54 protein-coding genes, 1 tRNA gene and 1 pseudogene (1 of these 56 running past the window's edge) are annotated in these 56,702 nt (G+C 64.3%); 23 read left to right on the forward strand and 33 right to left on the reverse strand.

Annotated elements, in window-relative coordinates; all coding sequences use genetic code 11:
- Window positions 1-2,213 (reverse strand): DNA polymerase I (gene polA / locus Q7T26_05485; protein ID MDO8531605.1); only part of this gene is annotated, 2,213 nt, incomplete at its 3' end.
- A 123-nt stretch (window positions 2,214-2,336) separates the two neighbouring features.
- Here polA and Q7T26_05490 point away from each other — a divergent pair.
- The 3 genes from Q7T26_05490 (at window position 2,337) to Q7T26_05500 (ending at window position 4,851) form a co-directional block, all read left to right on the forward strand.
- A complete protein-coding gene (locus Q7T26_05490; GenBank protein ID MDO8531606.1) occupies window positions 2,337-2,588 on the forward strand; it encodes a PadR family transcriptional regulator in 252 nt (83 codons plus the stop codon).
- 179 nt (window positions 2,589-2,767) lie between these two features.
- Window positions 2,768-3,577, forward strand: a complete 810-nt coding sequence (arsM, locus tag Q7T26_05495) for an arsenite methyltransferase (GenBank protein ID MDO8531607.1) — start codon at window positions 2,768-2,770, stop codon at window positions 3,575-3,577.
- A 257-nt stretch (window positions 3,578-3,834) separates the two neighbouring features.
- Window positions 3,835-4,851 (forward strand): LLM class flavin-dependent oxidoreductase, encoded by a 1,017-nt coding sequence (locus Q7T26_05500; protein ID MDO8531608.1) that lies wholly within the window; start codon window positions 3,835-3,837, stop codon window positions 4,849-4,851.
- A gap of 128 nt (window positions 4,852-4,979) precedes the next feature.
- Here the strand turns inward: Q7T26_05500 and Q7T26_05505 are convergent, their stop codons facing one another.
- The 16 genes and pseudogenes from Q7T26_05505 to Q7T26_05580 all read right to left on the reverse strand — a co-directional run bounded on the left by Q7T26_05505 (window position 4,980) and on the right by Q7T26_05580 (window position 21,687).
- Entirely contained in the window at window positions 4,980-6,677 is a 1,698-nt protein-coding gene (locus Q7T26_05505; protein MDO8531609.1) for a DUF262 domain-containing protein, read from the reverse strand.
- A gap of 548 nt (window positions 6,678-7,225) precedes the next feature.
- A complete protein-coding gene (locus Q7T26_05510; protein MDO8531610.1) occupies window positions 7,226-7,927 on the reverse strand; it encodes a C4-type zinc ribbon domain-containing protein in 702 nt (233 codons plus the stop codon).
- 44 nt (window positions 7,928-7,971) lie between these two features.
- The gene (locus tag Q7T26_05515) at window positions 7,972-9,033 is read right to left on the reverse strand and encodes an LLM class flavin-dependent oxidoreductase (GenBank protein ID MDO8531611.1); all 1,062 of its coding nucleotides are present in this window, start codon (window positions 9,031-9,033) and stop codon (window positions 7,972-7,974) included.
- Between the two features lie 23 nt (window positions 9,034-9,056).
- Complete coding sequence (locus Q7T26_05520; protein ID MDO8531612.1) at window positions 9,057-9,959, reverse strand: ABC transporter permease; 903 nt, start codon at window positions 9,957-9,959, stop codon at window positions 9,057-9,059.
- An 11-nt stretch (window positions 9,960-9,970) separates the two neighbouring features.
- Window positions 9,971-10,933: an ABC transporter permease gene (locus Q7T26_05525; GenBank protein ID MDO8531613.1), complete on the reverse strand. Its 963-nt coding sequence runs from the start codon at window positions 10,931-10,933 to the stop codon at window positions 9,971-9,973.
- Window positions 10,934-11,085: 152 nt separating this feature from the next.
- On the reverse strand, window positions 11,086-12,825 hold the full coding sequence (locus Q7T26_05530; GenBank protein ID MDO8531614.1) for an ABC transporter substrate-binding protein: 1,740 nt from the start codon (window positions 12,823-12,825) through the stop codon (window positions 11,086-11,088).
- Window positions 12,826-12,931: 106 nt separating this feature from the next.
- The gene (locus Q7T26_05535; protein MDO8531615.1) at window positions 12,932-14,143 is read right to left on the reverse strand and encodes an acetyl-CoA acetyltransferase; all 1,212 of its coding nucleotides are present in this window, start codon (window positions 14,141-14,143) and stop codon (window positions 12,932-12,934) included.
- A gap of 2 nt (window positions 14,144-14,145) precedes the next feature.
- Entirely contained in the window at window positions 14,146-15,585 is a 1,440-nt protein-coding gene (locus Q7T26_05540) for a zinc ribbon domain-containing protein (GenBank protein ID MDO8531616.1), read from the reverse strand.
- A 112-nt stretch (window positions 15,586-15,697) separates the two neighbouring features.
- Entirely contained in the window at window positions 15,698-16,738 is a 1,041-nt protein-coding gene (locus tag Q7T26_05545) for an LLM class flavin-dependent oxidoreductase (protein ID MDO8531617.1), read from the reverse strand.
- Between the two features lie 317 nt (window positions 16,739-17,055).
- Window positions 17,056-17,649: a DPP IV N-terminal domain-containing protein gene (locus tag Q7T26_05550; GenBank protein MDO8531618.1), complete on the reverse strand. Its 594-nt coding sequence runs from the start codon at window positions 17,647-17,649 to the stop codon at window positions 17,056-17,058.
- A gap of 22 nt (window positions 17,650-17,671) precedes the next feature.
- A complete protein-coding gene (locus tag Q7T26_05555) occupies window positions 17,672-18,016 on the reverse strand; it encodes a hypothetical protein (protein MDO8531619.1) in 345 nt (114 codons plus the stop codon).
- Window positions 18,017-18,822: 806 nt separating this feature from the next.
- Complete coding sequence (locus tag Q7T26_05560) at window positions 18,823-19,086, reverse strand: type II toxin-antitoxin system HicB family antitoxin (protein MDO8531620.1); 264 nt, start codon at window positions 19,084-19,086, stop codon at window positions 18,823-18,825.
- A gap of 7 nt (window positions 19,087-19,093) precedes the next feature.
- The gene (locus tag Q7T26_05565) at window positions 19,094-19,312 is read right to left on the reverse strand and encodes a type II toxin-antitoxin system HicB family antitoxin (GenBank protein MDO8531621.1); all 219 of its coding nucleotides are present in this window, start codon (window positions 19,310-19,312) and stop codon (window positions 19,094-19,096) included.
- Window positions 19,309-19,458 (reverse strand): annotated as a pseudogene (locus Q7T26_05570) (type II toxin-antitoxin system HicA family toxin). Before Q7T26_05570 ends, Q7T26_05565 begins: the two are co-directional and overlap by 4 nt.
- Before the next feature lie 215 nt (window positions 19,459-19,673).
- A complete protein-coding gene (locus Q7T26_05575; GenBank protein ID MDO8531622.1) occupies window positions 19,674-21,200 on the reverse strand; it encodes a YifB family Mg chelatase-like AAA ATPase in 1,527 nt (508 codons plus the stop codon).
- A 25-nt stretch (window positions 21,201-21,225) separates the two neighbouring features.
- Window positions 21,226-21,687 (reverse strand): RidA family protein, encoded by a 462-nt coding sequence (locus Q7T26_05580; GenBank protein ID MDO8531623.1) that lies wholly within the window; start codon window positions 21,685-21,687, stop codon window positions 21,226-21,228.
- A 486-nt stretch (window positions 21,688-22,173) separates the two neighbouring features.
- Between Q7T26_05580 and Q7T26_05585 the strand changes: the two genes are divergently transcribed.
- A complete protein-coding gene (locus Q7T26_05585; GenBank protein MDO8531624.1) occupies window positions 22,174-22,914 on the forward strand; it encodes an acVLRF1 family peptidyl-tRNA hydrolase in 741 nt (246 codons plus the stop codon).
- Window positions 22,915-22,929: 15 nt separating this feature from the next.
- On the opposite strand, the gene Q7T26_05590 is transcribed toward Q7T26_05585, so the two are convergent.
- A complete protein-coding gene (locus tag Q7T26_05590) occupies window positions 22,930-26,094 on the reverse strand; it encodes an efflux RND transporter permease subunit (protein ID MDO8531625.1) in 3,165 nt (1,054 codons plus the stop codon).
- 436 nt (window positions 26,095-26,530) lie between these two features.
- Between Q7T26_05590 and rpsU the strand changes: the two genes are divergently transcribed.
- The 11 genes from rpsU (at window position 26,531) to Q7T26_05645 (ending at window position 33,821) form a co-directional block, all read left to right on the forward strand.
- Window positions 26,531-26,713, forward strand: coding sequence for a 30S ribosomal protein S21 (gene rpsU, locus Q7T26_05595; GenBank protein MDO8531626.1), 183 nt, complete (start codon window positions 26,531-26,533; stop codon window positions 26,711-26,713).
- Between the two features lie 231 nt (window positions 26,714-26,944).
- Window positions 26,945-27,745 (forward strand): enoyl-CoA hydratase-related protein, encoded by an 801-nt coding sequence (locus Q7T26_05600; GenBank protein ID MDO8531627.1) that lies wholly within the window; start codon window positions 26,945-26,947, stop codon window positions 27,743-27,745.
- Window positions 27,746-27,827: 82 nt separating this feature from the next.
- Window positions 27,828-27,902, forward strand: a tRNA-Gly gene (locus Q7T26_05605).
- A 170-nt stretch (window positions 27,903-28,072) separates the two neighbouring features.
- Window positions 28,073-28,315: a type II toxin-antitoxin system HicB family antitoxin gene (locus Q7T26_05610; protein ID MDO8531628.1), complete on the forward strand. Its 243-nt coding sequence runs from the start codon at window positions 28,073-28,075 to the stop codon at window positions 28,313-28,315.
- 1 nt (window position 28,316) lies between these two features.
- Window positions 28,317-28,502 (forward strand): type II toxin-antitoxin system HicA family toxin, encoded by a 186-nt coding sequence (locus Q7T26_05615; protein MDO8531629.1) that lies wholly within the window; start codon window positions 28,317-28,319, stop codon window positions 28,500-28,502.
- A gap of 207 nt (window positions 28,503-28,709) precedes the next feature.
- Window positions 28,710-30,758, forward strand: coding sequence for a thioredoxin domain-containing protein (locus tag Q7T26_05620; GenBank protein MDO8531630.1), 2,049 nt, complete (start codon window positions 28,710-28,712; stop codon window positions 30,756-30,758).
- The gene (locus tag Q7T26_05625; GenBank protein ID MDO8531631.1) at window positions 30,759-31,493 is read left to right on the forward strand and encodes an alpha/beta fold hydrolase; all 735 of its coding nucleotides are present in this window, start codon (window positions 30,759-30,761) and stop codon (window positions 31,491-31,493) included.
- A gap of 14 nt (window positions 31,494-31,507) precedes the next feature.
- The gene (locus Q7T26_05630) at window positions 31,508-32,029 is read left to right on the forward strand and encodes a DinB family protein (protein MDO8531632.1); all 522 of its coding nucleotides are present in this window, start codon (window positions 31,508-31,510) and stop codon (window positions 32,027-32,029) included.
- A gap of 108 nt (window positions 32,030-32,137) precedes the next feature.
- Entirely contained in the window at window positions 32,138-32,470 is a 333-nt protein-coding gene (locus Q7T26_05635) for a hypothetical protein (protein ID MDO8531633.1), read from the forward strand.
- Window positions 32,471-32,533: 63 nt separating this feature from the next.
- Window positions 32,534-32,749, forward strand: a complete 216-nt coding sequence (locus tag Q7T26_05640; GenBank protein MDO8531634.1) for a hypothetical protein — start codon at window positions 32,534-32,536, stop codon at window positions 32,747-32,749.
- A 10-nt stretch (window positions 32,750-32,759) separates the two neighbouring features.
- Window positions 32,760-33,821 (forward strand): hypothetical protein, encoded by a 1,062-nt coding sequence (locus tag Q7T26_05645; protein ID MDO8531635.1) that lies wholly within the window; start codon window positions 32,760-32,762, stop codon window positions 33,819-33,821.
- A 288-nt stretch (window positions 33,822-34,109) separates the two neighbouring features.
- Here Q7T26_05645 and Q7T26_05650 read toward each other — a convergent pair whose 3' ends face one another.
- The gene (locus tag Q7T26_05650) at window positions 34,110-34,565 is read right to left on the reverse strand and encodes a PIN domain-containing protein (GenBank protein ID MDO8531636.1); all 456 of its coding nucleotides are present in this window, start codon (window positions 34,563-34,565) and stop codon (window positions 34,110-34,112) included.
- Window positions 34,566-34,573: 8 nt separating this feature from the next.
- Window positions 34,574-34,801 carry an AbrB/MazE/SpoVT family DNA-binding domain-containing protein gene (locus tag Q7T26_05655; GenBank protein ID MDO8531637.1) on the reverse strand — a complete coding sequence of 76 codons (228 nt, stop codon included), beginning with the start codon at window positions 34,799-34,801 and terminating at the stop codon, window positions 34,574-34,576.
- 59 nt (window positions 34,802-34,860) lie between these two features.
- On the opposite strand from Q7T26_05655, the gene Q7T26_05660 reads away from it, so the two are divergent.
- The gene (locus Q7T26_05660) at window positions 34,861-35,007 is read left to right on the forward strand and encodes a hypothetical protein (protein MDO8531638.1); all 147 of its coding nucleotides are present in this window, start codon (window positions 34,861-34,863) and stop codon (window positions 35,005-35,007) included.
- Between the two features lie 214 nt (window positions 35,008-35,221).
- Here Q7T26_05660 and Q7T26_05665 read toward each other — a convergent pair whose 3' ends face one another.
- The 10 genes from Q7T26_05665 to Q7T26_05710 form a co-directional block, all read right to left on the reverse strand.
- Window positions 35,222-36,328 carry a hypothetical protein gene (locus Q7T26_05665; protein ID MDO8531639.1) on the reverse strand — a complete coding sequence of 369 codons (1,107 nt, stop codon included), beginning with the start codon at window positions 36,326-36,328 and terminating at the stop codon, window positions 35,222-35,224.
- A gap of 379 nt (window positions 36,329-36,707) precedes the next feature.
- A complete protein-coding gene (locus Q7T26_05670; protein ID MDO8531640.1) occupies window positions 36,708-36,950 on the reverse strand; it encodes a hypothetical protein in 243 nt (80 codons plus the stop codon).
- Between the two features lie 93 nt (window positions 36,951-37,043).
- Entirely contained in the window at window positions 37,044-37,481 is a 438-nt protein-coding gene (locus tag Q7T26_05675) for a cytochrome c (GenBank protein MDO8531641.1), read from the reverse strand.
- Window positions 37,444-38,580, reverse strand: a complete 1,137-nt coding sequence (locus Q7T26_05680) for a TIGR04053 family radical SAM/SPASM domain-containing protein (GenBank protein ID MDO8531642.1) — start codon at window positions 38,578-38,580, stop codon at window positions 37,444-37,446. Before Q7T26_05680 ends, Q7T26_05675 begins: the two co-directional genes overlap by 38 nt.
- Window positions 38,573-39,760: a radical SAM protein gene (locus tag Q7T26_05685; GenBank protein MDO8531643.1), complete on the reverse strand. Its 1,188-nt coding sequence runs from the start codon at window positions 39,758-39,760 to the stop codon at window positions 38,573-38,575. Before Q7T26_05685 ends, Q7T26_05680 begins: the two co-directional genes overlap by 8 nt.
- Window positions 39,761-39,811: 51 nt before the next feature.
- Window positions 39,812-40,045, reverse strand: coding sequence for a helix-turn-helix domain-containing protein (locus Q7T26_05690; protein MDO8531644.1), 234 nt, complete (start codon window positions 40,043-40,045; stop codon window positions 39,812-39,814).
- A gap of 166 nt (window positions 40,046-40,211) precedes the next feature.
- Window positions 40,212-40,946, reverse strand: coding sequence for a helix-turn-helix transcriptional regulator (locus Q7T26_05695; protein ID MDO8531645.1), 735 nt, complete (start codon window positions 40,944-40,946; stop codon window positions 40,212-40,214).
- A gap of 249 nt (window positions 40,947-41,195) precedes the next feature.
- The gene (locus tag Q7T26_05700; GenBank protein ID MDO8531646.1) at window positions 41,196-41,426 is read right to left on the reverse strand and encodes a hypothetical protein; all 231 of its coding nucleotides are present in this window, start codon (window positions 41,424-41,426) and stop codon (window positions 41,196-41,198) included.
- 5 nt (window positions 41,427-41,431) lie between these two features.
- Complete coding sequence (locus tag Q7T26_05705) at window positions 41,432-42,718, reverse strand: hypothetical protein (GenBank protein ID MDO8531647.1); 1,287 nt, start codon at window positions 42,716-42,718, stop codon at window positions 41,432-41,434.
- Between the two features lie 345 nt (window positions 42,719-43,063).
- Entirely contained in the window at window positions 43,064-43,612 is a 549-nt protein-coding gene (locus Q7T26_05710) for a hypothetical protein (GenBank protein MDO8531648.1), read from the reverse strand.
- A gap of 573 nt (window positions 43,613-44,185) precedes the next feature.
- Between Q7T26_05710 and Q7T26_05715 the strand changes: the two genes are divergently transcribed.
- Together Q7T26_05715 and rnc are read left to right on the forward strand one after the other, a co-directional pair.
- Window positions 44,186-44,812 (forward strand): DsbA family protein, encoded by a 627-nt coding sequence (locus Q7T26_05715; protein MDO8531649.1) that lies wholly within the window; start codon window positions 44,186-44,188, stop codon window positions 44,810-44,812.
- Window positions 44,813-44,817: 5 nt separating this feature from the next.
- On the forward strand, window positions 44,818-45,516 hold the full coding sequence (rnc, locus tag Q7T26_05720; protein ID MDO8531650.1) for a ribonuclease III: 699 nt from the start codon (window positions 44,818-44,820) through the stop codon (window positions 45,514-45,516).
- Window positions 45,517-45,677: 161 nt separating this feature from the next.
- On the opposite strand, the gene Q7T26_05725 is transcribed toward rnc, so the two are convergent.
- The 3 genes from Q7T26_05725 to corA all read right to left on the reverse strand — a co-directional run bounded on the left by Q7T26_05725 (window position 45,678) and on the right by corA (window position 49,162).
- Window positions 45,678-46,646, reverse strand: a complete 969-nt coding sequence (locus Q7T26_05725) for a hypothetical protein (protein ID MDO8531651.1) — start codon at window positions 46,644-46,646, stop codon at window positions 45,678-45,680.
- Between the two features lie 147 nt (window positions 46,647-46,793).
- Entirely contained in the window at window positions 46,794-48,011 is a 1,218-nt protein-coding gene (locus Q7T26_05730) for a FecR domain-containing protein (protein ID MDO8531652.1), read from the reverse strand.
- Window positions 48,012-48,193: 182 nt separating this feature from the next.
- The gene (gene corA, locus Q7T26_05735) at window positions 48,194-49,162 is read right to left on the reverse strand and encodes a magnesium/cobalt transporter CorA (protein MDO8531653.1); all 969 of its coding nucleotides are present in this window, start codon (window positions 49,160-49,162) and stop codon (window positions 48,194-48,196) included.
- A 128-nt stretch (window positions 49,163-49,290) separates the two neighbouring features.
- On the opposite strand from corA, the gene ftsY reads away from it, so the two are divergent.
- The 5 genes from ftsY to Q7T26_05760 all read left to right on the forward strand — a co-directional run.
- Window positions 49,291-50,229, forward strand: coding sequence for a signal recognition particle-docking protein FtsY (ftsY, locus tag Q7T26_05740; protein MDO8531654.1), 939 nt, complete (start codon window positions 49,291-49,293; stop codon window positions 50,227-50,229).
- Between the two features lie 45 nt (window positions 50,230-50,274).
- Complete coding sequence (locus tag Q7T26_05745) at window positions 50,275-52,641, forward strand: DUF2298 domain-containing protein (GenBank protein MDO8531655.1); 2,367 nt, start codon at window positions 50,275-50,277, stop codon at window positions 52,639-52,641.
- 80 nt (window positions 52,642-52,721) lie between these two features.
- Window positions 52,722-54,911: a TIGR03663 family protein gene (locus tag Q7T26_05750; protein MDO8531656.1), complete on the forward strand. Its 2,190-nt coding sequence runs from the start codon at window positions 52,722-52,724 to the stop codon at window positions 54,909-54,911.
- 96 nt (window positions 54,912-55,007) lie between these two features.
- A complete protein-coding gene (locus Q7T26_05755) occupies window positions 55,008-56,099 on the forward strand; it encodes a lysylphosphatidylglycerol synthase transmembrane domain-containing protein (GenBank protein MDO8531657.1) in 1,092 nt (363 codons plus the stop codon).
- Window positions 56,096-56,702: the start of an NAD(P)/FAD-dependent oxidoreductase gene (locus Q7T26_05760; GenBank protein MDO8531658.1), read on the forward strand. The gene runs 779 nt beyond the window's last position; the window shows 607 of its 1,386 coding nt (coding positions 1-607); its start codon is at window positions 56,096-56,098; its stop codon lies off the right edge, out of view. The genes Q7T26_05755 and Q7T26_05760 overlap by 4 nt, the downstream gene beginning before the upstream one ends.

Below are 56,702 nucleotides of genomic sequence, written 5' to 3' on the forward strand. Positions count from 1 at the left end.
TGGAACGCGGCGATCATGTCCGTGTCGCCGCTCATGTGCGCGACGATGCGCAGCTCAATTTGGGAATAGTCGCCGGAGAGGAGTTGCCAGTCGGGCGCGCCCTCTACGACGAAGGCCTTGCGCACCTCTCGCCCCACCTCCGTGCGCACGGGGATGTTCTGCAGGTTGGGGTCCGAGCTGCTCAGTCGGCCCGTGGCCGCGATGGTCTGGCTGTAGCTGGTATGAACGCGCCCCGTGCGCGGGTTGACCAGGAGGGGCAGGGCGTCCACGTACGTGGACTTGAGCTTCTGGAACTGGCGGAAGTCCAGGATTTTGTCAATAACGGGATGCGCGCCGCGCAGGCCTTCCAGGATGGACGCCTCCGTGGAGTAGCCGGTCCGTGTTTTCTTGCCCTTGCCCAGCTTCATCTCGGCGAAGAGGACGTCCCCCAGTTGCTTGGGCGAGTTCAGGTTGAACTGGTGCCCAACCAGGTTATAGACATCGGTCTCCAGTTGCCGGACTTGCTGCTCCATGCCCGTCGCCATCTGGCCCAGCCGCGACTCGTCCAGCTTGACGCCCGCCCGCTCCATCCGGACCAGCACGGGCACCAGCGGCATCTCCACGTCGGCGAACAGGCCGTCCTGGCCTTCCCGTCGCAGTTCGTCCTCCAGCAGCGCCTTGAGGCGCAGCGTTATGTCCGCGTCCGCGCAGGCGTACGGGGCGGCCCGCTCGATGGGCACCTGCGCCATGGAAATCTGTTTGGCGCCGCTGCCGATAAGCTCGCTTATGCGGGTCATCTCGACGTTGAGCCTGTCGAACGCCATTGACTTCAGGTCCAGCGCCTTGTACCCCAGCAGGTACGCGGCGATCATCGTGTCGAAGGCCCACGGCGTGATGGGGACGCCGCAGTTCGCCAGCACCAGCATGTCGTAGTTGGCGTTGTGCGCCACCTTCGCCAGCGACGCGTCCGTCAGCAGCGGGCGCAGCGCCTGGAGCACTGCGTCACGCGGGAGCTGCTGGCCCTGCGCGTGCCCCACGGGAATGTACGCCGCGACGCCCTCCGCGGGGGACACGGAGACGCCCACAAGCTCGGCGAGCATGGCGTCCGTGCCCGTGGTCTCCGTGTCTATGGCGAAGGTGCGCGCCTCGCGCAGCTCCCGGACGAGCCGCTCCAGCTCCTCGGCGGAGGTGATGGTGCGGTACGCCGTCTCGCTGGCCACGCTATGGACGGCGGCCTCTCCGGACTGTGCTGTCGTGTCCTGGAACATGCCGAGCTGCTGCGGGCCTTGCCCCGGGCGGGCCGCGCCGGGCAGTCGCTTCAGCAGGCCGCTGAACTCCAGCTCCCTGAACAGATCCAAGAGCTTGCCCCTATCCGGGACCTGGACGCGGCACGCCTCCGCGTCCAGCTTCACGGGGACGTCTGTCACGATGGTGGTGAGCTTCTTGCCGCGCAGCAGGGTCTCCTTGTTGGCGAGCAGCTTCTCACGCAGCTTGGGCTTCAACTCGTCAATGCGCTGGTAGATGCCCTCAATGCTGCCGAACTGCTGGAGCAGCTCTGCCGCTCTCACTTCCCCTATATCGGGCACGCCGGGTATGTTGTCCGAGTCGTCTCCTTTGAGCGCCTTGAAGTCCGCGATCTGAGCGGGGGAGACGCCGTAGCTCTCCCGCACGCGGGACTCGTCGTAGGTGACCATCTTGCCGGTGTAGGGCGACCACATGGAGACGCGCGCGTGCGGCCCGACGAGCTGCGTGATGTCCGAGTCGCCCGTCAGGATGATCACATCCAGATTCTGCTCCACGGCCTGCCGGCTGAGCGCGCCCAGCACGTCGTCCGCCTCGAACCCCTCCGCTTCGAAGACGGGGACACCGAATGCCTCCACGATCTGCCGCACGCGCTGCATCTGCGCGCGTAGCTCGTCCGGCATGGGCGGCCTCTGGGCCTTGTACTCGGCGTAGAGGGCGTCGCGGAAGGTGGGCGTGGGAAGGTCGAACGCGATGGCCCAGTAGGCGGGGCGCACCTCCTCAAGGGCCTTGAGAAGGGTCTGCGTGAAGCCGTATGTGGCCCCCGTCGGCTCTCCGGTGCGTCGCACGGACAGCCCCTTGTCCTTCAGGGCGTGGTACGCGCGGTGCACCAGCGCGTGTCCGTCAATGAGCAGCACGACGGGCTGAGCCTTGGACGGGGCCGACTCTCTGGCTGCGGCTTCGGCTTCGGCTTTGTCGCCGGTGGAAGACATATCTGACCTCAATACGCTGTCGCCATTATAGCAGAGGGGCCCGTTGCCGCCGTCCCTCTTGACATGCCGTCCGCGCGGACGTAGTATATCGCTTACCGATATACATCGCTCAGCGAGGTATCAATGGGCATGAGTGAACGCGCCTACTGGGAGCTTTTGATCAAGCGGGGCCTGGGGCGGCTGCTGGTGCTGGCCCGCCTCCTGGAAAGCCCGGCGCACGGCTACGCCATCGCCCGTAGCCTGAAGGACATTTACCCCGGCTGCTGCGAACCGAGCGACGCCATGATTTACCCCACGCTGAAGCAGCTTTACGAGGGCGGCTACGTCGCCTGCGAGGCGCGCTCCACGGAGGGTGGCCGCCCTCAGAAGCTCTGAACGCTCACTCCGCGGGGCCGGGACGCCCTGCGCGAGGCCGTGGCAGCCTGGAAGGCTATCCTGCCAGACATACAGCGGACTCTCGAGACGGTCGAACGGACTCTCGATGCTGGCGAACCAACACGCAAACCGGTGGCCGCGTCCTTCCCGCAGGGGAAGGGCCGGGGATAGGAGGAGGCATGTCTGAGACGACAAATCCGCGGAGAGACGTGAAGGAGGTCGTTCGCGAGCGGTACGGCGCCCTGGCCCGTTCGGCGGCGAGGACCGGCGCCACCATCACGCTCACGCCGAAGGAGTCGCAAAGTTGCTGCGGCCCAGCGGCGGCCAAGGGCGACATGGTGCGCGTGAAGGGGCTGTACAGCCATGCGGAGACGGAGGGCCTGCCCGCCGGAGCGCTGGCCGCCTCCGCGGGCTGCGGCAACCCGCTGGCGCTCGCCGAGGTGAGGCCGGGCGAGACGGTGCTGGACCTCGGCTCCGGCGGCGGGATTGACTGCCTGCTGGCGGCGCGACGCGTCGGCCCGACGGGCAGGGTCATCGGCATTGACATGACGCCGGACATGATCGCGCTGGCGCGGCGTAACGCGGCGGAGGTGAAGGCCACCAACGTGGAGTTCAGGCTGGCGGAGATGGAGAAGATGCCCGTGGACAGCGCGTCCGTGGACCTCGTCATCTCCAACTGCGTTATCAACCTCTCGCCGGACAAGGACGCCGTCTTCGGGGAGGCGTATCGCGCGCTGAAGCCTGGCGGGCGAGTGCTCATTTCTGATATCGTAACCACCGGCGAGATTCCCGCCGAGGTCCGCGCCAGCCTCGACGAGTGGTCGCACTGCATCGCGGGCGCGCTGCCGAAGGACGATTATCTGGCGAAGATGCGCGCCGCCGGCTTCCGCGACGTGGTCGTTGTGGACGAAAAGTCGGTCTCCAACCTGACGGGCTGGCGGATGAATCTGGCGAGCATCAAGGTGCGGGCGGTCAAGGCCTGCGGCTAGTGTCTCGTCCCTGAAATCTGTGTACAAATTGTCATTGCGAGGACTCCGGCTTGCCGGAGGACGAAGCAATCTGGAGGGGGGTGTACTCCGCAACCAGATTGCCACGCCCCGATTTCGTCGGTGCTCGCAATGACATTAGCAACGAACTTCGGGGACGCCACACAGCGGGCTTGCCCGGAAAGCCGGTTGCTGCTACCGTGTGGCTGCCGGAACTCCAAGCCCTCCGCGCAGTCGCAGAGGGCGCATAAGGGGGTGTCATGCGTCCTCAGTTCGGCATCGTCTTTACGCCCGCACCTCACGCGGACCTTGTGCGCTGGGCCACGCTCGCCGAGGAGGGCGGCTTCGAGCGGCTGGGCATAGCGGACAGCCCGTCGCTGTACCGGGACGCGTACGCGCTGATGGCCGTCATCCTGGCCAAAACGACCCGCATCCACGTCGGGCCGCGCGTGACGAACCCCGTGCTCGTCCACCCCGGCGTCATGGCGAGCACGCTGGCCTCGCTGTCAGAGCTGTCTGGAGGCCGCGTGTACATGGGCATAGGCACGGGCCACAGCGCGCTCCTGAACGTGGGGTTGAAGCCCGCCAGCCTGGGCACGCTCCGGAGCTTTGTCCTGGCGGTGCGCTCGCTCCTGACCACGGGCGAGGCGGAATGGCAGGGCAAACATGCGCGGATGACCTGGCGGGCGGACCAGCCCGTGCCCATCTACGTGGCCGCGGGCGGGCCGAAGTCGCTGGAGATGGCGGGCGAGATCGGGGACGGGGTGATCATCGGCAACGGCATGACGCCTGAGGTCGTCGCGCACGACATGGCGTGCATCGAGCGCGGCGCGCGGACGTCGGGGCGCGCGCTGCGTGACCTGCACTTGCAGTGGCTGATGGCGGCGTGCGTCGCCGACGACCCGGAGCAGGCCGGCCGCGAGGCGCGGGCGCAGATGTGCTCCAACGCCCACAGCGTGTTCCAGCACGGGATCGAGGGACAGTTCGTGCCCGCGCCATTGAAAGAGCGCGTCCAGGCGCTCTCGGATGGGTACATGGTCACCGAGCACGCACGCCCGGGGGAGTCCGCGCACAACGCTCAGCTTGTGGACGAGCTGGGGCTGCGCGAGTACCTGATAGACCGGTTTGGAATCGTCGGCTCGCCGGAGCGGTGCGTGGAGCGCATCAAGGAGTTGCAGCACCGGGGAATCAACGCGTTCTGGATGAGCGTGCACACCACGGAGAAGGAGAGGGTTATCCGGCTTCTGTCGGAGAAGGTGCTGCCGCACTTCCTGTAGTCAGCAGTCCTGCCTGCATTGCTTCCGCCGCCACGGCAGGGGTGAACGTTCCAGGACCCTCACCCAGCTTTGCACAGAAAGTGCCGTCTGCACAAAAAGGCAGCAGGCTGAACAAAAAGTCCAGTCTTTCAAATCTTGCTAGGCCAAGTCTCGACAGCAAGTTTTGCTAGGCGATTCTGTCGCTCTTTAATTTCCTTAGCGCCCCAAGATGCGCATTGGGCTGCCTCAATCGTCAGGGTAAACGTAGAATCTTGAAGTACGGGTCCCTTTTCCTTGTACGGGCTATTCCCGATCATAGAGTTTTTCTTCGCTTGCAAAATGACCATATTCCCAAGCCGTTTGTAATAGGCGGCGGCGGTTTCACTATCAATATCCGGCCATTCGTTTCCAGGATGTTCAGGCAGAATATGTTCAAGGTTGATTGCCTGCTCCTCATCTTGCGGAACCCACTCTGGTTCGGGTTCCTTTTTCAGATATAGTTCCATCGCACGTAGGTAGTACCGCGCCAAGTAGACGTGGGACACTCTCGCTTCCGAAAAGGCAGTCTCAAAGAGCGCATCTGTAGGAACGACATCTGACATTTTAGCCGCCAGTTCCTTCGCCGTCTTGATTTTCCTGGTTCCAACATCTTGGGCGCGAAGCGCATAGTTCCGGTCAAGAAGTCCACCACGTCCACCAACAATCAAAAATCGTACTGACCAATAGACAAAGAGTCGGAACGCATCCTGTGCCTCTTTAATTGAGAAGTAGCGAGCGACAGCGAACATGAGTGGGCGAATCTGCTCTACGCGAAGGTCACGATTGATGGTAGAAATATGTTTCCGCGTTCTGGTTCCGTATTGGTTCCATTTGGTATGGTCAGAGTTGTACAACGCGGCGTAGTCATTTGCCGCCTCTGCAACCTCACTGAGAAAAGTAAGCGCGCGGCTCTGGCTATCCACTGTCTGCCGAACCTTGTCAAAGACCTCTTGGCCTCTAGTTGGACCAGTCTTGGTAATCATGAAATGATGCAAGAATATGACTGTAACATCATCTTGCCCTAGCGATTCAAGGACACCCACCATCTTTGCCCAATGCTGTTGAGCCTCATTTATGCGATCCCCTGCGTAACTCAACAGGTGGTTCTTCAGCAAGTCAGCTTGGGATGCTTTGAGACCACGGTCGTTGAGGGTTTCAAACATCATGAAAGCGTTCAAATGATCGGGTACACGGAGCACGATGACTTGCGCTCCGGTGCGCACGAACTTAACCCATTCGAGCAACCGCGTTGTTTTCGCGGAGGGAGTATAAGGGTCCAAAATTTTTTGAATGTGCTTGGCAGCTATTTCACTCGCCAACTTGATACGCTTGTGGGATTCCTTCATGGGGGCAACCCCTCGTACAGGGTCATCAGGATTCGCCAGAATGAAATTCGAGAAGAACTCGTTATCGTCAACGTTCAAGCGAAGCTTAGGGACAATTGCCGTAGTGTTGATGTCCGTTGTCTTCAGGAAGTCATTCTCAATTGATTGGGCACGGGCAGCATCCTTATTCCAGTGGAAGTAGTCCCGAATGGCTGCCAAGAGGATCGTAGATGTCGCAAGTCGTTGTTGACCATCCGAAACCTCTGGAACCTCTCCCGCTCCCTTAGTTAGAACGATGGTTCCGAGAAAATAGCTGGCCTTGTTGTTAGCTATCGCATTCGCAAAGTCTTGGAGAAGGTCAGTGACATGATCTTCCTCCCATGAGTACTCTCGCTGGTTCAACGGAACGGCAAGGCGGTTGTGGGCCAAGACCTCTCCAATCCCCTTATACTCAAATCCAATTTCTTCCGTCGTAATATGCATGGTGACCTACCTTCAGCGTTTTAGGAACGCGATGGGAAGGGGGGCTTCCTCTAATTCCCGCACAGCAGTGCGTCGCAGGCGTTCCCTAATCCACGTTGCTAAGGGTATTCTGGCGAGAGCAGCAGCCTTCTTGAACGCTTGCCTTTCGGCCTCCTCGAGTCTTATCTAAAGCACTTTGTCGAGGGTTGTCGATTTTGGCGGCCTGCCAACTCGTTTGTTCATTGTCCTGTTTGTACTACTAAAAACATTACATGTCAAGCGCAACTATTGAGATATGTGGTTTTTTGTCCGTACAATAAGTCCATCAGAAGAAAGCGGCTCGATGGGGAGGAGCGACCATTCAACGAGATTAAAGGCTTGGTCAAGAGTCAGCTCCCTATTTTCCAGAATGGGGCTGTAGACGGGTATTAGGGCTAACCTCTCCTCAAATTAGGACACGACCTATTTTTGTGCAAAGCTGATACTCCCAGACCCCCGCCAGAGAGGGGCGAAGCCCTCTCTGGACTCCCTCGCGCCAAGGTACCCCGTGACGAAACACTACGAACGCCCTATCCGGTGAACAAGATGCGCTGGCAGTTGGGGCACTGGACGATCTCGTCGCCGCGGGCGGCCCTGCGGTAGTCGCTCTCCGGCAGCGAGATGCGGCAGCCCATGCACATGCGGGAGGCGATGCGCGCCACGGCCAGGCCTTGCCGCAGGGGGCGCACACGCTCGTACAGGGCCAGGGCGGGCGCCGGCGGTTGGGCCGCGGCGGCCTTGCGGCGGGAGGTCAGCCCGGCTATCTCCGTCTGGAGCCGCGCCTGCTCTGTCCTGAGGCCGTCCTGTTCCACACGCCTCGCGTGCTCCGCGGCCTCCATCTCGGCGGCCCGCGACTTCACGGCTCCCTGGGCCTGCTCGACGGTGTCCATGAGGGCGAGCAGCTTCCCGTCGGTTCCGCTCCGCTTGGCCTTGAGACGCTCCAGTTCTTCCTCCATGTTCATCAACTCTTTGGGGCTTTTCACTGAGCCGCCGTAGAGCTTCTTATCAAGCGTCCTGACCTTCTCGTCGGCGTCCTGGATGTCGGCCTCCACGCTGCGCTGCTCGCGTTGAAGGCGAGTCTGCTCCTCTTTGGCTGTGGCCAAAGCCTGGCGGGCGGCGCGCAGCGCCTCCGTTTCGCCCATCCGGGCCTCGACGGCGACGAGCGCCGCCTTCTCTCTGTCCAGCGCCAGGTCTATTTCCTGGAGCTGATAAAGCTGCTCCGCAACGGTCATGAGTCCATTCCTTTGTGCAGACGTAATCCAGGCGGCCCGACGTCCTATGTGCGGGCGGCCCGGGCGGTGGCCCTGGGCGGCTCCTTGATGTAGGGCAGCACCTTCTCCCCGATGCCCTTGATGAAGCCCAGCGGGTCATGGGAGTAGATGCCAAAGTGGATCTTCTTGACGCCCATGTTGACCAGGCCCTGTATCTTCTCGATGAAGTACTCGGGCGGGCCGATGATGGTGAAGCGGTCGGCCAGATAGTCGCGCAGGCCCAACTCGTCCACCAGTTCCGCGTTGCGCCTGTTGGCGCCCAGGCTCTCGTGTTCATGGAAGACGTACTGCTGCTGGAGCTTGAGGATGCGCGGCTTCACCTCCTCCGGGATCATCTTGTTCTCCAGAGTGAAGCGGAAGGCGTGATTGGCGCTGGCGGCGAGGGTCATGCGGGACTCCAGCAGGCCGTCCTCGCGCCGATTGCACAGGTTCGCCTTGACGAACCACCAGATGTCCAGGTCCTCCAGCTTGCGCCCGGCCTCCTCCGCGCCCTCCCGGATATGCCGCAGGGAGTCGGCGACGACCTCCGGCAGAATGCCCGTGCCCACCGCCACGCCGTCGGCGATGCGTCCGGCCAGGCGGAGCGCCTTCGGCCCCTCGCCGGTGACGTGGATGGGCACCGGGCGCTTGGCCCACGTGAGGCGGCATGTCCGGCCCTGCCACGTGCCCTCGCCCTTGCGGTAGAGGTCCTGCATGCAGCGCACGTACTCTTCCAGGACGGCCAGAGTGGAGCCTTTGTACCCCAGGTTATACACGGCGCTGTCGCCCGTGGAGATGGCGAAGTAGGCCCGCCCGCCGGACAGCTCGTCAATGCTCGCCATGCCGCTGGCGGACACGGCGGGGTGCCGGGTCAGCGGGTTGCTGACGAGCGGCCCGATGAGCACCTTCTTTGTGTTGACCGCCATGAGGGTCAGGGCCACGTACAGTTCCCGCGCCAGGGACTGGCTGTCCGCCGCGCCCACGCGGGTGAAGCCGTTGGCCTCCGCCAACTGGGCGCGCTGGATGATGATGTCGGGGCTTTGGACGCTGACGCCGTGGGCCATGCAACCGAGCTGGACTGCTGGCATGATGTTCCTCCTTCACACAGTCGTTAGGACCGCAGGCGGGGGTCGAGAATATCCCGCAGCCCGTCGCCCAGCATATTGAAGGCGAAAACCGTCAGGCTGATGGCTATGCCGGGGAAGATGGCGAGCCAGGGGGCCTGAGTCACGAACTGGCCTCCCTCGCCGGCCAGCATGCTGCCCCAACTGGGGGCCGGAGGCGGAATACCCAGGCCCAGGACGCTCAACGACGCCTCCACCAGGATGGCGTGGGGGAGCTCGACGCTGGCGATGACGATGAATGGGGCCAGGGTCTGCGGCAGCACGTGGCGGAAGACGATGCGCCAGTCGTCGGCGCCGATGGCCCGTGCAGCGTCCACAAAGGCCAGGCTGCGTACGGCGATGGTGGCGGCGCGGGCCACGCGCGCTGTGCGCGGTGTCTGCACAATGGCGATGGCGAGGATGATGTTCTCAACGCTGGGGCCCAGGGCCGCCACCAGCATGAGGCCCAGGATGAGGGTGGGGAACGCCATCAGCGCGTCCATGATCCGTTGGATGGCCACGTCTAGCTTTCCGCCGAAGTAGCCGCTGAGGATGCCGATGATCCCTCCCGCCGTCTGTCCCAGCGCCACCGCCAGAATGCCCACGTACAGAGATATGCGCGTGCCGTAAATGACGCGGCTCATGACATCGCGTCCCAGGTGGTCGGTGCCCCAGTAGTAGGTCAGGCCGGGAGGGACGAGGCGGGCATCGTAGTGGAGAGCCAGCGGGTTGTAGGGGGAGATGAGCGAGGCGAAGATGGCGGTCAGCCCCAGCACGACGACGATGGCCGCGCCCGCGGCGGCCAGAGGTTTCGTCCGGGCGAACCGCCGCGCGAAGGCCGCGGCCTGCCCGGCGCGGGACGGCCTGTAGGCGGGGCTGGCTTGTGTTGTGAATGCCTCTTGCGCTGGCATACGTCACTCCGCTAGCGCAGGTGGACGCGCGGGTCTATGTAGCCGTACAGGATGTCCACGGCCAGGTTTATCACGATGATGATGGCGGCGAACACGACGATGATGTTTTGGACCAGCGGAAAGTCCTTGGCGGAGATGGCCTGGACAAGCGCCCGGCCAATCCCCGGCACGGAGAATATCTGCTCCATGATGACCGTGCCCCCGAGCAGCACGGCGTATTGGAGGCCTACGACGGTGACCACGGGCAGCAGCGCGTTGCGGATGGCGTGCCGCGCCACCACCAATGTCTCGGGCAGGCCCTTGGCCCAGGCGGTGCGCACGTAGTCCTGCCGGAGCACCTCCAGCATCTGGGAGCGGGTCATGCGGCTGACGGTGGCGGTGAAGTAGTAGGCCAGCGCCAGCACGGGCCAGATGACTTGCTGGGCGTTGGTCAGCGGGTCCTGGACCAGATCGGCGTAGGCCAGGGGAGGAAGCCAGTGGAACCCGATGGACAGGACCAGGATGACGAGCGTGCCAGACCAGAAGGTGGGCATGGCCAGTCCGCCGATGCTGATGATCCGCGCGAGATAGTCAATCCACGTGTCCTGCCGGATGGCCGATATCACGCCCAGGGGAACGGCGACCAGGATAGCTATCAGCATGGTGAAAGTGGCCAGCTCAATAGTCACGGGCAGGCGTTGGGTGATTTCCTCCAGCACAGGCGTGTTGAAACGCAGTGACGTGCCCCAGTCCAGACGCACAAGCCCCCACACCCAGTCGAAGTATTGCTTGGGCAGAGGGTCGTTCAGGCCGAGCTGTTTCCGGAGGGCGTCAATCTGCTCCTGCGGAACGGAGGCCGGGTTGTCGCTCAGGCCGGCCAGGACGATGCGCGCCACGTCTCCGGGCAGGACGCGCATGACCGCGAAGATGATGAGGGAGACCAGGACGAGGGTCAAAACTCCGCTCAGGAGGCGTGTAATAACGTATCTATGCATGGACTAATCACCATCGGACCGCACGTGGAGAGGGGAGGTCAGAACCTCTCGTCCCCGTGTGCTTTTGTCCAGCAGCCTGTAACGGGCCGGACGGCGTGAGGCTGGAGCTGGCCTGCGCGCGATGTCCTGCACAGGCCAGTTCCAGAAGCATCTTACTTGGCAATCCAGAGGGTATCGTGCTGGAGGTTGTTATAGATGCTGGTCAGCGGCTGGTAGCCCTGGACGCTTGTCCGCAGAGCGCCCTGGTACGAGCCCCAGGCCAGCACGTTGTTGTACCCGTTGTTGATGAGGAAGTCCTGGATCTCCTTGAGCTTCTTGGAACGGGCCGCGAAGTCCAGCGCCAGAGCGGCCTGTTCGTTGATCATCTGGTCCAGCTTGGGGTCGTTGGTGGCCGTCGTGTTCTCCGACGGGTCGCCCGTGGAGAAATAGCTACCCAGGATGACGGACGGGTCCTTCGGGAAGGGGACCTGCCGCATCACCTGGCCCTGGAACTTGCGGTTGAACGCGGCGTCCAGGAACGTGGCGTCGTCCATCGTCTTGAGTTCGATCTTGACGCCGATCTTAGCCAACTGGTCCTGGACGAAGAGGGCGCTGTCGCGGTAGCCAGGTCCCGGCCTGTAGATGATGCTGAACGAAAGGTTGGACTGGCCCTCCTGGGCCAGGAGCTTCTTGGCCTCGTCTATGTCCTGCGCCTTGTCCTTGCGGTAGCCCGCGAACTTGCTCAGCTCGTCCACCGTGTAGCCGCCCAGGTCGGGCGGAATCGCCCCGACAGCCTGACCGGACCCGGCCAGGACGAGCTGGTTGAAGACGTTGCGGTCAACGGCCATATACAGGGCCTTGCGCACGTTCACGTTATTGAACGGCGCAACCTGAGCGTTCACCGAGAAGAACTCATAGTTCTGGTTGAGGTAGCGGAACGCGCGGGTGCCGGACGTTTTGTTCAGTTCATCCTGGTCCGTCAGGTTCATATAGACCGGGGCTGCGATATCCGCCTGGCCGGTCTTCATTGCCGCTTTGCCGGACGCCCGGTCGGGAACGATGTAGTAGGTGACGCCGTCCACGTAGGGCTTGCCCGGCATGTAGTAGTCCGGGTTGCGCACCCACTCCATGCTCACGTCAGTCCGGTAGGACTTGAACTTGAACGGGCCGGTGCCCACCACGTTCGTCCGGAAGTCCTTTTTCGCCTCCATAATCTGGCGGGGCGAGATGAAGGCGCGGCCTCCCGCCAGAGCCGACAGGATGGACGGGTCAATCTGCTTCAGCGTCATGACCACGGTGCTGTCGTCGGGCGCCTGAATGCTCTTGACCGAGCCCTTGAGTTGCGTGGACAGTGACGGGGACTTGTCCTGCAAGAGCGTGAGGCCGTAGGCGGCGTCCTGCGCCGTAAATGGCATGCCGTCATGCCATTTGACGCCCTTGCGTATCTTGAACGTATAGACCGTTCCGTTTTGGCTAATCGTCCAGCCTTCGGCCAGGTCGCCTATGAGTTCGCCGGCCTTGTCAGGGTTTTCCCGCACCATTGTGCCGTATCCCAGCGACATGGGCGCGATCGCGGTCATGGACCGGACCATGTAAGGCTCCCATCTTTCAGGGGTGGCCCAGATGAGGGCCTTCAGCGTCCCGCCGCGCTGTATGCCGGTCGTCGCCGTCGGTATTGGGGTTGGCACGGCGGTCGGCGTGGGCGCGCCGACGGCGGGCCGCGGGGTCGCGGTCGCGGCGGCAGGCGGTGGAGTGGCGGGCGCCGCGGTGGGCTGCGCTGCGGGAGGAGGCGGCGCGGGCTGCGCGGCGGGGGCGCAACTCGCGGCGAGGAGGGCCACCGCCATTGTGGCCGGGAGCGCCCATCCCATTCGATGTTTGAGACCGCTGCGGGTGGTCCTGTTTACGAGTTCCATTGCGTTCCTTTCATGCCCTCAACCAGGTGCGAGGCCAGGGGGCCTTCAACTAAATGAACAGAGAAGGGTCTGTAAGAAAGGCCCTGGGCCGCTCCTAACGTCTCGCTTACGTTATTTTCGTCGGCTTGTCCACGGTGTGCAGCTTGCGCTCCGGCTCGTTGCCGAAGATAAGGACGTTGGACACCTGCGGAGAGCCGCCCAGGGTGTGGGCGAGTCCACGGGTCACGTTCTTCAGTTGCCGGGGGCCGCACTTGCCTTGGAGCTGCTTGTAAATCTCGTAGGTCGTGCGCAGGCCCGTGGCGCCGATGGGGTGGCCGAAGGACTTGAGGCCGCCATCGGTGTTAATCGGCAGCTCGCCCTCCAGGGTGAACGTGCCCGCCCTGACGTCCTCAGGCGCCTTGCCCCGCGGGGAAAAGCCCAGGTCCTCGTAGATGATCATTTCGGTGATAGTGAAGCAGTCGTGGACGCTGGCCAGGCTCAGCTCCTTGCGTGGGTTCTTGATGCCCGCCTGTTCGAAGGCCTGCTTGCCGGATTCCACGGTGGCGCGGACGCTCAGGTAGTCGAACCCGGGGCGCTGCATGGGCAGCATGGCGTCGGCGGAGGCCCCGATGCCCTTGATGTAGACAGGGTCGGCGCGGAAGTTCTTGGCCAGGTCCGCGCGACAGACGATGGCGGCGGCGGCGCCGTCGGTCACGCCGCAGCAGTCGAAGAGGCCCAGGGGCCAGGAGATGATGGGCGCGTTCATGACCTGCTCCTCGGTCACCTCGCGCCGCAGGTGCGCCTTGGGGTGCATGGCGCCGTTGTGGTGGTTCTTGACGGATATCTTCGCCAGGATGCGCTTGCCCTCCTCGCCGCTCAGACCGTAGTGATGGAAGTAGCGGGTGGCGAGCATGGAGAAGTAGCCGGGCGCCGTCTGGCGGGCCTGATAGACGGGGTGGGTGCCCCGGCCGACGCCCAGGCCCCCGAAGCCGGTGTCCTTCAGCTTCTCGAAGCCCAGGGCGAGCACTACGTCATAGGCCCCCGCGGCCACGGCGTAGGCGGCGGCGCGCAGGGCTTCATGCCCCGTGGAGCACCAGTTCTCCACGCGGGTGATGGGGATGTTCGACAGCTTCAGCGGATCGGCGAGGAGCACGCCTGCCTCACCGCTGCGCAGCGTGCCGACCCAGGCGGCCTGGATATCGCCGGGGTCTATGCCCGCGTCCTCGTAGGCCTCGTAGGCCGCCTCCACTATCATGTCCTCGGGGCTCTTGTCCCAGAGCTCGCCGAAGGTCGTGCAGCCCATTCCTATGATGGCGACCTTGTCCTTGATGCTCTCCATGGTTACTTTCCTCCCTCTCGCTGGGGGCGGCACTTCCAGAAGTAATTGTGGAATCCAGCGGCCTCATGCATCCGTCGGAAAGTGAACTCCACCGGCTGGCCGATCTTGACCTCCTTGGGGTCCCCGTCGGTCATCTGGCAGTAGATGCGGCAAGCGCCGACTTCGGACTCCAGGACGGTCTCGATAACAGGCGGGTCCATGCCTCCGGCCAGGTTGTCCAGAGTGTAGTTAAAGATGGTGGCGCTCTTGTCCGAGAGGCGGACGGTTTCGTAATCGTCCTTTGAGCGGCAGGTGTAGCAGACGCGTTGGATGGGGAAGTGGTGCGTGCCGCACTTGCGGCAGCGGCTGCCGCGCATGCTTATCCAGGAAAGGCGGTCGCGGTACTCGACGGTGGCGCCGGCGAAGGCGGCGATACGCAGAGGAGGCTCCGGCTGCAGCTCGGCGATGCCCCGGAACGCCAGGTAGCGTTCGTAGGTGGGCATGGTCCTCTTGACCGCCAGGCTGTCCTTGACGCCGCGCACCCTTTTTTGGACGCTTGCGATGCCGTCCGTCGCGGTCAGAAGGAACGCGTCCGAGCCGTCGCCGTAGCTGGCGGCCAGGATGCGTGCCCCCGGCTTGGTCTCCTGAAGGGCGTCCACCAGCACCAGGAGGGCATGGGCGGCGCCCGAGTTGCCGACCACGTCGATAAGCGTTGGGTGAAGCTGTGTCTTGGGGTCCAATCCCAGTTCGCGTGCAACGCCCTGGACGCTGCGGCTGTCCGGGCTGTACAGGGCCGCCCGCGTGATTGCCTTGGGGTCCTGTTTGCTCTGCTTCAAAAGGGTGCGCGCGGCGCCCACCATGCTCTGGGTGTACCCGTACGTGACGGCAAAGCGGTCTTCCCATGACTTCACGTACGTGTCGGTGTCCGTCCGCCAGACATCCAGAATCTCGTCGGCCAGAGAGACCGCGCCGTCAATGCGGACCGCGCCGTCGTTCGCGGAGACCAGGACCGCGGCGGCGGCGTCGCCGAATAGCTGCTCAAGGTCGGTCTTCGGATAGCCCATGCGGCTGTCAGAGGCCACTACCAGCACGTTCGTGAGCGCTCCCGCCTTGACCGCGTCCATGGCCGCGAGCAGGGCGGATGTCCCGGCGCGGAGGCTGTGGCCGAAGTCCGCCGTGCGGACGGTCTTCGGCAAGTCCAGAGCCATGGCAATCAGGGCGGCGGACTGCTTCTCTTTGTACGAGGGTGTGGTGCTTGCGAAGAAGACGCCGTCCACCTCCTCGCGGGGGATGCCGCGCAGGCAGTCCGTGGCGGCTTCCACAGCCATGGTGAGAGTGTCTTCGTCGTAGTTAGCGACGCTGCGTTCCCCGCCGAGGGAGCCGCGGCCCCAGGCCTTGGCGATCATATCTCGGGGCATGCGAAGGGTGGGGATGTAGGCCCCGAAGGACCGGAGACCAGCCATCACAAGTCCTCCTGGATATAGAATCTGGTTGGCTATAGGCCATGATACACGCCGCAGGAGGGCGAGACAAGGGCCGCGCATGGTGGCCGCGAACCCCGCCTTGCGGGGCGGGCTACCTGGCGACCGCGGGGTTCTTGACGCGCTGGATGACCTTGCCCATGGCCTCCAGGAACTGGGGACGCCGCGCCACGGCCACCGGGCAGCGGAAGAACATCTGGGTGGCGCCCGCCTTGATGCCGCGCTGTATCTGCTCGACGCACTGGTCCGGCGCGCCGGCCACGGCGAAACGGTTTGCGAGCCACTCCTTCATGCCGGACTGCTCCACCAGCATGGCGTTGTTGTCCACGCCGGCGCTGATGATATTGTGCTCGTGGGCGGCGTACGCGCTCTGTATCTTCGTGATGGCCGCGTGGAATTCCTTCGGCACGAACTTGCCCTCCAGGGTGAAGCGGAACCCGTGGTTGACGCTTGAGCAGAGGGAGGCGCGGATTTCGTTGACGGCGGCCTCGCGGCTCTCATGCACGTTGCCTTTGACCAGCCACCAGATGTCCACGTCCTCTATCCGGCGACCCGCCTCTTTCGCGCCCGCCGCCACCTGCTCACGGAAGTGATGGACCACCTCCGGCGTGATGCCCGCGCCGATGACGACGCCGTCGGCAATCTTGCCGGCGAGCCGCGCCGTCTTGGGGCCGTCCGCCGCCAGGTAGATGGGCATTTGCTCCTTGGACCAGGCGACGCGGCCCGTGCTGCTCTGCCATTCGACCGCTTCGCCGCGGAAGAGGGCGCGCAGGGCGTGCACGTAGCGCTCCATGTCGGCCAGGCTCGCGGGGCGCATCTTGAGGTTCTGCAGGGCGCTGTCGCCGGAGCCGAAGCCGAGCGCGACGCGGTTCCCGAACATACGCCGCAGGGTGCCCACGGCGCTGACGGTCACCGCGGGGTGCCGCGTCCACGGGTTGGTGACCCAGGGCGCGACCATCTTGCCCTTGGTGTTCAAAAGGCAGTGGGTCATGAGGACGTACAGCTCGCCGTAGACGGACTGCGAGTCCGGCACGCCAACGAAGTCGAAGGGCTGCTGGTCAATGATGCGGACGGTGTGGACGTAGTCCTCCGGTGTGTCCCCCCAGGAGATGATGCCGAACTTCGCGTTTGCCACGATGTCCTCCTTGGTGAATGCAGGTTTCGTGTCTCGGTGTGCGGGCCCGGCCCAGTGTCGCCGAACTGCCTGGCCGCGTCAAGGGCGGGACCGCGAAGACGGGGCCGCCGTAGTTGCGCGAGGGCAACCGTTCAGCCGCAATCTGCACTCTCCGGAGAAGTCGTGTGGGGAAGACGCTCGCGCCGGCATTAACGCCAAGCCAGTCTGAGGCCTGGGCTGTCTTGCGCGCAGCGGCCTCCACCACTCCGCGCATGGTGTCCTCCTATCCAAGACGATGCGGTGTTGCGTCCCAGGCTGCCGTGATGGACATCCTTTGTTTAATTCCCCCAGCTCGGATTGTTGTCTTCCTTGGGATTATTGGTGAGGCGTGTCTGGGCGGAACCGTCGGCGTTCATGACGTAAATCTCGTAGTTCCCGTCCCGAATGGAAGTGAAGACAATCTTGCTCCCGTCCGGGGACCAGGCACAGTAGTCGTCCCGGTTGAAGTTGGGCATGAGTGTGGTCTGGCCAGTGCCGTCTGCGTTCATGACGCTAACCCCCTCGTTGTTAATGAAGGCAATCTTCCTGCCATCGGGCGACCAGGAGGGCCACGAAGACCCGCTGCGAGTCTGGGTGAGGGCGGTCTGGCTGGAGCCGTCGGCGTTCATGACGTAAATCTGGGCGTTCCCGCCCCGATCGGAGGTGAAGGCGATTTTGCTCCCGTCCGGGGACCAGGCCGCTTTGTAGTCATTGGCGCTATTGAAGGTGAGCCTAGTTTGGTTGGAGCCGTCGGCGTTCATCACGTATATCTCGTTGTTGCCGTCACGGTTGGACTGGAAGGCGATCTTGCTGCCGTTGGGCGACCAGGCTGGGTTGTTGTCATTGGCGCTATTGAAGGTGAGCCTAGTTTGGTTGGAGCCATCGGCGTTCATCACGTACATCTCGTAGTTGCCTTCACGGTTGGACGCAAACAGAATGCGGCCAGCCAGAGGTGCGGGCGTTGGGGTGGGAGTAACCGTTGGCGTTGGTGTGGTGGTCGGTGTGGGCGTCATGGTCGGCGTTGGCGTGACCGTGGGCGTAGCCGTAGGCGTCCACGTTGGCGTCACCGTCGGCGTATAGGTCGGCGTCGGCGTGGGTGTCGGGGTAGGGGTAAGTGTGGCCGTCGCCGTGGGCGTCAAAGTCGGCGTTGGGGTATAGGTTGGCGTGGGTGTAATGGTCGGGGTTGGCGTGGGCGTAATGGTAGGCGTTGGTGTTGGAGTATAAGTTGGCGTGGACGTGATGGTTGGAGTAGGCGTCCACGTGGGCGTAACCGTGGGCGTGGACGTTGGCGTCGCTGTCGCCGGCGTAGGGGGTATCGGCGTCGCTGTGGGTGCAGGCGTGTGTGTGGCTGTGGGCGCTTGTGTTGGCGTGGGCGGAGGCATTAGCGTAAAAGTGGAACTGGGTGTAACGGTGGGCACTGGCGTCACCGCAGGAGAGAACCGAGATGTCAATACTATCCCGATCAGAGCTACAATGATGCCTACTCCCGCCCAACCTTTCCAACCCAACCAATTGGACAACTGGGACCAGATGCTTTACCTCAAAAGACTGGAGACAGCGTTGTAATTAGACACCCGGTTAACCCACAACGAGCGCGAAGTTATTGTGACCTACAAACCTGCGGGGCATTCCATCTTCCCGCCAATTTATCGCCAATGGCCGCTCCATGCTCCCGGTCGCATTACGCCGGCAATCGTTCAGCCGCAATACACAGCCACCTTGAAGGTTCCGCTCGTGCTGTCATTCAGCGCATCCCGTTATGGCGAGCCAACTACCTTCGGGGAGTATATCAGGAAGGCGAGGCTGGAGATAAGCTCTCCGCAGCTTTATCACCCCATCCCTCGTGGCCTGCACTGCAGCGCCTCCGCCAGGCCTGCCGTGATCCTTCCGGTACCGGAAGGACGAACGATGCGCGGCCTGGATTGCCTCCGCGCCGGACAGGTCGGCGATTGGGATGGTTGTACGAGTGTGGGTTGATAGATTGATCCAGATCTCGTGGTCGCCTTTCGCTTTGCGGTCAAGCTCGCACCCCAGCCCTCGCAACCTCCGCGTAAGCTCTCGGTAGTTCACGCCGCGACAAGCACCTCGCTCGGGATGCCTTTACCGCCCACGTCAACAGACGTGTCTTCAATCTCCCTGGGAAGGGGGTCCCCTTTGGACTTGTACGACTCGATGAAGGCCGTAGCCACGCTTTGCAAGTTGCCCAGAGCGTCGGCGGCGGTATCCCCCCACGCGCGGCAGCCGGGGAGTAGGGGGACTTCAGCCAGGTATTTGCCCTCGGTCTCCCTGGTAGGTTCGTGCATTATGATGGGCAATTTGTACAGCTTCATACTGGTCTCACGCCTCTACAGCAACATACTCAGCCCTGGTGCGTGGCTCGGGTACGGGTAGCTTGTCCTCGATAAGACTTTGCACATGGAACTCAATGGCTTCACGCATGTTTCGTAGCACTTCTTTCGGCGTGTCCCCAACCGCCACGCATCCAGGGATATCCGGCGAGTAGGCAGAGTAGTTTCCGTCTGCCTTCTCAGCAACAATCAAATACCGACGTGTCATTTCTTGTACCCCCTTATCTGCGCCTGTTTGAATATGCTGTGGAGGGTCCCCGACGCCAAGTCCTTGCCCAGGCTCCCTGGAACGGTAACAAGGCCGGGTATAACAGGGTGTTTGTATTGCCGGTGGCTGCCTCTGGTCCGAGCTAGTACCTACTTGCGAAAAAGGGCGGTATCATCAACCGCTCGTGGTGAGCTTGTCGAACCATGAGCGGCTCGCCCTTCGACAAGCTCAGGGTGAGCGGGGCTGGGTTCGGCTGTGTGTACGCTGATTTCTGCAACTAAGTACTAGATACCAGCCATCGGCCTCCAGCATAGCTATGACCTCGCGCACTTTCATTATAGCTTACGAACCATCAGTCTATTCACCCCATCCCTCTCGGCCTGTACTGCAGCGCCTCCGCCACGTGGACGACACCAATCGCCTCCGCGCCGGAGAGGTCGGCTATCGTCCGCGCCAGCTTAAGGATGCGGTGGAAGGCCCGCGCCGACAGGTGCAGTTGCTTCATGGCCGCCTGCAGCAGTCCCTTGGTCGGCGTGTCCATCTGGCAGTGCTGGCGCACCTCCATCGCCGTCATATCCGCGTTCGCCAGGACGCTCCGCGAGGTGGAGTAGCGCCGCCTCTGGACCTCCCGCGCCGCCTCGACCCGCGCCCGCACCGTCGCCGAGCCTTCGCCGGAGCGGTCGTCCACCAGCTTCTCGTACTCGACGCGCGGCACCTCGACGAACATGTCTATGCGGTCGAGGAGCGGCCCGCTGATGCGCTTCTGGTAGCGCGAGACCAGGCTGGCGGCGCAGGTGCAGGGCTTGAGGGGGTCGCCGTAGTAGCCGCAGGGGCAGGGGTTCATCGCCGCCACCAGCATGAAGCTCGCGGGGAACGTGACCGTGCCCTGGGCGCGGCTGATGGTCACCACGCGGTCCTCCATCGGCTGGCGCAGCACCTCCAGCACGTTGTGCCCGAACTCCGGCAGCTCGTCCAAGAACAGCACGCCGCGATGGGCCAGGCTGATCTCACCCGGATGGGGCTGCCGTCCGCCGCCGACGAGTCCCGCGTGCGAGATGGTGTAGTGCGGCGAGCGGAAGGGGCGCTGCGTCACGAGGGGCGTGTCCGAGGGCAGAAGGCCGCTGACGCTGTAAATTTTGGTGACCTCCAGCGCCTCGTCCATCGTCATCTTGGGCAGGACGGCGGCAAGGGCGCGCGCAAGGAGGGTCTTGCCACTGCCCGGCGGGCCGCTCATCAGGAGGTTGTGCCCGCCCGCCGCCGCGATCTCCAGCGCCCGCTTGGCGTGCTCCTGCCCCTTGATGTGCGCCAGGTCCGCTCCGCTCGGCCCGTCGTCCACGGCTGGCGGCGGTCCTTCCGCGGAAGAATAGGGCGCGATGGACGCCTCTCCCCGAAGGTGCGCCACCAACTCGGTCAGCGCGCCCACGGGCAGAATTGTCAGGTGGTCCACCAGAGATGCCTCTCTGGCGTCGGATGCGGGGGCGTACACGGTTCGGATGCCCTGCTGGCGGGCCAGCGCCACCATAGGCAGAATGCCTTGTGTATGACGCACGCCGCCGTCCAGCGACAGCTCACCCAGGAACAGCGTCTCCGTCGCGTCGAACGCCACCTGCCCGGAGCTGAGCAGAATGCCGATGGCGATTGGCAGGTCATAGGCGGGGCCTTCCTTCTTGAGGTCGGCGGGGGCCAGGTTGACCGTGATGCGCTTGAGGGGGAACTCGCAGCCGGAGTTGCGGATGGCGGCGCGGACGCGCTCCTTGGCCTCCTGCACCGCCATATCCGGCAGGCCGACGATGGTGAAGCTGGGCAGCCCCGGCGAGATGTCCACCTCCACCTCGACGATGGCGCCGTCCATCCCCACGATGGCGCAACTCCGGACCTTTGCAAGCATAAGGACTCCAGACGGAAGGATAAGCTCAGGCTATCTGGACGACGGCTTCGACCTCGACGGGCGTGTTGTGGTACAGAGTGTACACGCCCACCGCCGAGCGCGTATGGCGGCCCGCCTCGCCGAACGCCTGGGTGATGAGATCGGAGAACCCGTGCAGGACCGCGGGCGTATTGTGGAACCCGGGGGCGCAGTTGATGAAGCCCAGGACCTTGACCCAGCGATGGATTCTGTCCAGGTCGCCCAGGTAGCCCTTGAGCGTGCCCAGCATGGCGACTCCCGTCAGCCGCGCTGCCTCGTAGCCCTGCTCCAGGGTCAGCTCGCCGCCAACCTTGCCCGTGACCAGCGGCTTGATGTTCGCGTCGAAGGGGCCGTGGCCGCTGACGTACACCAGCTTGTCCACGGTGACGCACCGCACCCGGTTCGGCGCGTCCTGCCACGCTGAGGGAAGGACGATGCCCATCTCGCGCAAACGCTCTTCGACAACCATGCGACACACCTCCGCGGACTGCGACCCGCCCCATTATAGCCGCGACGCCGCCTGATGCAGGACATTGCGGCTGTACCGAGTGCTAACGGAGCATACTCGTTTAGTTTCCTTTTCTTCCTAACACGCCACTAAGACCTCGGACGTTTGAGGTACAGCTCACAGCGTATTGCTGTGCGAGTTATCAAGCTTAGTGTGCCAGTTAGCTCCCATCCTTGCTCGCCCAGGGTATTCAATAAGGGGCCGGGGTTGTACCAGTCACCGCCGGGACCTCTTACTTTTTCGAACTTCCCCGAACGCCCGTTGCTATCAACCCAATTAGATTCGTAGACCACGATGACCAAGTACTCCCACTTTTGCATAGTACTCCTCTCTCGTCACCTACCCTTTAGCCAAAGCGCGGACTGCGGCCCGCCCCATTATAGCCGCGACGCCGCCACTTCTCCATCGGGCGCAGGCGCTATACTCAAGGTGCGGGAAAGGAGCGCAATGCCGTTCACCACGGATGTCCAGACGATGACCAGAACGGGCATGGAGCGCCTTCTGGACCAGATGGAGGGCCCCGGCCTTGGACGGGTGACACTCTACCTTCCGCCCGCGTCTCTCCTCGCTATCCGGACGCTGCTCGCCGGGGCGGACCCCGAACTGGCCGACGAGGTGGCGCGCAAGGCCGACGACACGTGGTCGGGCGCGGCGGTGTTCCTGTCCGCCGACCAGGCGTATATCGTCGCGCCTCCATTCCCCATCCGTGCCGAGAGTCGCAGCGACGGCTGGGACGGCGCGCCGCTGCGCGCGCTCTTCGCTCGGCGCTATCTCCTGGGCGTGGTGCTCCTGAGGCTGGGGGCGTACGCCGTCGGCGTGCTGGACGGCGACGAGATGGTCGTCTCCAAGGCGGACACGCGCTACGTGAAGGGCAAGCACCACGCGGGCGGGTGGTCGCAGCAGCGCTTCGCGCGTAGACGTGAGAAGCAGATGCGCGAGCTGTTTGACGAGGCGTGCGAGGTGGCGCGTGACTGTCTGGCGCCCTACGAGCGGCGGCTGGACTACATATTCCTCGGCGGTGAGAGGTTGACGCTGCTGGCTTTCCGCAAGCGGTGTCCCTATCTGGAGAGGCTCGCCGAGAAGATAGCGCCGCGCATTCTTGAGGTGGAGCGGCCCAACCGCGGGGCGCTGGAAGGCATCCCCCGCGAGGTCTGGAAGTGCCGCGTCACCCTGTTCCGGCGGGCGTGACGGGCGAGGACGCCGCTACCTGCGGGAACCGCGCGACTCCACGGGCTCCGGGGCCTCTCCAAAGTGCCCGGGCGCTGCCCGACCTTGCCCGTGGCCGCGCAGTCGCTCCAGGAATTCATCCATGATGGAGTAGACCACAGGTACGACTATCAGGGTCAGGATGGTGGACGTGATAAGCCCGCCGATCACGGCCAGGCCCATGGGCTGACGCAACTCCGAGCCCGCGCCAAGGCCGAGCGCCAGAGGCAACATGCCCATGATCATGGCGGCCGTCGTCATGAGGATGGGCCGGAGCCGGATAGGGCCTGCGGTGAGCAGGGCTTCCCCGCGGGGCATTCCTCGACTTCGCAGCGTGTTCGTGTAGTCCACGAGCAGGATGGAGTTCTTCGCCACGAGGCCCATGAGCAGGATGATGCCGATCATCGCCATCATGCTGATGGGGAATCCCGCGGCGAACAGAAGGCCCAGCGCGCCCACGCCCGCCAGCGGCAGGGCTGCCATGATGACCAGGGGCTGGGTGAAGGAGCCGAACTCGGACGCCAGGATCATGTACACGAAGAGGACGGAGAGGCCCAGAGCCATGAGCAGGCTGCTGAACGTTTCGCCGAGCTGCTCTGACTGGCCGAATGGGACAATGCGCACGCCGGCGGGCAGAGGCATCTCCCGAAGCGCCTGCTGAAGGTCGCTGACGGCCTCGCTCAGCGACTGGCTGCCAAAGTTGGCGGATATGACGACCTGACGCTCGCGGTTTTCCCTGTCTATGCGGCCGGGGCCTGTGGCCGGCGCGATGGTGGCGACGCTCGCAAGGCGGACCGTGCCGCCCCCGGGAGTGGCGACGGGAATAGCCAGGATGGCGTCCTCTTGCTGCCTGTCCTGGGCGCGCAACTGGACGGTTATATCTATATCTTCGTCCGGACCGCGGAGCTTGGAGATGGCGTCTCCATTGACCAGCGTACGCAGCGTTGTGGCTACGGCGGCCGGGGAGAGGCCCACTTCCGACGCGCGGTCCTGGTCCACCAGCACTCGCAGTTCCGGCTTCCCGAGCCGGAGGCTGGAGGCGACGTCAGTGAAGCCTCGCCCGTTCTCCTTCAGCCGAGCCATGACGGTGTCGGCAGCGCGGCTCAGGTCGTTCACGTCGCTGCCGCGCAGGGCCACCTGGACGACCTTGCTGCCAAATGTGCTCAGACTGCTGGACCCGGCGCCCAGGGACTCCTCCCCCAGCGGAGAGATGTTGGTGCGCGCGTTCGCCAGATCGGGCCACGTCGCAAACTCCTTGCGGAGGCGGTTCAAAGGCGGGAAGGCGTGGCCGATGCCGGTCGTGACGAAGAAGTTTGCTTTCTCCCCCTCCGTGCTCGACGAGCCGCTCGCGAACGCGCCGCCGCCGACAGTGGTGTAGACCACCTTGACCTCGGGTTGCGCCCTGATCACGGACTCCATCTTCCGGGCCACGGTGTCAGTCTGGGCAAGGGCTGTGCCCGAGGGCAACTCCACGGACACGTAGAAGAAGCCCCTGTCTATCTGCGGCTGGAGCTCGCTGCCCATGAGGGGTATCAGGACGATCGCCATGACGAACGACGCGAGTCCGATGCCGAGCACGAGCGGCCGGTGGCCGAGCGCCCAGCGCAGGACGGGCTTGTAGAGGCCTTCGGCTCGGTCGTACACTCTGCCCCAGGCCGCCAGCAGCGGGGCCTCCCGGCGCTTGCCCTCGATCCGGCGGAAGAAGAACGTGGAGAGCATGGGCGCAAGGGTCAACGCCTCCAGCAAGGACAGGAGGACGGCCACGGCCACCACCAGCCCGAACTGGTTCAGGAACCGGCCCACCAGGCCCGTGGTCAGGGTGATGGGGAAGAAGACCGCCACGATGACCAGGGATACCGCTATCACGGCACGGGCTATCTCCGCCGTGCCGAGTTTTGCGGCGGTCCGCGGGTCCTCGCCCTGCTCCATGTGGCGGAAGATGTTCTCGCGGACGACGATGGCGTCGTCAATGAGGAGGCCGACCACCAGGGAGAGGGCCAGGAGGGTCACCATGTTCAGGGTGAAGCCCATCAGGTAGATCGCGCCGAAGGTGGCCACGATGACGATGGGGAGGCCGATCACTGTAATCAGTGTGTTGCGCAGGTCTCGGAAGAACAGGAAGACGACAAAGGCGGCGGCTAGCCCTCCGATAATCAGGCTGCGGTAGAGGTCGTCATTGAAGGTGCGGACGTTCGTGGACTGGTCGAAGACCGAGAAGACGTCCATGTCCGTTCGGTCTTGCTGAATGCGGGCCATTTCCTTGAGGGCGGCGTCTGCCACACGGACGGTGTTGGTCCCTGACTGTTTGTGGATGGCAAGGCTGACGGCTTCCTGCCCGTTGATGCGGGTTATACTCCGCGCTTCTTTGACGCCCTCGCGCACATCCGCTATGTCGCCAAGCCGGACGGGAGCGCCCTCGGCGCCGCCTGCCACGACCAGGGCGCGCAGGTCGTCCACGCTGTGGAACTCGCTGGCGGTCCGCAGCAACAACTCGCGCTGGCCCTGGGTGACGCGCCCGGCGGGCAGGCTCAGGTTGTTGGCCTGGATGGCGCGGACCACCTGCTCCACGGGGATGTTGTACGCGGCCAGCTTGGTCGCGTACAGGTCGACCAGCACCTGCTTCTCGCGCCCGCCGGAGATGGTCGCGGCGGCCACGCCGGGCACGCGCTCAAAGCGAGGCTTGATGTCGTCGTCCACCAGCTTTCGGAGGTCCGCCGGATTGCGGCCCTGCCTGTCCCGGATGCCGACGGTCATGATGGGCAGGGATGCCAGGTCGAACCGCTTGATGACCGGCTCCTGGACGCCATCCGGGAGGCTGCGCCGGACCGTGGCCAGCCGCTCGCGCACGTCCGCGGAGGCCTGACGCGCGGCGTAGTCCATGTTGAACTCAAGGGTGACCACGGATACGCCTTCCTGGGATGTCGACCGGATGGCCTCGATATAGTTCAGGGAGGCGAAGGCGTCCTCAAGCGGCTTGGACACGTCCCGCTCAACGTCCTCGGCGGAGGCGCCCGGGTAAACCGTCTGGACGACGACCACGGGGACGGAGATGTCCGGCAGTAGGTCAAGGCCTGTTTGAAAGAAAAACACCGTACCCATGACGAGCACGGTGAGGACGCACATGGTGATGAAAACCGGCGCGCGTATTGCCAGGTTCCACATAGGTTACAGCACTCTTTCGGGGCTGCACCCCGCGTTGCGGCGGACGGTCGCGTGTTGGAGGTCGGTTGTCATAGCTGTTGCAACGTATCCTGTCCAGTATAGCACAGATAAGGCGCTATCAGCTTGTTAGGGAAATCACGAATGCGCGACGGAGGCGGGGCGCCAGCCTGCCCCAGGGCGGCGCAGGCCGTATCTGGCGCAGATGCGCCTTGCTTTTGCCCTCTTGACGTAGTAAAATGTCGTTCGAGGTCTCGGAGCAGGCCGATCCCTTGGAAGGTTCTCCGAATTGTCTAGGCTATATGCTCCTCCTCAGGCCTATTTCGTTGCATCGTCGTCCTAAGGGAAAGAGGCCACGGTTGACGTGCGCAGGCGGTGCTTCCCTAACAGCGTAGCCTCGTGATTCCTTGCTGGCGTAGGACCAAAGGAGAGTGGTCATATGTCTGTAGTAAGCCTTCGCGACGGAGAGACTCAAGAGAGTCTGCTCAAGCGTTTCACCAGCATGATCCAGCGCTCCGGCATCCTGCGCGAGGCGAAACGGAAGCGCTACTTTGTATCCAAGGGTGAGACGGCCCGCGAGAAGCACCGCCGCGCCGCCCGCCGTCGCCGCCTGCGCGTCTAGCGTCGCCCCGCGCTTGTATCACACGCCTTCTCCCTGATACCCGCGCTCACCCCCGGAGACGCTTGCCCTGTCGGTGCCTCTCGCGACGGACCAGTAAGCTGGCTTGCTGGCAAAGGTCTGTAAGGTCTCGTTGGCAGGTGTTGCTGACCTCCTCAGTTGCACTTGTGTTGCCTCGGCCAATCCCGTAGAATCCGCAAGGAAACTCACGTAAACGTCGCATGCGGAGGAGCCATGTCGTTTTCCACAATCCTTCTGGACAAAGAGGGCGCGGTCGCCACGCTGACGCTCAACGTGCCGGACAAGCTGAACACCTACTCGCCGGAAATGGCGAAGGACCTGATGGCGGCGTGGACGGATGTGAACAACGACCCGCAAGTACGCGTCATGATTCTGACGGGGGCGGGCCGGGCTTTCAGCGCGGGGGCAAACGTCAACCTGTTCCGGGAGGCCGCGGAGCACCGGCGTAAGACCGGGGAGCGCCGCGCGGTGCAGGACAACTGGTTCCCGGAGCACGGCCCGCAGTTCCTGACCCGCATGGACAAGGTGACGATCGCGGCTATCAACGGCCCGGCGGTGGGCATCGGCTTCACAATACCGCTCGCCTGCGACATCCGCATCATGGCGGACACGGCGACAACGGGCGCGGTGTTCGGCCGTGTTGGTCTGGTCCCCGAGTTTGGCAGCACCTACCTGCTGCCGCGCGTCGTCGGCCTGCCCAAGGCGCTGGAGCTTGTCCTCACCGCCAGGATAATCGGCGCGGCCGAGGCCAAGGAGATTGGCTTGGTGCACAAGGTCGTGCCCGCCGCGCAGTTGATGGACGAGGCCCGCTCCTGGGCGACGACCATCGCCGCGAACGCCCCCCTGACGCTCAAGCTGGGCAAGCATGGCCTCTACAGGGCGCTGGACGCCACCTTCCAGGAGCAGTGCGATTGGGAGAACATCGCCCAGGACTTCATAATGGGCACCGCGGACCACCTGGAGGGCGTGACTGCCTTTCTGGAGAAGCGGGCGCCGCGCTGGACGGGGAAGTAGCGGCGTCTTGCGGGCGCGGAGCCGTCCGGCGGCTTGTGCTATCATGGACGGGTGTAGCCGTCCGCGGCTTCGGGTGTAACGAGCGGGGGTAATTCAGTGGTAGAATGCCACCCCTCCAAGGTGGACGTCGCGGGTTCGAATCCCGTCCCCCGCTCCAGCATGCCTGTTGTCAGCTTCGGTCCCGGGTGCGACATGGTTTCAGGCCTCGTCTTCTTGCATCTCTTATCGGACGCGAGTTTTGATTGGCAAGGCTTGGATCGTTTCTTGGGATAGCTGCTTGAGACACTCTCTGGTGGGTCGTACGGCGCTTGAGGAGGGTGCACGAACATGGTAAAAACCGCAACGACGAAGCCCCAAGCGAAGTTTACGGCGGTGTTCCTGCGTGACGGCAAGTGGTGGATTGGGTACGCGGAGGAGCTGCCGGGAGCGAACGCCCAGGGCAAGACGCTTGAGGAGGCCCGCGAGAGCCTGCGCGAGGCCGTCGTCCTGATTCTTGAAGCCAACCGCGAGCTGACGCGCCGCGAGACCCTTGGAAAGGATGTCCTGAGAGAAGAGCTTTCGGTCGCCTAACATGACGCGCCGCGCCTTGCTTCGCCACCTCCACGGGCATGGTTGCGCGCTACTCCGCGAGGGCAGGAGACACTCCGTCTATTGGAACCAAGGCGCCCGCAGGACATCCACGGTGCCGCGCCATGTGGAGATATCCGAGAAGATGGTGCAGAAGATATGCCAGGACTTGGGGATTCCACGGCCATGAGCCGCGCGGGGCGCGGTAAGAGGCGCTGACGCTGGTCTAACCCTTTCGTAAGCCCCCCGCTTGCCCTTTCTCCCCTCAATCGTCCACAATGGATGCACCGGAGACATCGGAGCACTCACGCCATCCAGGTCTCGGACATCGCCTGCCGCCAGGTCGCGACGCCGCGCATGAGCGGCCCGGATTGAGCACGAGCACCAAAGGAGCGCCATGCCGAACCGTCTGGTGAACGAGACAAGCCCTTACCTGCGCCAGCACGCGCATAACCCGGTGGACTGGTACCCGTGGGGCGAGGAGGCGCTGCAAAAGGCGCGGGCGGAGGACAAGCCCATCCTGCTGAGCATCGGGTACTCCGCGTGCCACTGGTGCCACGTGATGGAGCGGGAGTCCTTCGAGGACCCGGCCATCGCGCGCCAGATGAACGAAGGCTTCGTCTCCATCAAGGTGGACAGGGAGGAGCGTCCCGACCTGGACGCGGTCTATATGCAGGCAGTCCAGGCCATGACCGGCCGGGGCGGCTGGCCGCTCACGGCTTTCCTGACGCCGGACTGCAAGCCCTTCTATGGCGGCACCTACTTCCCGCCGGAGGACCGCCACGGCGGCCCCGGCTTCCCGCGCGTGCTGGCGGCGGTGGTCGAGGCCTACCATACGAAGCGGGCCGACCTGACGCGCGCCGCCGATCAGCTCGTGTCCAAGCTCCGAGAGAGCACGGACGTGCGCACCGACGGCGCGGCGCTTACCGCGGACCTCTCGCAACGGGCCTACAGCACCATTTACGCCGGTTTTAATCGGCAGTCGGGCGGCTTCGGCGCGGCACCCAAGTTCCCCCAACCGATGACGCACGAGTTCGTGCTGCGTTCCTGGGCCCGCACCCGCGACCCGGAGGCCCTGGAGATGGTGGAGTTCACGCTGGCCGTGATGGCGATGGGCGGCATCTACGACCACCTCGGCGGCGGGTTCCATCGCTACTCCACGGACGACATTTGGCTGGTCCCGCACTTCGAGAAGATGCTCTACGACAACGCCCTCCTTGCGCGGCTGTACCTGCACGCCTACCAGGCGACGGGCAGGCCGTTCTATCGGCGCGTCGCTGAGGAGACGCTGGACTACGTGCTGCGCGAGATGACCAGCCCGGAGGGCGGGTTCTATTCCAGCCAGGATGCGGACAGCGAGGACGTGGAGGGCAAGTTTTACGTCTGGACACCCCGGCAGGTCAGGGACATCCTGGGCAAGGACGGCGACGTCTTTTGCCGCTACTTCGACGTCACGGAACAGGGCAACTTCGAGGGGCAGAACATCCTGCACGTGCTCACGCCGCCGGACGCGCTGGCGCGGGAGATGGGCGTGCCGGAGGACGAGATGGCCCGCGTCGTGGGCGAAGGACGTCGCAAGCTGCTGGAGGCCCGCCGGAAGCGCGTGCCCCCAGCCCGCGACGACAAGGTGCTGACCGCGTGGAACGCCATGACTCTTCGAAGCCTCGCGGAGGCGGCGGCCGTGCTGGGTCGCGACGACTATCGCCGGGCGGCGGTCGCTAACGCCTCTCTCCTCCTGACCGCGCTGCGTCCCCAGGGCCGCCTGCTGCGCTCGTACAAGGACGGCCAGGCGCGCGGCAAGGGCTACCTGGAGGACTACGCGTGCCTTGTGGACGGGCTGCTCGCCCTCTACGAGGCCACCTTCGAGCGGCGGTGGTTCGACGAGGCGCGCTCGCTGGCGGACCAGATGCTTGAGCTGTTCTGGGAGCCGGCGCAGGGCGTCTTCTACGACACGGGCCGCGACCATGAGGCGCTCGTGTTCCGTCCCCGCGACGTCTTCGACAACGCGACGCCTTGCGGCGGGTCGGTGGCCGCGGACGTCCTGCTCCGCCTGGCGACGCTGACCGGCGAGGAGAGCTACGCCAGCCGCGCCGTGGCGGCCCTCGACTCCGTGCACGGCCATATGACTCAGTACCCGCTGGGCCTCGGACACTGGCTCTGCGCGCTCAGCTACCATCTGGCGACGCCCAAAGAGATCGCCATCATCGGCCCGCGCGACCATCCGGCCACCCGCGCCCTGGCGCACGCCGCGCACCGGCCCTTCGTTCCGCACAAGGTTATCGCCGGGTGCGCCCCGGACGACTCTTCCGCGGAAGGGGATGGCATCCCGCTGCTCAAGGGCAGGGGCATGGTCAACGGGCGTCCCACGGCCTATGTCTGCGAGCGGAACACCTGTAAGCTCCCCGTCACCGATCCGGATGCGCTGCTCAAGCAGATGGGGGAGTAGATGGAGCGTCCCGTCCAGTTTGCAAGCGACGGCCTGCGCGTCAGGGGCGACATGCATATTGTCGGCCCCGCTGCTCCGTGGGTGGTCATGTCGCATGGGCTGGAGAGCAGCAAAGACGGGGACAAGTGGCCCGTGCTGGCGGGCGCGCTCGTCCAGGTGGGCATCAGCGCGCTGCGGTTTAACCATCGCGGCTGCGGCCAGGGCCCACAGGCCAGCGAGGGTGCGTTCCAGGACACGACGCTGACCGGACGCATCGCCGATTTCCGCGCCGCGCTGGACATGGCGGCCTCAACGGCAGGAGACGGCCCCGATCGTATCGGGGCGGTAGGATCCAGCTTCGGCGGGATGGTCGTCGCGGCGGCGCGCGACCCGCGGGTGCGTGTACTGGCCCTGCTGGCGACGCCCGTGGCGATACCCGCGCCCGCCGCGCAGGAGATCGTGGACGGCTACCACTACCTCCAGTCGGGCAGCCGCCTCTGCGCGGGGTTCTTCCGGGACGTGGCGCGGTACGATATACTGGCGGCGGTGCGGGACTTCCGTGGGCCTGTCCTGGTGGTGCACGGCGACAGGGACGACGTGGTGCCGGTGGAGCATGCGGTGCGTCTGCACGACGCCGCTCGCGGCCCGAAGCGGCTTGAGGTCATCCCAGGCGCCGACCACGTCTTCAGTGCGCCGGAGCACCGTGAGCGGGCCGTCGCGCTGTGCGTGGAGTGGTTCAAGACTCATCTTGCCTGAGCAAGGAGACGTCCGTGACTCTACAGTCGTTCCTGTCCACGTCCCTGAAGGAGCTGCATCAGTGTCTGGACGACGCCACCAGAGGGCTGACGTCGGAGCAGCTCCACTGGCGGCCCGGGGGTCGGGTGAACCACATCGGATTCACGCTCTGGCACTACGCACGCACGCAGGACAACGTCATCCGATTCGTCGTTCAACGCCGGCCCACCATCTGGATGGAGGGCGGATGGGACAAGCGGTTCGGCCTGGACTCCAAGTCCCAAGGAACGGGCATGAGCCAGGAGGACGCCTTCAAGCTCCGCATCAACTCGCTCGACGACTTCCGTACGTATATGCGCCAGGTCTTCAAGGAGACCGAGGCCTACGTCGCGAACGTCCAGGAGGCGGAGCTGGAGCGCATGCTGCTGGTCAAGCCGCTCGGGGAGATGCCTGTGCGACAGGTGCTGGGCAGGCCCGTTGTGACCCACGGCTTCGGCCACCTGGGGGAGATATACACCATCCGCAGTGCGATGGGCATGCCGGGGAACCCCATCTAGCGGGGCGCGCCGGGCTGCTCAGACGCTTGACGGAAGTCTGTTGCCGCGCTAGAGTCTGAAACGTTGGAAGGGACAGCCGTCCGCTTCCACGGGTGAAAGGAGGCTCCTATGGCCGTAGCCACAACCATCCGCATGAAGTCGCCCGTCGCCAGTGCGCCGGACACCAGGAACCGCCTCGCGCCGCTCGTGGACGACGTGCGCGGCAAGGCAGCCGGTTTCCGCGTCCAGTGGAGCAGCTTCGACGTGTTCATGAAACGCTTTGAGGAGCTGCTGATGGAGCGCAAGCAGCCGCGGTCCGTCCATATCATGGACCAGAACTGGGAGTCTCCCGCCGTCATCAAGAAGGGCCTCAAGATGAATTACGCGGACCCGGGCTGGGCCAAAGAGTGGGACGAGTTCGCCAAGAACGCGGACTGGGCGGTGGTTGGGTTGGCGGCCTGAGGCGGCTGCACCTCGTGGAGTATCCACGACACGGTCGAAGCCCAGAAGCGCGGCATCCCGACTGTGACCATCGTCACCGAGCAGTTCGTCAGCCTCGCCAAGAGCGTCGCGAAGTCCATGGGCTATCCCGACCTGCCGATGGTGGTCGTCCCGCACCCGTTCGAGACCCTTTCTCACGACACGATCCGCAAGATCGCGGAAGAGAAGTACGACGAGATTCTCTCCAAGGTGCAGAAGGCCAAGGAAGTGCGCGTGCCCGCCCAGGGCGCGGCCTCGTAGCTCGAACGTCATGACTACTGAGTACATCGAGGTCGAAAACGACATAGACAAGGCGTTTCAGGCCGCGTACGAGCAGGGCTGGACGGACGGTCTGCCCGTCATTCCGCCCACGGAGCAGCGCGTGGCGGCCATGCTGGCGACGGTGGACCGTAAGCCGAGCGACGTCATCGGCCTGCTACCGCCCCGGAACGGGCAGGCTATCGTCGAGAAGGTGGCGGTCAGCGCGGTCATGGCGGGATGTCTGCCGTCCTATTTCCCCGTGGTGGTGGCGGCCATCGAAGCCGCCGCCGACCCCGCGGTCTATCTGCGCGGCATCAACTCCACCACGAACCCGGTGGCGCCTTTGCTGATCATCAACGGGCCTATCCGCAAGGAGATTGAGGTCAACTGTAGCTGGAGCGTGATGGGGCCGGGGCCACGCGCCAACGCCACCATCGGGCGCGCGTTCAGCCTGTGCATGATCAACATCGCGGGGCGCATCCCCGGCGAGGTCACGAAGTCCACGCACGCATCGCCGGGGCGCTACACGTGGTGCATCGGCGAGTACGAGGAGAAAAGCCCGTGGGAGCCGCTGCACGTGGAGCGCGGCTTCAAGAAGGAGGACAGCACAGTCACGCTGCTCGCTCCGACGGGCCACATCAACGCGCTGGACATGCTGGGCCAGACCGGCGACGAAATCCTGACCATGATCACGTCGTGCCTCAGCCTGATGGCGAGCAACAACTTCTTCAACCGCTACGGCGAGGGCGACATGGGCGTCATCCTCTGCCCGGCGCACGCGGACATCATCAAACGCGACATCGGCGGCAAGCAGAAGGCGAAGGAAGCGCTGCTGGAGAAGACGAGCCGATGGATTCGGATGGCGGACATTCCGCCGCATCTCAAGGCGGCCGTTGAAGGGCTGAACCCTGGCTCGAAGCAGATCGAGGGCGAGTTCGCCCGGCTGGCGGCCCGCGCCGACCAGTTCGTGCTGGTGGTCGCGGGCGGCCTCGGCGGGTATCACTCCGTGGCGCTGCCCACGTTCGGCGGGCCGCAGACCATCACGTGGGCCATCAAGGCGAAGAAGCGGTAGGGCCGTCCGGTCAGAGCGGCCTGACTCCAGAGGCGCCAGCACCAAAACGGGGTGGCCCGAACTAGAAGGGGCCACCCCGTTTCTCTTTGACATGGCGGAACGATTGCCTATTGGGAGTCGCCTTGCGGCTTGAGGCCCCTGTGGTGGGTTCTCTGGACAGCACTCGAACCTGCTACGGCCTGACCTTGTGCCGCAGGCTGAGGCGACTGCTAAACATGAAGTAAGAGCTCACGCACCGTGGCGTTGATGCAACGGCCTACCATGTGGTTGCCACGCGCCGACAGCCCTCTACGCCAGTTGCAGTCCGAGAAAATACGTTCGGTAGTACCCACGGTCTCTGGTCAGCAGTCGGTCAGCATGGAGGGTAGCATGGGCACCGATGAGGAAATCGGCCACGACGTGTTGGCGTGGGATGAGATGTGCTCCACACCTCGCGCAGTGAATGTCCTGTGAAGTTCCACAGGAAGGGCAAACCAGGGAATCTGGCCGCCGGCGCAGGTACTCGCGCCATGCCTTGCCTGCCAGGTAGAGGGCCTCGGTGCCCGAGGGCTGTAGTCGGATACCGGTATCTTCCAGGAACCGGTCCAGTTCCTCACGAGCGGGGAAATGGGGAGACAGCTCCGCGTAAACGGCTTCGGAGACGACCGTCGCGCCAGCTCTAAGGGACTCGGTCAGGGCCTGCTCTGAGGCGTCTCCGTGCGGAGCACCAGGGACAAGGACGTCCAGGAGGATGTTCGTGTCCACCGCAGTGATCACTGCCCGCGCATCTCCTTGACAAGCTCGTCGGGATCCTGCTCCGTCAGGTTTTTCAGGTAGCCCCTATACTTTTTGAGCGGAGCGGGAGGGAGGCGCTTCCTGAGGCGGAACACGCCATCTTCCTCCATGAATTCCAGTTTGTCTCCTGGCCGGAGCCCCATGCGCTCGCGGACCTCTTTGGGGATGGTCACCTGTCCTTTGGTGGTAATCCTCGTCATAGCCATGTCTGCCCTCACGGTAAGGAATTAATTCCTTACTCTATTGTAAGGGAAGGCGCGCATTGATGCAACTGGCATCGAGGCTGGCGGCCCGCGCCGACCAGTTCGTGCTCGTGGTCGCGGGCGGCCTCGGCGGGTATCACTCCGTGGCGCTGCCGACGTTCGGCGGGCCGCAGACCATCACGCGGGTGATCAAGGCGAAGAAGCGGTAGTGCCATCTGGTCAGAGCGGCCTGACTCCAGAGTCGCCAGCACCAAAACGGGGGGCCTATTTAGCTTAGGCCGCCCCGTTTCTCGTTGCCGTGTCGGAAAGATTGGCTATTGGGAATCGCCTCGCGGCTCGAGTCCCCTGTGGTGGGCGTCAGGGGACAGTGCTCGAACTTTCTGCAGTCTGAGTTGGCGGCTGGGGGCGGCTGCTGGCTACATCCTACGGCACAGGCTTCATTCGGAGTCGGCTGTCGATATTTCTCACACCGCAGGCAATCTGATCACATAGCCATTCTAGACTCAAGAACTCAGCGAACAATCTGCCAAAGAACCCGCGACTAACTCTGCAGTCCGTTTCCTTCGATCCAGACATTTGCCAACCAAGATTGCGTAGTCTCAGTACACAATTGTCTTCATCTAGCAGCTCCGCCGATAATCCTAGGGAGTTGAACCGCTCCTCAAGTACCTTGGTGTCAACGACGATCGCGATAAACAGTTTCCCAAGGTAGAACTCCCACAGTGCGTCCAGATTGTGGATGGACAACGTGAAAGGATAGTAGGCGGAATTCTGCCATTTGAAATCGTTAACAATTGCCAGCATTGGCTGCCCCTTACACCTCTGTCTGACCGAGGCCATCCAATCCAGTCTGGATTCGCACATCACCACATAGAAAAGGCCCTTTTCCACTTCTTCCCAGTTAAGGCCACATTCCTTAGCCCGTCGAATGATACCGTCTAGCCTCTTTCTATGGTTCACCTCTTCGCTACACACGGCGAATCTATTGAACTCGCCGTGTATTCCATATAGGTCGTGTGTCACGTCGGTCTTCAAGTAGTCCACTACTCTCTTGATATTTGCAGACTGCCTCCTTGCTCTCTGGTTCCTATGCGTTCCTGACTTCACTTCAACAATGGCGAACAGCTTGTCTCCTTGCCCCGCAGTGATGTCGCCATAACGGAGGCAATGAGTGACGTCATTCAATATGCCAACGCCACCCAGCTTAAATATCTTTTGCAATACACGCCATTCTTTTCGCAAGCCGGCCTTCCCGGATACGAAACCAGATGCCTCCTTAAAACGCATAGGCTTGATGTCGTACTTGTCGCCATATGTGAACGCGAGGGCGTCTCCGATATCCTTCAGAATATGCAGCACTCGCTTGTACCCTTCTAGCTTGCTGCTTCGAGCTTTGATAGCGCTCTTGATCTGACGCTGGTGGATTCTGTCTGCGTCCGAACCTGCGTATCCACTCAAGACCGCCTTGGCACTCTTGATCTGTAATCTGGTGACGCGTATCTGAGTTTCGACATGCTTGATTCTTTCCAAGAGCGTTCTCTGCAAACTCAGGCATGTTATTCTCGCCGATGATGGGTCCGCATTTAGACGATGGACGAGAGCCATCATATCCATCACCGACCGTTTGTAACGACTCACAATTGGGGGCAGAGATGAGACTAAGTCGCGTTCGCGCCGTCTATCCCCTACTGCTTGGATCATCGTCTCTCTGCCTAGGTGCGGTGTTGCAATAATCCTTCACATTATGGGCGTTGTGATTCTCAACTGCTACGACTGCCCTCGGAAGCATCCGCCCCGCGCCAATTCTAGCCCTGCAGAGCCTGCCCCGTCCACCGCCAACGCATGTTAGAGCGCGGTGCCTCACTATCGGTGTTTCACGCCCGCCCGGACGTCGCGCTGCTCGTCCGCGCTAAGGGCCGGAGCGTGGATCGGGCCGTCGCCCGTGGCTTTGGTCAGTCCTTCGATGGCTGCTACTCAGAATGCCGAGAAGGGGAGAGCCGGTCCCGACCAGGAACCCGAAGTCATACCAGTTGCCGCTTCTGGCGACGCTGTACAGAGGAAACTCGCCCCAGCCGCCGAAGACGTGGACGATGAGGACGATCCAGGCCGTGAGGCCGTTCCAGAGTCCCCACAGGACGTCTTGCCACCACATGATGCTCCTCTCCTTCCGATGGAATCAGGACATCCACTTCGCCAACTTTGTAGAACCAAACAGCGGGTCTTCGCGTTTGGCGCGCCCGCGCCTCTACCGCATCCCGCCGAAGCCCGTGACCGTCACGCGCGTCTGGAAGTCGCGCTGGTCGTCCGTCCACAGGGTCTTCAGATAGCCTATGACCTGGCGCACCTCGTTCGGCGAGAGGCCGTCCCGCCACGAGGGCATCCCCGCCGCTGTCCCGCGCGTGATGGTGCGGAACAGGTTGTCGTCCGTGTGCTCGTAGGCGTGGCCGGTCGCGTTCAGCGGCGGGCCGATCAGACCGCGTCCCTCGACGCCGTGGCATATCTGGCAGCGCTCCACGAAAACCAACTGTCCCGCTGAGGGCGCTTCCGGAGCGGAGGGGGCCATCGCCTGGGCGGGCGCGGCGCAGCCCGACAGCAGGAGCAGGGCGAGGGCCGCGCCCCTTCCACGGAAGGGCCAGGTCGTGGCGCTAGGCCGCCGGGCCGGACTGCACGGACGCGGGGACATAGACGCAGGATGGGTCGGATTCCAGGTAGTCGCCGGTGAGGCCGTAGGCGCGGGCGCGGGAGCCGCCGCAGACGCCGCGGAACTCGCAGGCGCCGCACCTGCCCTTGAGCAGCACCGGGTTGCGCAGCGCGGTGAAGAGCGCGGAGTGGCGATAGACCTCGGCGACGGGCTGCTCGCGCACGTTGCCCGCGGAGAGCTGCAGGAACCCGCTGGGATAGATGTCCCCCGTGTGGGAGATGAAGCAGAAGCCCTTGCCGTCGTTGACGCCCTGGTCGCGGGGCGCCCGCCCCTCGCGGAAGGCGTAGCCCGCGCCGGTCAGCTCCCACTCCACGCCGCCGCTCGGCTGCGCCTGCCGCGTGCGCTGGATGACCACGCGCCGGTAGTGCGGCGCCGCCGTGGTGCGGACGGCGAAGGAGGCCGTGCGCGAGAGGTCGTAGAGCCAGTTGAAGGTCGCTTCGTGCTCCCGCGCCGTCACCATGTCCGACATCTGGCCGCGTCCCGTCGGCACCAGGAAGAAGACGCTCCAGACGCGCGCGCCCACGGACGCCACGTGCTCTGCGATGGCCGGCAGGTCGCCGATGTTGTAGCGGCTGACCGTCGTGCCGACTTGCAGGGGGATGCCCAGCTCCTTGATGCTGTTCAGGACATCCAGGGTGCGCTGAAAAGAGCCGCGCACCCCGCGAAAGGCGTCGTGCACCTCTGGACGGGAGCCGTCCAGGCTGATGTGCACCATGTCTACGCCCGACTCTCTGGCCCGCGCCAGGTTCTGGGACGTCGCCAGTGCGGTGGCGCTGGGCGACAGGCCGACGCGCAGGCCCTTGCCGGATGCGTAGCGGATGATATCGAAGACGTCGCGCCGCATCAGGGGGTCGCCGCCGGTGACGATAAGGATGGGCTTGCCCATCTCCACGATCTGGTCAACGACGCGGAGGGCCTCCTCCGACGACAGCTCGCGCGGGTCGCGCTTGGGCTGGGCCGTGGCGCGGCAGTGCACGCACGCCAGAGCGCAGGCGCGGGTCACCTCCCACGCCAGTGTGAACGGCGTGACGTTGAAGTCCACGTCGAAGTAGTGGGGGCGTGGCGGAACGCGGTCAGGCATTGGTCGAAGCCCCGGCTGCCTGGACGATACGGTCGGGCGCGATGCCCAACTCGGCGTCCGTCAGGTAGCAGGCGGGGTCCTCCGCCCACATGTCGCCGAAGGTGGACTCGGCGCGCACGCGCAGATTGCCGTTGCAGATGTCGAAGTAGGGGCACGCGCCGCACCGCCCGTGGATGCGCCCCTTGCGGTGGCGCAGGCCCTGAAGCAACGGGTTGGACGCATCCTCCCAGATCTGGCTGAAGGGCCGCTCTCGGACGTTGCCCAGGGTGAGGTGCCACGAGAACTGGTCCGGGTGGACGTTGCCCATGTAGTCAATGCAGCCGATGCCTGACCCGGCGCTGTTCCCGCCGTTGCGGCGGAGCAGGGCCAGCACCTCGGCGGCGCGCGTCGGCTGGTCGCGCAGAAGGCGCAGGTAGAGGTACACGGCGTCCGTGTGGTTGTCCACGGTCAGGAACTCCAGGCCGGGGCGCACGTTGGCCCGCGCGTGCGCGAAGATGGTGTCCACCGCGTCCCGCGTCTCCTGGTGCGTGAGGTCGTAGTTGACGATGCGCTGCCCGCGCCCGGCGTACGCCAGGTGATAGACACAGCAGCGGTCCGCCCCTTCGCTCTCGGCGAGGCGCAGGACGGCCTCAAGCTGGTCGTAGTTAAGGCGCGTGAGAGTGAAGCGGACGCCGACGCGGACGCCCGCGGCGCGCGCGTGGCGCAGCCCCGCCATGGACGCCTGGAACGCGCCCTTGGAGCCGCGGAACTTGTCGTGCGCGCCCTCCAGCCCGTCGAAGCTGATGCCAATGTAGCTCAGTCCTGCTCCGGCCAGTTCCCGCGCGGCGTCGGGCGTGAGCAGCGTGCCGTTGGTGGAGAGGACGGGGACCATGCCTTTGCTCGCGGCATGTCGCACCAGGGACAGCAGGTCAGGGCGCAGGAGCGGCTCGCCGCCGGAGAGGAGGAGCACGGGAGCGCCGTACGCGGCCAGGTCGTTAATGACGCCGAGCGCCTCGTCCGTGGTCAGTTCGCCGGGGAAAGGACGGTCGGCGGCGCCCGCATAGCAGTGCGCGCAGTGCAGGTTGCAGCGCCGGGTGATGTTCCATACGACCACGGGCCGGTGGTGGACACGCTCGCCCGTATAGCGCAGGTGGTCTCCCCGCGCCGGCATGCCGCCGAGGAGACGGGTAACGTTAAGCATATTGCCCTCGTCGACAGGGAGTCGCGGTGGAGTCGGGACGCGCCGAGGGGTCTAGAGAGACGCCGTCGGGACCATCCGGCCGGATATTATCTGGAATTCGGAGGTGCGGCGCGGGTCCAGCAGGACCTTGACCAGCTTCTCCACGTCGTCCCGAACGTAGCGGCGCCGCCCGCCGAGCGTAAGGACGAACGGAAGCCGTCCCTCTCGTGCCCAGCGTGTGACGGTGTTCGGGGAGACCTCCATCAGCCGGGCTACGTCCGCGCGGGAGAGGAAATGCCGTTTCATCTGCAAGCCTCCTCAGGTGAATAGCGCGCGTTTCCGCTGCGCTGTGCAAAGGTACTTACAGAAAGCTTAGAAGGCTGTGAGCGCTCTTGCATGATGCAGGCGCACCATTCGCTGTGGTGTATTTGCGTCACGCCGGAATTCGGCGGGCGCGCCCAAGGCGCGATGGCTAGAGGGGTGGGCTGTCGAGGAGGCGGTTCTGATAGGCGTGAGCGATAGCTTGCGAGGTGGAGTGGACGCCCATCTTCGCAAGGATGCTTTGGACGTGGTTGCGGACGGTGAAGTGGCTGATCTGGAGCTCTTTGGCGATGTCCTTGGCGCCCAGTCCGGCCGCCAGGAGCTGCAGGACCTGGTGCTCTCGCGTTGAAAGGGTGGGGTGGGGAGGGGTGGGCGGCGAAGCGTCGGTGGGCTCCTGACTGGGCGTGAGGGTGATGTGGCCGTCCAGCCGCTTCAGGATGTCGTTCAGGACCTGCTCCGAACGGTGCTGCTCTGTGACGTCGCGGAGGATGTGCACCGTGTACCGTGGCACGCCTTTCACGTCAGGGACACCGATGACGCTCACGTTGACCCAGACGTCGTGTCCATCCTTGTGAGCGGTCAGCAGGTCGTAATTCCGCACTTGCTGGCTCTTGAGGACGGACGCCTTCGCGGAGCAACCGGGGCCGCAGAAGTGGTGGCACGAGTTGTCTCTACCCCCCACAACTTCGTGGCAGTAGCGGCCCACGACCTCCTTGGCGGGGTAGCCCAGCAGTTCCTCCGCCGCAGCGTTCCAGAGCACGATAAGCCCGTTTGCGTCCACCGCGAAGGTGGGGTCACCTGCTCCGGCGAAGGTGTTGAGCACTGACGGATGCGATGAAGGCATCGCTTTCTCCCCTTTGGCGTCAATGCGTTCTTTCGTTCTCATGTTACTCCTGTCGCGTGCGTCCTGCAAGGGGTGAGACGGTGACACCGTCATCAACGGAGGCTGGGTGTGCAAAAGATGGCCTCGGTGACTCCGGTGGAGACGCGCCCTCCTGCGCCGCCGCAGCGCTCGGCGCATGGCGCAGGACACGAAGGCGGTCGGGGCCGTCCGCGTGCATCAGACGCATCCGGGGCCGTCGAGGAGAAACGCTGGGGGAGCGACCGCTCGGCTTCGCACTGTATCCGTTCTCTATTACCCGCGGTGCTCGCGGTCGCACCGACCGCACATGAATATCAGGCCGAGGGACAGGGTGTCCACCTGGACGCGCCCGCAGGTTGGAGTGTTTGTCTCTTTGGACGTGTCCCAGACCATGTGGAAGCCCTTGCCGCAGAAGCGGCATGTGGAGGAGTTCTCGTCCTCCAGAGGCTCGCCACAGACCGCGCAGTTCTCGCCTATCCTGTCAACTACGTTGCTATCGCTCATCGGCGCTACTCCTCGGACGCCGGCTGCGTCAGCCAGCGGCGCACCCGCGCTTCCTCGTCCTCGCGGCTGCGCACCTCTCCGTCCAGCCGCGCGTCCCGTAGGGCTTTGAGCATCTGCCCCATGCGCGGCCCCTGCTTGACGCCCAGACGCGCCAGGTCGTGCCCGTCCAGCGCGGACTTGACGTAACGCAACTCGGCGAGGTAGCGGCGCAGGCGCTCGCGCGCGGCCTTATTGTCGCACGCGAAGGCGCAGGTCTGCAGAGCGGCGGGCTGGAAGCGTTCGAGCATGTGGACCACGGCGCTCGCTTGCAGATCAGGCCGCGTCAGGTCGGCGAGCGTCGCCTTGAGCGGCCCCACGTCCCGCAGCGCCTGGTCCGTGGCGCGGGGAAAGTTCAGGCGCCGCAGGGCGGCGGATGCCTCCTCCGGCGACAGGGTGTACATCAGCAGGCCCAGGTATATTTCGGGCAGGAGCGCGCCGGGCGGAGCGGCCCGCCGGGCCTGCGCGAACTTCCGCGACAGCCACGGCGCGTCATGCCAGGGCAGGCCCACGCGTTCAAGCGCGCCTATCTCGGCGAGGCGGGCAAGCCCCCTCTCGGGCGCGTCCTCCCTCAGCAGGAGGTCAAGCTCGTTGCGCACACGGTCGCCGCTGATGGCGTCCAGATACGCGATGTCGCGGCGCGCCAGGGCCTCCGTTTGCGGCTCCATGCGAAAGCCCAGCCGTTGCTCGTAGCGCACGGAGCGGAAGATGCGCGTGGCGTCGTCAACAAAGCTCTTGTCGTGGAGCACCCGCACCAGGCCCGCCGCCATGTCCTTTTGCCCGGCGAAGGGGTCCAGCAGGACGCCCTCGTTCGGAGGCGTGAGGCCCAGCGCGATGGCGTTGATGGTGAAGTCGCGGCGGGCGAGGTCTTGCGCGAGCGTGCCGGGCTGGACGGTGGGCAGCGCGCCAGGGCGGACGTACTTCTCGGTGCGCGCCGTGGCCAGGTCCAGGGACTGGCCGTGTCCCGTGCCCACGGGGCCGTTATGCATGACCTTGGCCGTGCCGAAGCGATCGTGCGCCTCCACGCGCCCGCCTGTCTGCTGGGCCACGCGCCGCGCCAGAGATGCGGCGTCGCCTTCCACCACGATGTCCACGTCCACCAGCGGTCGGCCAAGGAGCAGGTCGCGGACGGCGCCGCCGACCACGTAGAGACGGACGTTCTCCGCCGCGGCGGCGTCGCGGGCGGCGTGCACAAGGGGGCGCAGGTCGGCGGACAGGGCGCCGTCCAGGCGCGGAAGCAGGTCTCTGACGGCCATGCAACCTCCGGGCGCAACGTGCGCATTATAGCACAGGCGTAGCTATCCGCAGCCACTTGAGCCTTATGCACAATTCAGACACGAGGAAGACTGGATGTTGAAAAAAGGGCGCTTTAATTTACACACACATATCTGCTAGCTAGAGCTTGCAAAGCTAGCAGATATGTGTTATAGTGACAGCGGGAAAGTGGCTATGCCCCTTGCGGGGCATACCTCATATTAACGGCCCCTGGATTCTCAACCAGGGCGTCGCCTGACCACCGATAGACCAGGGGTGTGTCATTGGACATGCCTCCTTTCCAGGCCCTAGAGGACGTCCGCAAAACAGACTCTAGGGCCTCTTTTTTATCCCAAACGGGCCGTCTGCCCCGGTGTTTGGCTAAGATAAGAACGTTGAGCCTCAGCTTTGGAAGTCTTCCTGTGATATTTGTTTCTGGGTAGACCTTCCCAAAGCTCGTTTCTCGCTCCGGCTCTGAGTGTTCCGACGAGAGAATGCTTAGCGCGAAGCCTGTCTCTGTCATTGTCAATCTCATAAATCCGTTCAACCAGCGCATTTGCATGCATGACCTCATCGGTCTCGCCCAAGATGGAAGACACGATTTGGGTTAGCGACATGCCTTCCCACTCTGCACGTCTTACCGGCATATCCTTCGACCTATTTCCAGGTTTTCCAACGCCCCCCTTGGGCGTCAGTTCGTGCAACTGGATCGGCGACAGATTATGAGCTACCAACAGACTATTCAATTGCTGAACATACGCCTTGCACTTTTCAAGACGAAGCGTCACCCTTTTAGCTTCGTGAACAAGCTGCGAGTACTCGCGTTGCTTTTCTGCCGCCTGCTGCAGCAAAGCTTCTTCAAAGGTCGTTTGTCTCTCGCTGCTGTTCTGATTCATGACGTTCTCCTATGAGCGGTACACTTGAGAGTATAACAGGTCGATGAAATTAACGCAAGAGGAAATGTGCGACAGCCATCGCCAGCGAAAAAAAACAGGTATTTCTGAACATGCATATTTGGCATAGTGTTGGTAGTGGTAGACGCGGTGGACGGCACTAGACGGCACTAGGCAATACTAGACGATGCGAGACAGTGGTAGACAGTGATACACAGTGATGCATGGTGATATACGGTGATACATGGTGATACACGGTGATGCATGGTGATGCACGGTAAGGCACCGAGACGCACAGCGGTAGACAGTGCAATAGTCGCGAATCTGGTGAACGGGGTCACGACAGCGGCAATGGCGGGGAAATCTGCTATGCAGCTTTCTGGGCCAGGCTGGTGAGTGTGTTGCCACTGTTTGCGCATGATGGTGATGGCGGACTAGGGACAGCGAATGTAGGTCTTCCAATTGCCACGTATGCGGCATGGAGTTCAATTTCCGGTGGCCCCTTCGGGCGAGAAAGTACACTACCCCCTTGCCACGTCTTCTCGCGTCTGCCACAATGCCTGCAGGAGGATACCTATGTCTGAGACTATCGCGTTCGACGTGTACTGCGACTACACCTGACCCTACGTGCACACGGCGGCCGTCTGGCTCGCCGATGTCCGGAAGGCGCTGGGCGACCGTTTGGTGGTCACCTGGCGCTACTTCTCGCTGGAGCAGGTGAACAGCCAGGAGGGGCCTGAGTGGAAGCTGTGGGATCAGCCGGACTCGTACCATAGCAAGGGTCGCCTGGCGTTCCACGCCGCGGAGTCGGCCCGCCGTCAGGGGCCGGACGCCTTTGAGCGTCTGCACATGGGGCTTCTGAAGGCGAGGCACGAGGATGGCAAGAGCCTGGCGGAGCGCGCGGTGGTGCTGGACGTGGCGCAGCGCGCGGGGCTGGACACGGCCCGCCTGGAGAGAGACCTGGGCGACCGCTTGCTGCTGCGACGCCTGGGGGAGGACCACACGCACGCGGTGGAGAAGTACGGCGTCTTTGGTACGCCCACGCTGGTCTTCGCCAACGGCGGCGCCGCGTACCTGAAACTGCGGCCCGCGCCGCCGGCCCAGGACGCGTTGCGCGTGTTTGAGAACCTTCACCAGTTCATCGCCGGATGGCCCTTCATCGTCGAGGTGAAGCGGCCCACGCCGGGCGCACGGCCTCGGTAAGCGGAATGGCAGCATCGCACGACCTGGAGAAACTGGAGCGCGCGTTAGGGGTGGCCTTCCACGACCGCAGGTTCCTGGACGAGGCGCTTGTGCACCGCTCCTATGTCCACGAGCGGACGGCGCCGCTCTCCTCCAATGAACGTCTTGAGTTTCTGGGCGACGCTTTTCTGGGCTTCGTGGTCGCGGACGAGTTGATGCGCGCCTTTCCCGGCGTCTCGGAAGGCGACCTGACCCAGCTACGCACGGCGCTGGTGCGCGGAGAGACGCTGGCGGAGCTGGCCGCGTCGCTCAATCTGGGTGACTTCCTGTACTTGGGACGTGGCGAGGCGCAGGCCGGAGGACGTAAACGGACAACGAATCTGGCACGGGTGATGGAGGCGGTGATGGGCGCCGTTCTGGTGGACCAGGGCTACGAGGCGGCGCGAAGCTGGCTCCTCAGGCTTCTGGCGCCCGCCATGCAGCGGCTGGCGCGGGAAGGCCCTCCGCGGGACGAGAAGTCCGTCCTCCAGGAGATGGTGCAGGCGCGGGGCATGCCATCGCCGGAGTACCGGGTGGTGGAGGCCAGCGGGCCTGCCCACAAGCGGACGTTCGATGTGGAGGTGGAGGCGGGCGATGTGCGGGGCAGAGGCGCGGGGCGCAGCAAGCGTGCCGCGGAGCAGGCGGCCGCCCGGTCGGCGCTGGCGGCGCTGCGGGGGCGTGTCTAGGTTGCTCGGCGCTCTCCATGCGTTCCGTGGCGAGGACATTCGCGGGGGACGGAGAGAGCGCCTCCGAGGCTGGTTTCGAGGCGGGGGGCGCGGGTCAATCGGATCCCCTGCCGCTGGATGTCGCTCCCGCTACGTCGCGTCGGTATAGCTCGTGCGCAAAGTTACACGATCGCCCGGGGCGCTTCGGCAGCCGTGGGCTTCTTCCGGCCCTCTCGAATCGTGTAAACCTGGGCCGCCACCCCCAGCAGGAGGACCGCTGCGAAGGTTACGTAGACCTGGGGCGTGAGCTCCAGCAGGTCCTTTTGCTTGTTCATCTGCGTGTGGATGAAGAGGAAGAGCGCCAGCGCAAAGGGAATCCCCCAGACAAGCAGGTTTCTTCGCATAATCTCCTGGCCGGTGCTCTTGGGCAATGGAAGGAGCTCGGCAAACACGCGCTGCACCGCCATTGCGAAGGCTACAAGGCACCAGTCCTGAATCCAGGAGGTTAAGCCCTGTGCCGTACGGAAGAATCCCTGCGCCCACTGCTGTTGGCTGACAATGGGCAAGACAAAGGCCACTCCCCACGCCGCCGTTCCCAGACCGGCGACTGACACCAGACTGACCACGTCGAGAGTCAGTTTCTGCTTCGACGTAGGTCCTTGTTCCGGCATCGCCAACCCGCCCAGCTTCCCGAGCATCAGTCCGGGAGTGAAAGAAAACAGTCGAGATATCGCGACGGAGACGAAAGCGACGGCTATCTGCCCCGGGTAGAGCGCGACTTTAGCGGCCATCTTCATTCGTCGCGCGGCGAATGAACGGATCCACGGCTCGTATAAAGCGAAAAAACCGGTGGTCAGGCTGAGAGTCAGGAAAATCGTCAGCCCCCCGGGACCGAACAGGCCGGCGCCACTGGATAGGAACGAATAAAGAAGTCCGAAGAGAAACATCATCAGTACCGCGCGGGTGAAACGCGCACCGGATATCCAGGATATTGCCCGGCCTTCCAGTCCTCTCCAGCCAGCTACTTGCACCACCGCCCGCGCGACGCGGTCCACGTGACCGACCAGGTGCGTTTCTCTCTTCTTGACGAAGGTATTGGCAAATCCTGAGAACACGCTGATCAGATATGTTATCAATGCCGCCAGGAACACATTGCTTCCCACCACTTTCCAGTCCGTGGATACCTCTCGCGGCGTCGGGATAGTCTTGAAATACTCCGTGGTGTGGGGAAGGCTTGGCGGCGCCTCCGCAGGCTGGACGCCGCTGACACCCGTTTGTTGAGTGACAACGTCTGTTGCCTACGTGAAAGTCAGCCGCCCCGGCTCCGAGCTTACGGAAAGAAATGGCGGCGGCGTCTGACTACCGGCGCCCATGCGTTCAACAAGAGCCTGCGACACTTGGGCTGGGTTCACATCCAGCGGCATACCCCTGATGTCCAGGCGACCGTCCACCGCCGATACGGTTGCCACGACAGTCAGGTCCCCTGTCTCCACCTTCACGGCATTTCCCGCCAGGATGTGGATTTTCGTGCCGGGTGGGAACGGTGGCGGCAGATTGCTCCCGATATCGCGGTCCGTCAAGACGAACGTCTTGCTGCCGGGGACCGTTGTTTTGGCTTCGACGGCAGCGGCCGTCTGCGGCTGCGAAGGGCGGGAAGCGAAGGCGCGAAGCTGAGCAGTATCGCTGCGCTCGCCGACAAGATAGGGTATGTCGCCGGAGCGTACTTCGCGGAAGCCTATCACGCCCACACTGATTGGGCCCGACGCGCCGTCGAGACGCGGGAGGGTGGCCTCCAGGGAGGACAGGACGTTGAGGACCTCGGACGGCGTGGCCGCGCCAGACGCCAGGGCGGGTATGACCACGCCCTGGCGGGAAGCGAGTTGTGGGATGATCACGGGGGTCAGCGCGGGTCCGCTGGCGGAGACCATCGCAATACGGACGGTACCCTGGCTCACCTCGACACTCGTCTCTCCGTCATCGCGCACCGCCATGATGAAACTTGTGCTTCCACCGACGACGATCGTCGTCGGCGCCTTCAGCTCGAAGAGAGAATTCCTGGAAGAGGGTGGAGCGACTTTGTTGATAACCTCTCCCCGCAGTACCCTGGCTTTCACAACAACGTTCACTTCGTCCGGAGGAGGGGGCGCCGACCCGCGGACCATCGCCAGCATGCGGGTGAGAACCGCGGGCTTGTTGAGGGTGCGCGTGGATTCCTCGAGGACCATGTCGACCGGGCCGGTAACGCGACTGACAGTTCCATCGGCGTAAAGGAGGAAAGCATCACCCCCGGCCGGAACGCGCAGCCTCGCGTCTGGGCTCAGCGATGCCAGACTCCCGACGATTTGCTCCTTCTGACCTCCAGGCGTCAGCACGGAGGCTTTCCCCTGGACGACTCGAAGTGTGGTGGGCACTTCCTCGCGGCTTTCTGTCGGCAGGAGTCCCCACAAGGCAATAATTCCGAGTACGACCGCGCTCAGGAGCAGGATGTCCGCCAGAGTTCCGACTACTCGTCGCATTGCCGCTTTCCTCCGACATAAACCACAAGAACGGGTAGGTCATACCACATCCCGCCGCGAACGTCAACTTTCGTGGGTTCTCTCGCAACTCATGGTACAGGTGCTCACGAGCGGACACGTCGCGGACCGAGTTGTCTCTCCCTCTTCTTCCGAGAGAGGGGTGGGGGAATGAGGCGTCCGCGCTAAATCCACCGCCTCCACCGGAAGTAGACCGTGATGCCGATGGCTACGACCGCCATGAAGCCCAGCACGCCGAAGTAGCCGAACGGCCACTCCAACTCCGGCATGTTTCGGAAGTTCATGCCGTAGATACTGGCGATCAGCGTGAGCGGCATGAAAATCGTAGCCACCGTGGACAGCACCTTCATAACTTCGTTGGAGGTGCTGGTCGCCGCCGACAGGTAAACGGCCAGAGCGCCCTCGGCCAGGCTGACCTGTGACTCGATGGTGCGCGCCGTGCGGGCCATGAGGTCGTGCACGTCCGCGAAGTACACCCGCGTCTCCGGACGGATGAAGAAGAGCGGTTCACGGGCGAAGCGGAGGAGGACGTCGCGCTGGGGCGAGGCGACGCGGCGCACGTGCAGGATGCTGCGCTTCACCTGCAGGATGCGCAGCAGGACGCGACGGTTTGGCCTGTCCAGGGCTTCACGTTCCAATATGTCCAGTGTCTCCCCTAGCTTGTCCAGCACGGGCGTGTAGTTGCTGGCCATCTTGTCCAGAATGGCGTGAAGCAGGAAATCCAGCCCTTTGCCAAGGCGTTCCGGCTGTTCCTGGCAGCGCTCCCATGTCTCGGCGATGGAGGGGAGGGGGTCAAGGTGGAAGGTCAGCAGGTAGTTGGCGCCCACGTAGAAGTCCAGCTCCACGGTCTGGACCTGGTCCGCGGCGCCGTCCATGCGGATGCCATGCACTGCCGCGAAGATGTAACTGTCGTAGTCGTCAATCTTCGGGTACTGCACGACGTTGTAGCAGTCCTCGATGGTCAGAGGATGGAACTGGAAGACCTCCTTGAGGATGCTTCCCTCCTCCGTGCTGGGACTGTCCAGGTCAACCCACAGAAGCCCTCGGCGGCTGGCGACGGCCTCCGCAATCTGCTGGGGCGTCAGGTCCCTGGTCAGCGCTCCTTGCTCGTCTCGGTACATGGAACGGATCATCGTCGCGCGAACCTCCTGCGTGGCCGTTTCCCCTATTGTACGCGCCTTTCCAAGCGGTGTTTACGCCCTACCTGGGGCCATGCTATGATGACCGTGAACACCTTCCCAAGGAGTCCGCTCTGTTCAAGCTGTTCCGCCGCTCCGAGAAGACCGAGCAGGGGATCAAAAAGACCCGCGACACGCTCTTTGGGCGTGTGCTGGGCCTGTTGAAGGGCTCCAGCATTGACGAGACGCTCTGGGACGAGTTGGAGGAGGCCCTGATAGCGGCTGACGTAGGGGCCGCCACGGCGGCGCGGCTCGTCCAGAACGTGCGGGAGCGGGTGCGCCGCGAGGGCATCACCACCCCGGAGGGGGTGCGCGGCGCCCTCCAGTCCGAGGTGGTGGCGGCGCTGACCGTGCCGTACAAAGGCGCGCTGCGGCCCGCCGAGAACGGCGGTCAGGCGGTGCTGCCCAGGCCCCTGGTGGTCCTGGTGGTCGGCGTGAACGGCACAGGCAAAACGACCAGCATCGCCAAGCTGGCGCGCTACTTCCATGACCAGGGCAAGTCGTTGGTGCTGGCCGCGGCGGATACGTTCCGCGCCGCCGCCATTGACCAGCTCAAAGTGTGGGGCGAGCGCGTCGAAGCGCCCGTCATCGCGCACCAGCCGGGCGCCGACCCCGGCGCCGTTGCTTTCGACGCGCTCCAGGCGGCCCGCAATCGCAACGCGGATGTGCTGCTCATTGATACGGCGGGCCGGTTGCACACCAAGACAAACCTCATGGAGGAGCTGAAGAAGATTCGCCGCGTGCTCGCGCGGCTGGACCCCGCCGCTCCCCACGAGGTGCTGCTGGTTTTGGATGCCACCACCGGCCAGAACGCGGTGGCGCAGGGGCGCGTGTTCGCCGAGGCGGTAGGTATCACGGGCCTTGTGCTGACCAAGCTGGACGGCACGGCGAAGGGAGGCGTGGTGATCCCACTTTGCCAGGAGTTGAAGGTGCCCATCCTGTTCATCGGCACGGGGGAGCAGGCGGACGACTTCGCGCCGTTTCAGCCGGCGGAGTTCGCCGCGGCCCTCTTTGCTCCGTAACTTGCACACAGGCAGAAGACGCGGCCCGCCAGTGAGCTTTCCGTCGTGACCTCCCTCGCAGTCTGGTGGCTTACCGCCCTGCTCCTGGGGCTTGCCGCCTTTCCGCTCGCCTTCGCCCTGTTCGCCCGCCTGCACGACCGAGGGTACGGGTTGTCCAAGGCGCTGTCCCTCCTCCTCGTCGGGTACGCGGTGTGGCTGATGGGCTACTCCGGCGTGCCCATGCTCCGTCTCACCATCGTCCTGATGGTGGGCGTCCTCGTCATGGCGGGCGGCTACGCGGCGTACCGGCAGAGGCGGGAGCTGCGCGCCTTTCTGACCGCCGAGTGGCCGTCGCTCCTGGCGATGGAGGGAGTCTTCCTCCTGACCTTCGCTCTGTGGGGCGCGGTGCGGTTCTACGATCCGCACATCAGCGGCACCGAGAAGCCCATGGACTTCGGCTTCATGAACGCGGCGCTCCGCAGCGAGCGCTTCCCGCCCCAGGACATGTGGCTGTCCGGCTTCTCCATCAGCTACTACTACTTCGGCTACGTCATCATGGCGATGGTGACGCGGCTGACGGATGTGCCTTCCGCGGAGGGCTACAACCTCGCGCTGGCGCTCATACCGGCGCTGGTGGCCAGTGGGACGTGCGGCATCGTGTTCAGCCTGGTGCGCGGGAGCGGCGGCAGCCGGCGTCGCGCGATAGCCTTCGGCGCGCTGGGCGTCGTCCTTTTCATATTCATCAGCAACCTGGCCGGGGCGCTGGAGTTTGTGCGCGCTCGCGGTCTGGGCGCCGTGGAGTTCTGGCGCTGGATCGGCATCAAGGGGCTTGAGGTCCCCGCTGCAACCCCTTTGTGGGCGCCGCGCGACTTCTGGTGGTGGTGGCGCTCCACGCGGCTGATAGACACCGTGGCGAACGGCCAGAGCCTGGACTACACCATCACCGAGTTCCCGTCCTTCAGCTTCCTGCTCGGCGACATGCACCCGCACGTGATGGCGTTGCCCTTCGGGCTGCTCGTGGTGGGCCTTGCGCTGAATCTGCTGCGAGGTGGCATTGGACCCCGATGCATCGGGGCGGGCGAGGCGACGCTCAGTGTGGACGGGCTGGCGCGGCGGCCCTTCGTGCTGCTGGCGATGTGCCTGGCGATCGGCGCGATGGGCTTTCTGAATAGCTGGGACATGCCGGCTTACGGCGCCGTCTTCGCGATAGCCGCCCTGCTGCACGGCCACCTGCTCCGCGATACGCCGGGTGTGGCGCTGCCACGCATCATCGGGGGCGTGGCGCTGGTCTTTCTGGGGGCCATCGTCCTGTACCTGCCGTTCTATCTGCACTTCAGCAGCCAGGCGTCCGGCATTCTTCCTGTGCGCGGCCCGGGCACCCGGCTCCTGCATTACATGCTGTTCTGGGGCGTCCTTCTGTTCTTGGGCGCGAGCCTGCTTGCCCGACGCGCGTGGGAGGCGTGGCGCGAGAGGCCGGCCCCGTGGCGCGAGCTGCGGCTTTACCTGCTGGCCGCCTTCGGTCTCTTTCTCGTGTGGATTCCCGTGGAGTTCGTGCTGTCCGTGCTGGACAGCCGCACCAACTCGGGGATATGGGGCGCCATCCTCTCGCGTTTTATCAACGTCCTGCCCATGTCGCTGCTCGTGGCGGCGGGCATCTTCGCCCTCGTGCCCCGCACGGCGGGGCGGCGGGAGCGGCGCGACGACCTCTTTGCGCTGACGCTGGTCACTCTGGGTTTCGGCCTGACGCTTGTCCCGGAGCTGTTCTTCCTGAAGGACTTCTTCGGGTCGCGCATGAACACCATGTTCAAGGTGTACTATCAGGCCTGGGCGCTGCTGGCCGTCGGGTCGGCGTACGCGCTCCACACGCTGACCGGGCCGCATGGCTTCCGCGGGCCCGCAACGAAATACGTGTGGACGGGCGCCGGCATCCTGCTGCTGGCGGCCAGTCTCTACTACCCGGCCACGGCCATTCCGGACAAAACGCGCAGCTTCAGCGGCGCGCCTACGCTGGACGGCATCGCCTTCGTCCGCGACCGGCAGCCCGCGGAGTACGAGGCCATCGCCTGGCTGCAGCGCAACGTCCAGGGCACGCCCGTCATCCTGGAGGCGGTGGGGGATGACTACACCGAGTTCGGACGCATCTCGGGGCGCACCGGCCTGCCGACTCTTCTGGCCTGGCCCGGCCATGAGCTTCAGTGGCGCGGGTCGGCGGCCCCGCAGACGGGTCGGCGTGAGGCCGTGGATGAGATTTACAAGACGCAGGACCCGGCGCGGGCGCGGGAGTTGCTGGCGCAATATAACGTGCAGTACGTTTACGTCGGCGCGCCGGAGCGCCGCGTGTACGGAGAAACAGGCCTCGCCAAGTTCGATACCTTCATGGACCGCGCATGGGAAAAAGACGAGGTGGTCATCTACCGTGCGCGAGGTAGATAGCGCGGTTTGCCCCGATTCTCGGGGCTTTTCTGATATGATATGCTCGCCATCCTAACGAACCGCATGGTGGTGCGTCCCTCATGGCCAAAATAGTCAGTCGGCCCTTGGAGATAGCCGAACGGGCGCGGCAGCGTCAGCAAGCGCCGCCTGCGCCCCTGCCCGCCGCGATGCCCCTGCTCCGATGGGAATTGGTCCTGTACGTCGCGTTGCTGGCGGTGGCCGCGGGCATGCGCTTTTGGGACCTGGGCAGCCGCGCCTACCACCACGACGAGAGCCTTCACGCCGTCTATAGCTGGTATCTCTACGTGGGCCGGGGCTACGAGCACAACCCCATGATGCACGGCCCCTTCCAGTTCATCGCCAACACGCTGGTCTTCACGCTCTTCGGCGCGAGCGACTACACCGGACGTATCTTCTACGCCCTTTTCGGCACCGCGCTCGTCGGCATGGCCTTCTTCCTGCGGTCCTACCTGGGCCGCGCCGGCGCGTTGTGCGCCGCGGGACTGCTGGCTCTCTCGCCGACGCTGCTGTACTTCAGCCGGTTCGCGCGCAACGACATTCTGATAGCTGTGTGGACGCTCGGACTGGTCATCTGCATGTGGCGGTACATGGATGAGCGGCGCACGGGCTACCTGTACGGATTTGCCGCCATCCTTGCCCTGAGCTTCAGCACGCAAGAGAACACGTACCTCCACGCAGTCATGCTGGGGCTGTTCCTGGGGATTGTGTCGCTGGCGCAGCTTCTGGCGACGGTCCGGCGCGTGGGCGTCGGCGGGCTGGTCCGTATCCACAAGCGCTTCGGCCTCCGGCGGCTGTCGCCCCCCGCGACGTTGCTGGTGTTGCTCGTGACGCTGACCCTGCCGTTGTGGGCCGCGGGCGTGAGCGTTCTCCAGAAGCCGTTAGGGCTCGTCCTGGCGAGCGACGCGTTCAACGTCGGCCCCATCGGTCTTCCCGATGGTCGTGGAGTGGCCGTGGCCCTGGTCGCCACCGGCTTGGCGCTGGTCCTGGGGGCCTACGCGGGCACCCTCTGGCACAGGCGCCGGTGGTTCATCTGCGCCGGCATCTACTGGGCCATCTTTGTCACACTCTTCAGCACCGTGTTCACCTACCCGACCGGCGTCGCGACGGGCGTCTGGCAGTCGCTGGGGTACTGGCTGGTGCAGCAGGATGTGGCCCGCGGCGGACAGCCCTGGTACTACTACTTCGTCCTCCTGCCCATCTACGAGTTCCTGCCTTTCCTCTTCGCGCTGGCGGGGATGGTGTACTACTGGTTCAAGGGAGACGCCTTTAGCTGGTTCCTGACATTCTGGATTATCGTTGCTTTTGCGCTCTACGCGTGGGCCGCGGAGAAGATGCCCTGGATTTCGGTGCACCTGGCGTTGCCTCTGGCCCTGATGGCGGGCAAGCTCCTGGGCGACGTGGCGGAGCGCATCCCCTGGCGGCGCGCGGCCTCCACTGGCGCGGCGTGGCTCCTCGTGCTGCTGCCCCTCGCGCTTGTCGCCCTCGGCTCTATCGTCGCAATCCGCCAGTGGTCCCCCGACCTCAACGTAGTGCTGCGGAACACTCTGCCGTACGTGGCGCTGACTGTCCTGGCGTACCTGGGCTACAGAATCGTCGAGCGGGCGGGCCGCAAGCTGGCCGGGCAGGTGGTGGTCATAGGGCTGGCGGGCGTGCTCGCGGTCTTTTCTGTGCGGGCGGCGGTCCAGGTCAGCTACAAGAACGGCGACGTGCCGGTGGAGATGCTGGTGTACACGCAGACGTCGCCGGACGTGCCCAAGCTCATGCGCGACATTGAGCGTGTGGCATGGGCTACGGGCGAGGGCAAGGACATGCGCATCACGGTTGACGGCTCGGACGGCTACGTGTGGCCGTGGGCCTGGTACCTGCGCGACTACAAGAATGTGGCCTACCAGGACCTGGCGCCGGGCGTGGAGCCTCAGGGCAGGGTGGTGCTGGCGAACGCATCCAACGAGTCCCGCATGCAGCCTTACCTGGACAAATTCCGGCGCGGGCAGCGCTACAGCCTCCGGTGGTGGTTCCCGGAGGACTACCGTGGCCTCACTCCGGAGCGACTGTGGACGGAGTTCGCCGACAAGGACAAGTTCATGGACATGTGGCGCTACTGGATGTTCCGCGATTTGAAGAGCAAGCTCGGCTCGGCGGACGCCGTCGCCTACTTCGCCAAAGATGTGCCCGGCCTTGCGCTGGCGCCTTCGGACGCGCCCTCCGAGCGTGCCTTCGCCCACCTGAACGCGGGCGTCAGTCCGTAGGCGCGGCCTGGTGTTGCGCCGCCTTCTCCCGCTCAACTATACTGGGCTGCTGGCCCTGCCCCGATGGATCGGGGCGGTCTCTAGGGAGTTGGCCTTTTGCTGAAGCAGCGTCGTTTCTGGCTCGGCCTGGTGGTCAGCCTCGCCTTCCTCTACCTTTTCCTCCAACGCGTGGACTTCGCGGCCACAGGCCGGGCGCTGGCCCAGGCCAGCTACATCTATCTCATCCCCGCGGTGGCTGTGTACTTTGGCGCGGTATGGTTCCGCGCGCTGCGCTGGCGCTTCCTGCTGCAACCGCTGAAAGAAACCTCGACGCGCCGCCTGTACCCCGTAGTGGTCATCGGCTACATGGCGAACAACCTGCTGCCCGTCCGGCTGGGCGAGCTTGTGCGGGCGTACTTTTTGGGTACGAAGGAGAACATCAGCAAGACGGCGGCCCTAGCGACCATCGCGGTGGAGCGCGTCTTTGACGGCATCGTGTTGCTGTTCTTCCTGGCGGCCGTAACGCCGTTCATCTCCCTGGGGAGCTTTCTGAACGCCTTCGCCGGTGGAAGTGGGATTCCGGCGGGATGGTTCGTGGCGCTCCTGGTCGCCCCCTTCGCGGTCGTGCTGACGGCGCTTCTGGTGGTGGCCGCGTCGCCGAAGGTGCGCCAGAAACTGGTCGGCCTGGCGCGACGGTTGCCCGCGCGCGTGGCGGACCGGGCGGCGGGGCTGGTGGACCTGTTCATCGCGGGGCTGGCGGTCCTCCGCAGCCCGTGGCGGCTTTTGGGCATCTTTGTCCTGTCGCTGCCGGTCTGGCTGGCGGAGGCGGCCATGTACCTGTTGATTGGGTACTCCTTCGGGCTGGAGGCGTCGCTGGGCTATCCGCTGGCCCTGGTCGTCTTCCTGCTGGTGACAGCGGCGGCGAACTTGGCGCTCATCGTGCCGTCGTCACAGGGGGGCGTCGGGCCGTTCGAGTGGGCGACGAAGACCGCTCTGGTCTTCTTCGGCGTGGCGGACGCCTCCGCGACGGCGTACGCCATCGTGCTGCACGCGGCGCTGCTTATCCCGGTCATCGCGATGGGCCTTCTGTTCCTGTGGACGGAGAATCTCTCCCTGGCGGATTTAACCCGCGAGCGCCTGACACTCAAAGGCGCGCAGTCTCAGGCGGCCCTTCCACGGAAAGACGCGCCGGATGAGGTGCAGCCGTGAAGATAGCGGTGATTGGCGGCGGTGTCCTGGGGATGGCTGCCGCGTACGAGCTCCTGAAGCGGGGCCAGCAGGTGGCCCTGTACGAGCGCGCGCCCGTCCTAGGCGGGCAGGTCCGGACGTTCAACGTGGGCGGCGGGCGTCTGGAGTGCTTCTACCACCACCTCTTCACCTCCGACGTGGACATGATTGACCTCATCCACGACCTGGGCCTTGGTGATAACCTGACGTGGATTCCCTCCCGTATGGGTTTCTTTCATGGGGGGCGGATACACAACTTCGTAACGCCCATGGACCTGCTGCGGTTCAGCCCCATCAGTATTGTGGACCGCGTGCGGCTGGGGTTGCTCGCTCTCTACCTGGGGCGGTTCTCCAACTGGGAGAAGCTGGAGGGCATCCCAGCGCAGGAATGGATTAATCGGTACGCGGGCAAGCGCATCTCCGACGTGGTGTGGGGGCCGCTGCTGCGCGGCAAGTTCGGCGACGCCGCCCGCGAGGTTGGCATGGTGTGGTTCTGGGGCAAGGTGTACCTGCGTTTTTCCTCCCGCAAGGGAGGCCGCGAGACGCTGGGCTACCCGCTGGGGAGCTTCGGGACAATTATCGAGG

The organism is Dehalococcoidia bacterium, assembly GCA_030648205.1.
Classification (GTDB): domain Bacteria; phylum Chloroflexota; class Dehalococcoidia; order JAUSIH01; family JAUSIH01; genus JAUSIH01.

Excerpts from the sequence above, each read along its gene's own strand:
- Q7T26_05490 (MDO8531606.1), top strand. The coding sequence starts at position 2,337 with ATGGGCATGAGTGAACGCGCCTACTGGGAGCTTTTGATCAAGCGGGGC.
- arsM (MDO8531607.1), top strand. The coding sequence starts at position 2,768 with ATGTCTGAGACGACAAATCCGCGGAGAGACGTGAAGGAGGTCGTTCGC.
- Q7T26_05500 (MDO8531608.1), top strand. The coding sequence starts at position 3,835 with ATGCGTCCTCAGTTCGGCATCGTCTTTACGCCCGCACCTCACGCGGAC.
- Q7T26_05505 (MDO8531609.1), bottom strand. The coding sequence starts at position 6,677 with ATGCATATTACGACGGAAGAAATTGGATTTGAGTATAAGGGGATTGGA.
- Q7T26_05510 (MDO8531610.1), bottom strand. The coding sequence starts at position 7,927 with ATGACCGTTGCGGAGCAGCTTTATCAGCTCCAGGAAATAGACCTGGCG.
- Q7T26_05515 (MDO8531611.1), bottom strand. The coding sequence starts at position 9,033 with ATGCCAGCAGTCCAGCTCGGTTGCATGGCCCACGGCGTCAGCGTCCAA.
- Q7T26_05520 (MDO8531612.1), bottom strand. The coding sequence starts at position 9,959 with ATGCCAGCGCAAGAGGCATTCACAACACAAGCCAGCCCCGCCTACAGG.
- Q7T26_05525 (MDO8531613.1), bottom strand. The coding sequence starts at position 10,933 with ATGCATAGATACGTTATTACACGCCTCCTGAGCGGAGTTTTGACCCTC.
- Q7T26_05530 (MDO8531614.1), bottom strand. The coding sequence starts at position 12,825 with ATGGAACTCGTAAACAGGACCACCCGCAGCGGTCTCAAACATCGAATG.
- Q7T26_05535 (MDO8531615.1), bottom strand. The coding sequence starts at position 14,143 with ATGGAGAGCATCAAGGACAAGGTCGCCATCATAGGAATGGGCTGCACG.
- Q7T26_05540 (MDO8531616.1), bottom strand. The coding sequence starts at position 15,585 with ATGGCTGGTCTCCGGTCCTTCGGGGCCTACATCCCCACCCTTCGCATG.
- Q7T26_05550 (MDO8531618.1), bottom strand. The coding sequence starts at position 17,649 with ATGAACGCCGATGGCTCCAACCAAACTAGGCTCACCTTCAATAGCGCC.
- Q7T26_05560 (MDO8531620.1), bottom strand. The coding sequence starts at position 19,086 with ATGAAGCTGTACAAATTGCCCATCATAATGCACGAACCTACCAGGGAG.
- Q7T26_05565 (MDO8531621.1), bottom strand. The coding sequence starts at position 19,312 with ATGACACGTCGGTATTTGATTGTTGCTGAGAAGGCAGACGGAAACTAC.
- Q7T26_05575 (MDO8531622.1), bottom strand. The coding sequence starts at position 21,200 with ATGCTTGCAAAGGTCCGGAGTTGCGCCATCGTGGGGATGGACGGCGCC.
- Q7T26_05580 (MDO8531623.1), bottom strand. The coding sequence starts at position 21,687 with ATGGTTGTCGAAGAGCGTTTGCGCGAGATGGGCATCGTCCTTCCCTCA.
- Q7T26_05585 (MDO8531624.1), top strand. The coding sequence starts at position 22,174 with ATGCCGTTCACCACGGATGTCCAGACGATGACCAGAACGGGCATGGAG.
- Q7T26_05590 (MDO8531625.1), bottom strand. The coding sequence starts at position 26,094 with ATGTGGAACCTGGCAATACGCGCGCCGGTTTTCATCACCATGTGCGTC.
- rpsU (MDO8531626.1), top strand. The coding sequence starts at position 26,531 with ATGTCTGTAGTAAGCCTTCGCGACGGAGAGACTCAAGAGAGTCTGCTC.
- Q7T26_05600 (MDO8531627.1), top strand. The coding sequence starts at position 26,945 with ATGTCGTTTTCCACAATCCTTCTGGACAAAGAGGGCGCGGTCGCCACG.
- Q7T26_05610 (MDO8531628.1), top strand. The coding sequence starts at position 28,073 with ATGGTAAAAACCGCAACGACGAAGCCCCAAGCGAAGTTTACGGCGGTG.
- Q7T26_05615 (MDO8531629.1), top strand. The coding sequence starts at position 28,317 with ATGACGCGCCGCGCCTTGCTTCGCCACCTCCACGGGCATGGTTGCGCG.
- Q7T26_05620 (MDO8531630.1), top strand. The coding sequence starts at position 28,710 with ATGCCGAACCGTCTGGTGAACGAGACAAGCCCTTACCTGCGCCAGCAC.
- Q7T26_05625 (MDO8531631.1), top strand. The coding sequence starts at position 30,759 with ATGGAGCGTCCCGTCCAGTTTGCAAGCGACGGCCTGCGCGTCAGGGGC.
- Q7T26_05635 (MDO8531633.1), top strand. The coding sequence starts at position 32,138 with ATGGCCGTAGCCACAACCATCCGCATGAAGTCGCCCGTCGCCAGTGCG.
- Q7T26_05645 (MDO8531635.1), top strand. The coding sequence starts at position 32,760 with ATGACTACTGAGTACATCGAGGTCGAAAACGACATAGACAAGGCGTTT.
- Q7T26_05655 (MDO8531637.1), bottom strand. The coding sequence starts at position 34,801 with ATGGCTATGACGAGGATTACCACCAAAGGACAGGTGACCATCCCCAAA.
- Q7T26_05660 (MDO8531638.1), top strand. The coding sequence starts at position 34,861 with ATGCAACTGGCATCGAGGCTGGCGGCCCGCGCCGACCAGTTCGTGCTC.
- Q7T26_05670 (MDO8531640.1), bottom strand. The coding sequence starts at position 36,950 with ATGTGGTGGCAAGACGTCCTGTGGGGACTCTGGAACGGCCTCACGGCC.
- Q7T26_05675 (MDO8531641.1), bottom strand. The coding sequence starts at position 37,481 with ATGTCCCCGCGTCCGTGCAGTCCGGCCCGGCGGCCTAGCGCCACGACC.
- Q7T26_05680 (MDO8531642.1), bottom strand. The coding sequence starts at position 38,580 with ATGCCTGACCGCGTTCCGCCACGCCCCCACTACTTCGACGTGGACTTC.
- Q7T26_05685 (MDO8531643.1), bottom strand. The coding sequence starts at position 39,760 with ATGCTTAACGTTACCCGTCTCCTCGGCGGCATGCCGGCGCGGGGAGAC.
- Q7T26_05690 (MDO8531644.1), bottom strand. The coding sequence starts at position 40,045 with ATGAAACGGCATTTCCTCTCCCGCGCGGACGTAGCCCGGCTGATGGAG.
- Q7T26_05695 (MDO8531645.1), bottom strand. The coding sequence starts at position 40,946 with ATGAGAACGAAAGAACGCATTGACGCCAAAGGGGAGAAAGCGATGCCT.
- Q7T26_05700 (MDO8531646.1), bottom strand. The coding sequence starts at position 41,426 with ATGAGCGATAGCAACGTAGTTGACAGGATAGGCGAGAACTGCGCGGTC.
- Q7T26_05705 (MDO8531647.1), bottom strand. The coding sequence starts at position 42,718 with ATGGCCGTCAGAGACCTGCTTCCGCGCCTGGACGGCGCCCTGTCCGCC.
- Q7T26_05710 (MDO8531648.1), bottom strand. The coding sequence starts at position 43,612 with ATGAATCAGAACAGCAGCGAGAGACAAACGACCTTTGAAGAAGCTTTG.
- rnc (MDO8531650.1), top strand. The coding sequence starts at position 44,818 with ATGGCAGCATCGCACGACCTGGAGAAACTGGAGCGCGCGTTAGGGGTG.
- Q7T26_05730 (MDO8531652.1), bottom strand. The coding sequence starts at position 48,011 with ATGCGACGAGTAGTCGGAACTCTGGCGGACATCCTGCTCCTGAGCGCG.
- corA (MDO8531653.1), bottom strand. The coding sequence starts at position 49,162 with ATGATCCGTTCCATGTACCGAGACGAGCAAGGAGCGCTGACCAGGGAC.
- Q7T26_05750 (MDO8531656.1), top strand. The coding sequence starts at position 52,722 with ATGGCCAAAATAGTCAGTCGGCCCTTGGAGATAGCCGAACGGGCGCGG.